Here is a 55,683-nt window from a genome sequence, read left to right on the forward strand (position 1 = left end):
TGCAGCGCCGCCCGGGGCAAAACCTCTACCGCAGCCAGGCCGAGGGCAAGCCGAGCTGCGAGTTGACAGTGGACGACCAGGCCCTGCTGCTCAAGGCCAGCGAGCAGTACCTGCGCATGAGCCAGCGCGGGCTGAAGATCAGCACCCTGGTCTAGCGCGTAGCGCTAGATCGGCAATTGCCCGAACGCCCAGCGCAGCATGAAGAACACCAGCAGGCCGCCGCCGATGGTCGCCAGCAGGTGGCGGGTGAAGGCGGCGATGGCGATGGTCGCCAGGCCGGCGAGCAGGTAGGCGTTGTCCAGGCTCGGCGCCCAGTGCGTGCCGTCCGGCAGCAGCATACCGGGCACCACGATGGCGCTCAGCACCGCCGTCGGCACGTAATGCAGGCCCTGGCGCACCAGCGGCGGGAAACGCAGGTCGGGAAAGGCGAACAGGCTGTAGCGGGTGGCGAAGGTGATCGCCAGCATGCCCAGGATCAGCAACCAGATATCCATCACACCAGTTCCTCCTGCAAGTCCGGCTCGCGCCGCTCCAGCCACACCCCGACCACAATACCGCTGGCCGCCGCGGCCATCAGCCCGAGCTTGTAGGGCAGCGCATGACAGGCCAGCGCCACCGCCGCGGCGACCAGCGCCGCGGCCAACTGCGGCTGGCTCCTGAGCATCGGCACGACGATGCCGATAAAGGTCGCCAGCATGGCAAAGTCCAGCCCCCAGTCGCCGATATTCGGCACCGCCTGGCCGAACAGCACGCCGATCAGGGTGCACAGCAGCCAGTTGCCGTACATCGCCAGCGCGGCGCCGAGAAAGTACCAGTGCCGATACGGCGCGCTGTCGCCGCGGGCGTAGCGCTGCAGCACCACCGCATAGGCCTCGTCGGTCAGCCAGAAGGCCAGCGGCATGCGCCAGCGCTTGGGCAGGTGGCGCACGTAGGGCTGCAGGCTGGCGCTGTACAGGGCATGGCGCAGGTTGACCACGAAGGTGGTGAGCAGCACCACCGCCATGCCGGCGCCGCCGGCCAGCAGGCTGACGGCGATGAATTGCGCCGAACCGGCGAACACCAGCGCCGACATGCCCAGGGTCTGCCAGGGGCTGAGTCCGGCGGCGCCGGCCAGGCTGCCGAAGATGATGCCGAAGGGCATGGCGCCGAGCAGCATCGGCAGCATATCGCGGGCGCCCTGGGTGAATTCGAGATGACGGGACATGGAACCTCCTTGGGCCGCTCAGTCTAACCGGCGCCCGCGAGCAGATTCTTGAACGATCTTGCGCCGCCAGGGTGCGCCGTGCGCAGCGAGTCGGGGCCGATCTCGCGGATTTACTGGCGACAGGCCCTGCGGTATTCGCCCGGCCCCACGCCATAGGCCTGTTTGAACTGCCGCGTCAGATGGCTCTGGTCGGCGAAGCCCAGTTGCGCGGCGACGCCGGCCGCGCTGCAGCCGCCCTTGAGCAGGGCGCGCGCCTGCTCCAGGCGGCGCTGCTTGAGCCAGGCATGCGGCGGCAGGCCGGTGGCGCGGCGAAACACCCGGGCGAAGTGAAAGGGCGACAGATTGACCGCCGCCGCCAGCGCCTCCAGCGACGGCGGCTCGCTCAGCTGGCTGGCCAGCAGTTCCTTGGCCAGCGCCACCGCCCGCGGTTCCTGGCCGACGCCACGCGGCGCCGGCTGGCGCGCGTAACGCTGCAGCAGCTCAAGCATCGCCTCGCGCCACAGGGTCTGACGCTGCAGCGCCTCGCTGTGCGGATCCTCCAGCAAGCGGTGCAGTGCGCTCAACCGCGACGCCAGGACCGGGTCGTGATGCACCGTATCCTGGAACATCGGCGGCGCAGCCGGCGGCAGTTCGAGCTCGGCCAGCAACGCCTCGAAGGTGCCGGGCTGCGGGTAGAACACCCGGTACTGCCAGCCCTGCTCGACGCCCTTGGAACCGGTGTGCACCTCGTCCGGATTGAGCAAGGCGATGCTGCCGGCGCCCGCCAGGTGGTCGACGCCGCGATAGCGATAGCGCTCGGCGCCGGCTTCGAGCACGGCGATCACATGGCCGTCGTGCACGTGCGGGGCGAAACGGTGCTCGATGAAGCGCGCGGACAGCAGCTCCAGCCCGTGCAGATCGTCGCTGGCGCTGAACCGCGCGCGTTCGCCTCCCGCCAATGGCTGCATGGGCTCAGGCGCCGAAGCGCGCCTCCAGCTTCTCGCGCACCTGCGGCCACTCCTGATCGGTGATGCTGTACAGCACGGTGTCGTCGAGGCGGCCGTCGGCCAGGCGCCGGTGGTTGCGCAGCAGCCCCTCGCGCACGGCGCCGAGCTTCTCGATGGCGCGCTGCGAGCGCAGGTTGCTGGCGGCGGTCTTCAGTTGCACGCGGACCATGCCCCAGTTGTCGAAGGCATGCTTGAGCATCAGGTACTTGATGCTGGTATTCAGCCCGCTGCCGTGCTGGCCGCGGTCGAGCCAGGTCCAGCCGATCTCGCAGGCCGGCAGGTTGTTCATGAAGTCGCCGAAGCGGGTGGTGCCGACCAGCTGCTCGCCGAGGCGGATGACGAACGGCAGGGCGCGCAACTCGCGCAGATCGCTCAGGGCGCTGCGGTACCAGTCCAGGCGCTGGGTGCCGCTCATGTACAGCAGCTCGTCGCGATTGGCCTCGGCCAGCGCCACCAGCGCCGGGATATCGGCGTCGGCCAGCGGCTCCAGGCGCAGGGCGCCGCGTTGCAGAGTCACCAGTTGCGGCTTGAACATAGGGTCCCTCCTCGGACAGCCTCGCAAGCCGGTCACGCTATCAGGCGCGCGCCTGCGGCACAATTGGCCTGCGCTGCCCCGCTCGCTGCGACCTTGGTCGCAACTGACGCGCGCGGGCTTTGGTGCAACACTGCTGCTTATCGCCGCCGGCCGTGCCGGCGTTCCGTTCTCTCCTGCGTTCCGGAGTCCGCATGTCGCTGTCCCCCGGGCTGATCGCCGCGGTCGCCCTGATCTACATGGCCATCCTCTTCGCCATCGCCTTCTATGGCGACCGGCGCAGCACGCCCATGCCGCCGAAGGTGCGCGCCTGGGTCTACTCGCTGTCGCTGGCGGTCTATTGCACCAGCTGGACCTTCTTCGGCGCAGTCGGCCAGGCCGCCGAACAGCTGTGGTCGTTCCTGCCGATCTACCTGGGGCCGATCATCCTGCTGCTGAGCATGCCCTGGGTACTGCAGAAGATGGTGATGATCAGCAAGCAGGAGAACATCACCTCGATCGCCGACTTTATCGCCGCCCGTTACGGTAAATCCCAGTCGCTCGCCGTGGTGGTGGCGCTGATCTGCCTGGTCGGCGTGCTGCCCTATATCGCCCTGCAGCTCAAGGGCATCGTCCTCGGCGTCAACCTGCTGATCGGCGAGCACGCGCTGGATACCGGCACCAGTGCCCAGGACACTGCGCTGATCGTGTCGCTGGCGCTGGCGCTGTTCACCATCCTGTTCGGCACGCGCAACCTCGACGTCACCGAGCACCACCGCGGCATGGTGCTGGCGATCGCCTTCGAGTCGCTGGTCAAGCTGCTGGCCTTCCTCGCCGTCGGCGCCTTCGTCACCTTCGGCCTGTACAACGGTTTCAACGACCTGCTCGATCAGGCGCACAACACCGCCGAACTGGACGCCTTCTGGAACGAGGCGGTGAACTGGCCGGCGCTGCTGGTGCAGACCGGCATGGCGATGATCGCCATCGTCTGCCTGCCGCGGCAGTTCCACGTCACCGTGGTGGAGAACATCGAACCCAAGGACCTGCGCCTGGCGCGCTGGGTGTTTCCCGCCTACCTGGTGCTGGCCGCACTGTTCGTGGTGCCCATCGCCCTAGCCGGGCAGATGCTGCTGCCGGCCGGCATCACCCCGGACTCCTTCGTCATCAGCCTGCCACTGGCCGAGGCTCATCCGGGTCTGGCGGTGCTGGCCTTCATCGGCGGCGCCAGCGCCGCCACCGGCATGGTGATAGTCGCGTCCGTCGCCTTGTCGACCATGATCTCCAACGACATGCTGCTGCCCTGGCTGCTGCGCCGGCAGAGCACCGAGCGGCCGTTCGAGGCCTTCCGCCACTGGATGCTCACCGCGCGCCGGGTCAGCATCGTGCTGATCCTGCTGCTGGCCTACGTCTGCTACCGCCTGCTCGGCGAGGGCGCCAGCCTGGCCACCATCGGCCAGGTGTCGTTCGCCGCCATCGGCCAGCTGGCGCCGGCCATGTTCGGCGCCCTGGTGTGGAAACAGGCCAACCGCCGCGGCGTGTTCGCCGGGCTGATCTTCGGCGCCCTGTTGTGGTTCTACACCCTGGTCCTGCCGCTGGCGGCGCGCGGCATGGGCTGGTCGCTGGCCAGCTTCCCCGGGCTGAGCACTCTGCTCTACGCGCCCATCGGTCTGCAGGTCGACCCGCTGACCCGCGGCGTGGTGCTGTCGCTGGCCGGCAACCTGCTGCTGTTCGCCTGGGTCTCCTGGTTCTCCCGCACGCGGGTGTCGGAGCACTGGCAGGCTGGGCGCTTCATCGGCCATGACCTGGGCACCAAACCGAGCAACCGCAGCCTGCTGGCGGTGCAGGTCGAGGACCTGCTGCTGCTGGCCAGCCGCTTCGTCGGCGAGGAGCGCGCGCGGCAGAGCTTCGTGCGCTTCGCCGAGCGCCAGGGTAAGCCGTTCGAGGCCAACCAGCCGGCCAACAGCGAATGGATCGCCCACACCGAACGCCTGCTGGCCGGCGTGCTCGGCGCCTCCAGTACCCGCGCGGTGGTCAAGGCGGCCATCGAAGGCCGCGAGATGCAGGTCGAGGACGTGGTGCGCATCGTCGACGAGGCGTCCGAGGTGCTGCAGTTCAATCGCGCCCTGCTGCAGGGGGCGATCGAGAACATCACCCAGGGCATCAGCGTGGTCGACCAGAACCTGCGCCTGGTGGCCTGGAACCACCGCTACCTGGAGCTGTTCGACTACCCCGAGGGGTTGATCTACGTCGGCCGACCGATTGCCGAAATCATCCGCTTCAACGCCGAACGCGGCATGCTCGGCGGCGGCGACGTCGAGGAGAACGTGGCCAAGCGCCTGTACTGGATGCGCCAGGGCACCGCGCACAGCTACGAGCGGGTATTCCCCAACGGCCGGGTGATCGAGCTGATCGGCAACCCCATGCCCGGCGGCGGCTTCGTCATGAGCTTCACCGACATCACCGAATTCCGCGAGGCCGAGCGGGCGCTCAAGGAAGCCAACGAGAGCCTGGAGCGACGGGTCGCCGAGCGCACCCGGGAGCTGTCCAAGCTCAACCAGGCGCTGACCGAGGCCAAGGCCCACGCCGAGGCCGCCAACCAGTCGAAGACGCGCTTTCTCGCCGCGGTCAGCCACGACCTGATGCAGCCGCTCAACGCCGCGCGGCTGTTCTCCGCGGCGCTGGCCCACCAGGACGAGGCGCTGCCGCACGAGGCGCAGGAACTGGTGCGCCATCTGGACAGCGCGCTGCGCTCGGCCGAAGACCTGATCACCGACCTGCTGGACATCTCGCGCCTGGAGAACGGTCGCATTGCTCCGGATCGCCACCCCTTCGCCCTGGCCAGCCTGTTCGACACCCTCGCCGCCGAGTTCGGCGTGCTGGCCGCCGAACAGGGTATCGACCTGCGCGTGCGCGGCAGCAAGCAGTGGGTCGACAGCGACAGCAAGCTGCTGCGGCGCATCCTGCAGAACTTCCTGACCAACGCCTTCCGCTACGCCAAGGGCCGCGTGGTGCTCGGCGTGCGCCGCGAGGGCCAGCATCTGCGCCTGGAGGTGTGGGACCGCGGCGCCGGCATCCCCGAGGACAAGCGCAAGGTGATATTCGAGGAGTTCAAGCGCCTGGACAGCCACCAGACCCGCGCCGAGAAGGGCCTGGGTCTGGGCCTGGCGATCGCCGACGGCCTGTGCCGGGTGCTCGACCACCGCCTGGAGGTGCGTTCCTGGCCGGGCAAGGGCAGCGTGTTCAGCGTCAGCGTGCCGCTGGCGCGCCGGCCGGCGGCCAAGCCCAAGGCGGCGGTCGGCAGCGAGGTCAACGGCCAGCCGCTGCAGGGCACCCAGGTGCTGTGCATCGACAACGAGGACAGCATCCTCACCGGCATGCACAGCCTGCTGTCGCGCTGGGGCTGCCAGGTGTGGACGGCGCGCAATCGCCTGGAATGCGAACACCTGCTGAGCGAGGACGTGCGCCCGCAACTGGCGCTGATCGACTACCACCTCGACGAGGGCGAGACCGGCACCGAGCTGATGGCCTGGCTGCGCACGCGCCTGGGCGAGCCGGTGCCCGGCGTGGTGATCAGCGCCGACGGCCGCCCGGAGCTGGTGGCCGAGGTGCATGCCGCCGGCCTCGACTACCTGCCCAAGCCGGTCAAGCCGGCCGCCCTGCGCGCCCTGCTCAGCCGTCATCTGAGCCTGCGCGGCTAAGTGCGCGATTCGCCGCTGCAGCCGCTGCGAAGCGACTTCCGCGCGCGACGTGGGTGCCATCCGGGGAGTGCCTGCCCCGGGCGGCATCCGGGCTACCTCGGGTTTGCCCCGGCCAACTGATCTGCCGCAATACCCGCCGGCGCCGGCCGACTAGACTGCCTGCATCCCCCGCCCAAGGACGCGCCATGCCCGACGAGCTGCAGACCCTGCTGAATTTCGCCAGCGCCCTGGCCGCCGGCCTGCTGATCGGCGCCGAGCGCGGCTGGCAGGAACGCCATGGCGACGACACCCGCCTGGCCGCGGGCATTCGCACCTACGGCCTGGTCGGCCTGCTCGGCGGCTTCGCCCTGCTGCTCGGCGAGCGCTTCGGCGTGCTCGCCTGGGCGGCGATCTTCCTCGGTTTCGCCGCCCTGGTGCTGACCGCCTATGCCGGCGACCTGCTGCAGCTGGGCGACCGCGGCCTGACCAGCGAGATGGCGCTGCTGATCACTTTCCTCCTCGGCAGCCTGGCCGTCGCCGACCAGGCGCCGCTGGCCGCCGCCGGCGCGGTGGCGGTGGCCTTGCTGCTGGGGCTGAAACAGGCGCTGCACGGCGCCCTGCGCCGCCTCAGCGAGGGCGAAGTGCTCGGCGCGCTGAAGCTGCTGTTCATCTCCCTGGTGCTGCTGCCGGCGCTGCCGAACCAGGGCTACGGCCCCTGGCAGGCGTTCAACCCCTACGTGATCTGGTGGATGGTGGTACTAATCGCCGCCATCGGCTTCGCCGCCTACGTGGCGATCCGCCTGGTCGGCACCCGCCACGGCCTGCTGATCACCGCCCTGCTCGGCGGCATCGTCTCGTCCACGGCGATGACCCTCACCCTCGCCCGCCTGCACGGCGAACGCCGCCTGCAGGCGCTGCTGGCCTGCGGCCTGCTGGCCACCTCGGCGCTGATGTTCCCGCGAGTGCTGCTGGAGGTCGGGCTGATCAATCCGGCGCTGCTGGCGCAGCTGTTCTGGCCGCTGACCGCCGCTGCGCTGGTCTACAGCGGCGGCGCCCTGGCGTTCTACCGCCTGGCCGGACGCGAGTCGGACGAAAGCGGCGAGCCGCCGCTGAAGAACCCCTTCGAGCTGGGCCCGGCGCTGCGCTTCGCCGCCCTGCTGCTGCTGATCCTGTTTCTGGTCGAAGGCGCGCGGCGCTGGCTGGGCGATGCCGGGGTGTATCTGGTGGCGCTGGTCTCGGGCCTGGCCGACGTCGACGCCATCACCCTGTCGCTGGCGCGCAGCGCGCAGCTGGACCTCGACCAACAGGTGGCGGTACGCGGCATCTTCCTCGCCGCGCTGAGCAACAGCCTGGTCAAGGCCGGCCTGATCGCCCTGATCGGCGGCCGCCAGCTGGCGCTGCGCACGGCGCCGGTGATGCTCGGCGGCTTGCTGGTCGGCGCGGCGCTGCTGCTGTTCTGAGCACCGGACGCCGCTCAGGGGCGCTGCAAGAACCCCTGCAACAGGCGATGCACCCGCTCGCTCAGCTCGCGGTTGGCGGCCACCGGCAGGCCGCGCGCCAGCTCCGCTTCCACCACCTGCTCGACCAGCGGGCGCAGCTGCAGCAGCTGGGCGCTAAGCGGCTCCAGCTGGTCGGCATGCGGCAGCGAGGTCTGCAGCAGCGGGTTGACCAGGTGGCCGACGATCATCTGCACGATGCCGGTGGCGACCTGCTCGACGTGGCCGCGAATCGACTCCAGCTCGTCCAGCAGCGCCGGCAGCGGGATGCCGGCGCGGTACAGCTCGATCCCGGCGGCCAGCAGCCGCGGGCTGGGCACCGCCAGGTGATCGCCGGCGAACTGCAGCAGGCCGAGGGCCTGGGCGCGGTCGATCACCGCATCATCCAGATCCGCGCCGAAGATCGCCTGCAGCTCGGCGAACTCCAGGCGCCCGGGCTGCTCGGGCTCGCCCGGGCCGCGGATGGCCTGCTCCAGGCCCAGCACGTGGGCCAGGTCGCGGCCCTGGGCCCAGGCCTCGAACAGCTCGCGAATGCTGGCGATGCTGTAGCCGCGCTCGAGCAACTGGCCTATCAGCTGCAGCCGCGCCAGGTGCTCGCCGCTGTAGATGCCGACTCGCCCGCGCCGCTCGGGCGGCGGCAACAGGCCGCGATCCTGATAGGCGCGCACGTTGCGCACGGTGGTCTGCGCCGTCTGGGCCAGCTCGTCGACCGTGTATTCGGCGGCTGCCGCCGCGGCCATGGGGGCGGCGCTGCCGAGCAGGCGCTGGAAGAACAGGGAGGCTTGGGTCATGGCGCGATCATAGCCGCGCGCTTCGCCCGCCAACAACCGCGCCGACGCCCCCAACCAAGGGCTGGACTTGCCCTGCCCGGCTCCCGCGGCAAATTCGCGCCATGCGCTATAAACCCTGATCTAGAGCGGCTGCAAGGCGCTCGGTAACGCCGTAACGCGGCCACCTGCCAAGCGCCGGATCGGCTAGGCAAGCGCGCAGCGGCCCTGAACAATGACGATGACATCGAGCGATGTAACCGTCACTTGCCGGAGCCAGCCATGCCCACCTCTTCCACCCCTGCCGGATTCGCCCCATGAACGCGCCGCTGCCCCGCCACGAGCCGCCACCGCAGCGCCTGGAGGTCTTGGGCGACGGCGTGCGCCTGCAAACCTATGCGTGGGGCCGGGCCGACGGCCCGACCCTGCTGCTGGTGCACGGCTACCCGGACAACCACGAGATCTGGCTGCCGCTGGTGCGCGAGCTGGCCGCCGAATACCGCATCGTCGCCTACGACGTGCGTGGCCATGGCGCCTCACAGGTGCCGCGGCGGCTGCGCGACTACCGCCTGGACCGGCTGGCGAACGACCTGGAAGCGGTGATCCGCGCCGTCAGCCCGCAGCGCCCGGTGCATCTGGTGGCCCACGACTGGGGCTCGATCCAGAGCTGGGAGGCGGTCACCGAGCCGCGCATCCAACCGCTGCTGGCTTCCTACACCAGCATCTCCGGACCCTGCCTGGACCACGTCGGCCACTGGCTGCGCGAGCGCCTCAGCCTGCGCCGCCCGCAGGCGCTGGTGCAGGCGCTCAGGCAGCTGCTCAGTTCCTGGTATATCGCCTTCTTCCACACCCCGTGGCTGCCGGAGCTGACTTGGCGCCTGGGCCTGGATCGCGCCTGGCCCTGGCTGCTGCGCCGCCTCGAAGGAGTACACGGTCTGCCGCCGAGCAGCAGCCAGCGCGGCGACGGCATGCGCGGGGTGCAGCTGTACCGCGCCAATTTCATCCGCAGCCTGCTGCGCCCGCGCGCGCGCAGCACCCGGGTGCCGGTGCAGCTGATAGTGCCGCTGGGCGACCGCTTCGTCCGCCCGCAGCTGTTCGACGACCTGGCGCACTGGGCGCCGCTGCTGACCCGCCGCGAGATGCGCGGCGGCCACTGGCAGCTGCTGGCCGAGCCGAGCGCGCTGGCCGGCTGGCTGCGCGAACATGTCGGCCGGCTGGAGGCCGTTCAGGGCGTCTCGAGATAGGCCGCTGGCGGCCGACGCAGCGCGGAGAAGCAGGGCTGTGGTGCGCGCGGCGCCCCGTGCGGCCTTAACGTGTAGCCTCGACGCCGGCTACTCGCCCAGCTCGTCCAGCGCCGGCAGGTCGGCGGCGCGCTCCAGCAGCTCGGCCGGCAGACTCTTGCTGGCGCGGGCGCCGAGCAGCTTGAGATTCTCCGCGCGACCGATCAGGTTGCCGCGCCCCTCCACCAGCTTGTTGCGCGCGCCGGCGTAGGCCTTGTCCAGCTGCTGCAGGCGGCTGCCCATCTCGTCCAGATCGGCGATAAAGGCGACGAACTTGTCGTATAGCTGACCGGCGCGCTCGGCGATCTCGCGGGCGTTCTGGCCCTGGCGCTCCTGGCGCCAGAGGCTGTCGATGACGCGCAGGGTGGCCAGCAGGGTGGTCGGGCTGACGATCACCACCTGCTGCTCGAAGGCCTCCTGGAACAGATTCGGCTCGGCCTGCAGCGCCGCGGCGAAGGCCGCCTCGATGGGCACGAAGAGCAGGACGAAATCCAGGCTGTGCAGGCCTTCCAGGCGCTGGTAGTCCTTGCCGGACAGGCCTTTGAGGTGGCTGCGCAGCGACACCAGGTGCTGCTTGAGCGCCTGCTGGCGGATCACCTCGTCGTCGGCGGCGACATATTGCTGATAGGCACTGAGGCTGACCTTGGCGTCGACTATCACCTGCTTGTCGCCCGGCAGGCGAATCAGCACGTCGGGCTGGAAACGCTCGCCACCGGCGCCCTTGAGGCTGACCTGGGTCTGGTATTCGCGGCCCTTCTCCAGGCCGGCATGCTCCAGCACCCGCTCCAGCACCAGCTCGCCCCAGTTGCCCTGGGTCTTCTGGCCCTTGAGCGCGCGGGTCAGGTTGGTCGCCTCGTCGCCCAGGCGCTGGTTGAGCTGCTGCAGGCGCTCCAGCTCCTTGCCCAGGGAAAAGCGCTCGCGCGCCTCCTGCTGGTAGCTCTCGTCGACGCGTTTCTCGAACGCCTGGATGCGCTCCTTGAGCGGGTCGAGCAACTGGCCGAGGCGCTGCTGGCTGCTCTCGGCGAAGCGCTGCTCGCGCTCGTCGAAGATCTTCGTCGCCAGCTCGGCGAACTGTGCGCGCAACTCGTCGCGCGCGCCCTGCAGATCGTCCAGGCGCTGCTGCTGGTTGTCCCGCTGTTCCTGCAGCTCGGCGCTCAGCGCCGCGCACTCGGCGGTCAGCCGGCGCAGCTCGGCCTCGTTGCGCTCACGCTGCTGGTTCCAGCTCTGCGCCGCCTCGCGGGCGATCTGTCGCTCCTGCTGGAGCAATTCGTTCTCGCGGCGCAGGCCGGCCAGCTCGCTCTGCTGCTCGACCTTGATCTCGCTGACCTCGGCCAGCTCGGCGCGGCAGTCGTCGAGCTGAGCGGTCAGCCCGGCCTGGGTCAGCTGGGCATGCTCCAGACGTTCCTGCAGCAGCGCCTGCTCGCGCTCGGCGCGCGCCAGACGCCGCTGCCAGGCCCACAGACCGGCCAGCAGGAGCAGCAGCGCAGCGGCGAACCCGAGCGCGAGGGATAACGGATCGAAAGACATAGACACTCCCAGTGGAACCGCCGGGCAGTATAACCAGCGGTGCAACCAGGGTCAGCGCGGCAGGCGTGCGAGCAGGCGCTTGGCCTCGTGGGAACCCTGGGCCGCGGCCTGCTCCAGCCAGTGACGGGCCTGCTGCGGCTCGCCGGCCCCCGGCTGGCTGCACAGCCGCCCGAGCTCCAGCTGGGCGCGGCGGTCGCCGGCGCGGGCGGCCTGGCGCAGCAGCTCGAAGCCGATTCGGCGGTCGCGCGGGTTGCCGCAGTCGCGGCAGAGCAATTGGCCCAGGCGGCTCTGCGCCTGCACGCAACCCTTGCGCGCCGGCTGCTTGAGCAGGTTGCCGGCCAAACGCTTGACGCTGTGGGCATGGCCCAGGCGCGGACTGTCGAGCAGCCAGAGGGCGACGCGCATGGGCAGGCGCGAACTGACGGGAACCGTATCGAGGGAGGTGGCGGATAAAGCGCGGGACATAAGACTGGGGGGCTGGGGCAAGGGCGCGCCACTCTACTCCTTTTTTCGCCAAGGTAAAGCCTTGGCAAAAACGCCGAGCGGCGTTCTAGAGCAAGCGCTTGGGACAATCCACAGAAGCTGTGGATAACTCCGTGCACAACTTGGGCGAAAGGCGCTTCAGGCCCGATGCCATGGGCCTCGCAGACAAACTGTCGATTTTTTCACCAACGAAAAAATTGCATATTTTTCATTGACTTAAAAATCAAGCGCGGAAAATCAAGCGGTTACCGGCGATTCTGACAGTGACGTGACCGGCTGCTTCATCAATGTGCACAACTCGCTGCTGCATAACCGCGCAACGCTCTGTTTCGGGGCATCGCCAGGCGCTTGGCGCAGGGTTTCAGGCCGGTTGCGGCAGCCGTCCCTGCACCAAGAACTGCTCCCAGCGAAACAGCCGCGGCTGGTCCGGGGCCTGGGCATGCTTGAACGCCACGTACGCGGCGGTGGTTTCGCACAGCCAGGGCGTCAGGTTGCGCGGACGCGTCTCGGCGAAGGCCTGCGGCGCATAGAGCGCGACATTGCTGCCACCGTCCGGGCAACGCGCCGAACGGTACTCGAAGGCCTGTACTCCGGCCGCGCGCATCGCCGCGCCCAGCTGCTGGGTCGCCCGGTAGTCGCTGGGATGAGCGAGCAGGCGCTGATGCTCGCTGAACGGCGGGCGCTGCAGCTGGATGCCGCGCTCGACCCGGTAACGCGCCTCGAAGGTGGAATGCTCGGAGAGGATGCGCCCGCTGGGCGGCGGGCTGGCCATGCCGTGCCACAGCACGAAGCGGTAGTAGGCGGCCTCGGCCATGGCCGTCTCCAGACGCTGCGCGGCATAGAACAGACTCGGCTCGTGCACGCCGCCGAAACGCGAGCCCCAGCGCAGCGGCGGGTAGCGAAACGGCGTCTTCAGCAGGTAATGCAGCGGCTCAGCCGCGCTCGGCAGCGGCGGCTTGCTGCTTTCCAGCAGTTCTTCGAGCAGCGCCTGCTCGGCCAGGTTGTCCACCAGCTGCAGGGTCGCCACCTGCACCTGGCTCTCCACCATGCGCAGCAGCTTGCCGCGCAACGGACGGATCTGCCGAGCGCCGTCGCAACTGTGCCAGATATCCATGCCATCGCCCTCCCTGGTTTATGTCGTGCCTAGAACCTATTTACGAGCTTGCGAACTAGAGGTAAACGGTGGCGAAAACGGCCGAGAAAGCGAAGTTTACGCATGTAAATGAGCATTTCGAGACCGTTTTCAACACCGTTTAACCGACGCGCAGCAGGTCGTGAAAAGGTTCTCAGACCTTGCCGCGGATAGCGTCCAAGTACTCCACCACCCGCACCAGGCCCTGCACCTGGCTCATCTGCTGCAGCGGCACGCCGGCCAGGTGGCGGTTCTCGGTGCGCAGAAAGTGGCGCATGTCCTGCTGATTGCCGCCGAACAGGGCGAACAGGGCGCGGTAGACGCGGATCAACAGCAGCGCCAGCTCGCCGGTCTTGCTCTGCGGGCGCAGGCCGCCCTGCTCGTTCCAGCGGCTGACCGCACTGCGGTGCACACCGACGATATCGGCCAGCTCCTGCTGGGTCAGCCCCAGCTGTTCACGGGTATTGAGCAGGGCCTTGGCCAGCACCGCATCGGCGTCGGGCAGGCTGCGAGTCACTGCACTCATCGCGCATTCCTCCGTGTGTTTATATCAATAGTAATAGTAAAAGCTGTAAATGCACAGCAGCGCCTACGACGGCTTGGCACTCGCCCGGGCATTGGGGTACCGTCCCGGCAGACACCGAGCAAGGAGAGAGCATGGGCCGCCGGCGCTTCTGGCTGGGCACCTGCGCCGGCGTACTGGGCGTGCTGCTGGTTCTTGGCAGCTACGCCGGCTACCGCGTCCAGCGCCTGCTGAGCGAACAGGGCATCACCCTCGACTGGCAGGCGCTGAGCCTGTCGCCGCGCGGCCTGCGCCTCGACGGCTTCAGCCTGCAGCAGGGCGGCACCGCCGCCGGCCTGCAACTGCACGCCGGCCAATTGCAGCTGGACTGGCTGGCCAGCGAGGCGCCGCGCTACCGCCTGCGCCTGCAGGATCTGCAACTGGACTGGCAGCCGGGCCCGGCGGACGCAACCGCAGCGCCGCCCGGCGACCTGCAGGCCCTGCTCGCGCGACTCGACGCCGCCCTGCCCTGGCTGCCGCGACGCCTCGAACTGCAAGCCGTGCAAGCGCAACTGCCCTGTGCCAGCGGCCGCTGCACGCTGCGCGGCGATGCCAGCGTGCAGGTACGCAGCGCCGGCCTGCAGCTGCACAGCCAGCTGTTGCACGACGCGCACCGCGCCGAACTGCAGGCCGAGCTGCAGATGCCGGCGCGCGACGTCCCGCTGCAGCTGCAGGCCGAGCTGCGGCTGGACGACCAGGCCCAGCTGCAACTGCACAGTCAGCTGCAGAGGCAGGCCGACGCCACGCGCTGGAGCGGCCGGCTGAGCATGCCGCAACTGGGCGAGGTGGCCTGGTTCGGCGACTGGCTGAACCAGTGGCTGCTGAGCACGCCCACAGCGCTGCCGGCCACCCCGCAGCAGGCGCGCCTCGCCGCGCAGTGGCAGGTGCAACTGGCGCCCGGCCCCTGGCAACTGGACGACCTGCTCGCCGCGCCGGGCTGGCTGCGTCTCGATGCCCTGCTGCAACACCCCTGGCCGCTGCCTGCGCTGGGCCTGGTCAGCGGCGAGCTGGCGGTGGATCTGCATAACGCCGCCGGCCGCTGGCAGGCCCGCGAACTGCACGCCGACCTGCTGCTCGATCCCCAGGGAGCGCCCTGGCTGACGGCGCTGCCCGACGGACTGCGCCCGCAGCAGCTGCGCCTGCAGATCGCCCCGCGCGCGACGCCCACCAGCACGCCCGACGCCCTGGCCCTGCACGCGCAACTGCAGGGCCAGGGACCGCTGCGCCTGCAGGGCGAGGCCGATATCGAGCTGCAGCTGCAGAAGGACTGGGCGCTGACCCTGGCGCACCTGCGCCTCGATGCCGACGCCGCCCGGGTCCGCCTGGCCGGCAACCGGCTCGACGAGCTGCAGCTGCGGTTGCGGCTAAGCGGCCTGGCCGATGGCCAACGCCTGGACGTCGTCCTCGGCGAAGGCTCGCGAATCGCGCTCCGGCGCCTGCGCAGCGGCGAGCTCGAACTGCAGCAGCTGGGCGCCGAGCTGGGCGCCCTGCACCTGCACGGCACGCCCCAGACGCCGCAGCTCGAAGGGCCGCTAACGCTGCACACGCAACGCCTGCAGCACCCCCGGTTGCAGGCGCAAGGCTGGCAATGGCAGGGCCAGCTGCAGGCCACGGGCGAGCGCCAGCACCTCGCCGGCAGCCTGCTGGGCGACGCCGGGTTGGGCCTGGCCCTGCAATTGGAGCGCGACGCCGCGGGCGAGCTGCGCACCGCGGCGACGCTCGAAGAACTGTTTCTGCGCGCCGGCAACCCGCTGCCGCAGCTCCTCGCCGACTGGCCGCCGCTGCTGTCGCTGGACAACGGCCGCCTGCAGGGTGAGGCGCAGCTGCGCCTGGCGCCGGGCCAGCCGCTGCAGGCGCAGCTGAGCCTCAACGTCCGGGGGCTGAGCGGCATCTACGACCGCAGCAGCTTCGCCGGCCTCGACGGCGAGCTGCGCCTGGCGCTCGAGGGCGAGCGCCTGGACCTGCACCTGCCGCAGTTGAGCGCGCGACAGATCGATCCCGGCATCGCCCTCGGTCCCCTGCAGCTGCAGGCCCGCTACCAGGCGACGCTGGCCCGGCCGCTGGCCGGCGTGCTGAGCCAGCAGCGCGCCGAGCTCGGCATACTCGGCGGCAGCCTGAGCCTGGCACCGCACCAATGGCGGCTGGACAGCCCCAGCCAGGTGCTGCCGCTGCGCCTGAGCGGCCTGGACCTGCAGCAGCTGTTTCGCGTCTACCCGGCCGAGGGCCTGGAAGGCAGCGGCCTGCTCGACGGCCTGATCCCCCTGCGCCTGGGCGCCGGCGGCCCCAGCGTCGAGCAGGGCCTAATCGAGGCGCGCGCACCCGGCGGCCGCCTGCGCTTTCACTCACCGCGCATCCGCGCCATGGGCCAGGCCAACCCGGGGATGAAACTGGTCACCGACGCCCTGGAAGACTTCCACTACGACCTGCTCGGCAGTAGCCTCGACTATGATCAGTCCGGCACACTCAGGCTGGGCATGCGCCTGCAGGGACGCAACCCGGCCATCGAGCAGGGCCGGCCGATCCACTTCAACATCAACCTGGAAGAGGACATCCCCACCCTGCTGGCCAGCCTGCAACTGACCGCCAAGGTGAGCGAGATCATCCAGCAACGGATCCAGCAACGGATGCGCCAGCGTGTCCCCCAAGAAATCAAGGAGTAGCGCCATGCGCCTGTGCCGCTTCCTCGCAGTCCTGAGCCTGGGCCTGCTGTGCCTGGCCTGTACCCCGACGGTACAACTGGCCATGCCCAACGAGCCGATCAATATCAACCTCAACGTCAAGGTCGAACACGAGATCTACATCAAGGTGGACAAGGCCCTGGACAACGTCTTCAACGAAGACAGCGGCCTGTTCTAAGGAGAAGCCCGATGATTCGCCATATTTCGACCCTGCTGCTGGCGCTCTGCCTGAGCCTGCCGGCCTATGCGCTGAACCTCAACCAGGCCATGAGCGCCCTCGGCGCCGCCAAGGCCAGCGGCCAGCTGGGCGAGCAGCCCAACGGCTACCTCGGCGTGGTCAAGCCGGACGGCCAGGCCGAGGAGATCGCCCGCCTGATCAACCAGGCGCGCCGCGCCGAGTACCAGAAGGTGGCCAAAGACAACGGCATCGCCCTCTCCGATGTGGAAGCCATCGCCGGCAAGAAGGCCATCGACCGCACGCCCCAGGGGCAGTTCATCCAGTTGAACGGGCAGTGGCTGAAGAAGTAGCCACTGCCCAGCCGGAGCCCATAAGCAAAGAACCCGCCGAGGCGGGTTCTTTCGTTTGCAAGCGCAGCGATCAGGCGCCGGCCTTGCTCACGGCATCCTTGATCAGGGTCTGCAGCTCGCCCTTCTCGTACATCTCGGTGAGGATGTCGCTGCCGCCGACCAACTCGCCGGCCACCCACAGCTGCGGGAAGGTCGGCCAGTTGGCGTACTTCGGCAGGTTGGCGCGAATTTCCGGATTCTGCAGGATGTCGACGTAGGCGAACTTCTCGCCGCAGCCCATCACCACCTGCGCGGCGCGGGCGGAGAAGCCGCACTGCGGCGCGTTGGGCGAGCCTTTCATGTACAGCAGAACGGTGTTGTTGGCGATCTGCTCTTTGATGGTTTCGATGATATCCATGGGGCACCTCAGCGTAGACTTCCCGACCCCTCGGTCGGCACGGTGGCGCGATTGTAGCGAAAAGCCGAGCGCAATGCTCGGCCTTGCCACGGCATCCGGGCTACGCGGCCACCACCTCCACCGGCACGCCATTGAGCGCGGCGTTGCCGGACAGCGCATCGAGCTGGCGTTCGTCGGTCAGGTCGTTGGCGCTGGCGCCCGGCTGCTCGCGGGCAATCGCCATCTGCACGCCGGGGCGGGCATGGCCCCAACCGTGCGGCAGGCTGACCACGCCGGCCATCATCTCGTCGCTGGCGGCCACCTCCACCTCGATGCTGCCGACCCGCGAGCGCACCCGCACGCGCTGGCCGTCGGCCAAACCACGACTGGCCAGATCCGCCGGATTCATCAGCAACTGATGACGCGGCTTGCCCTTCACCAGGCGGTGGTAGTTGTGCATCCAGGAATTGTTGCTGCGCACATGGCGGCGGCCGATCAGCAGCAGCTGGTCCGCCGCTGGCGGTAGCTGCGCGGCGAAGCGCGCCAGATCGCCCAGCAGCAGGTCGGGGGCGGCCTCGATGGCTTTCGATGCGGTCTTCAGCCGCTCTGCCAGGTTCGCCTGCAACGGTCCCAGGTCGAGCCCGTGCGGGTGATCGCGCAATGCAGCCAGGCTGAGCTTGCGCTCGCTGCGATCGCCATAGGGGCCGAAGCGCAGGCCCATGTCGATCATCTGCTCGGGGGCCATGGTCGGTTTCAGCTCCAGAGCGTTGCGCGCGGCGAAGGCCTTGGCCAGGCCGACGAAGATTTCCCAGTCGTGCAGCGCGCCGTCCGGCTTGGCCAGGATCGCCTCGTTGAAGCGGGTGACGTTGCGCACGGCGAAGACGTTGAAGGTGGTGTCGTAGTGGTCGTGCTCCAGCGGCGCGGTGGGCGGCAGGATCAGGTCGGCATGGCGGGTGGTCTCGTTGATATAGAAATCCACCGAGAGCATGAACTCCAGACCGTCCAGCGCCTGCTCCAGCTGGCGGCCGTTGGGCGTGGACAGCACCGGGTTGCCGGCCACGGTGACCAGCGCGCGGATCTGCCCCTCGCCGGGGGTGAGCATCTCCTCGGCCAGGGCCGAGACCGGCAGCTCGCCGCCGTATTCCGGCAGGCCGGACACGCGGCTCTGCCAGCGGTTGAAATGCCCGCCCGAGGTGCTCGCCACCAGGTCCACCGCCGGCGTGGTGCAGAGCACGCCGCCGACCCGGTCGAGGTTACCGGTGACCAGGTTGATCAGTTGCACCAGCCACTGGCAGAGGGTACCGAAGGCCTGGGTGGAGACGCCCATGCGCCCGTAGCACACCGCCTTGTCGGCGGCGGCGAAATCCCGCGCCAGCTGGCGAATGGCCGCGGCCGGCACGCCGCAACGCTCGCTCATGGCCTCGGCGGTAAATTCGGCAATGGCCGCGCGCACGGACTCCAGCCCTTCCACCGGCAAGTGGCTGGCGCGGGTCAGGCCTTCCTCGAACAGGGTATTGAGCAACCCCAGCAGCAGCGCCGCGTCGCCACCGGGGCGGACGAACAGGTGCTGGTCGGCGATGGCGGCGGTCTCGCTGCGCCGCGGGTCGACCACCACCAGCTTGCCGCCGCGGGCCTGGATGGCCTTCAGGCGCTTCTCCACGTCCGGCACGGTCATGATGCTGCCGTTGGAGGCCAGCGGGTTTCCGCCGAGGATCAGCATGAAGTCGGTGTGGTCGATATCGGGAATCGGGATCAGCAGGCCGTGACCGTACATCAGGTGGCTGGTCAGGTGGTGCGGCAGCTGGTCGACCGAGGTGGCCGAATAACGGTTGCGCGTCTTCAGCAGGCCGAGGAAGTAATTGCTGTGGGTCATCAGCCCGTAGTTGTGCACGCTGGGGTTGCCCTGGTACACGGCCACGGCGTTCTGCCCGTGCTCCGCGCGGATCGCGCTGAGGCGTTCGGCGACCAGCTCGAACGCCTCGTCCCAGGCGATGGCCTGCCACTGCTCGCCGATGCGGCGCATGGGCTGGCAGATGCGGTCGGGGTCGTTCTGGATGTCCTGCAGCGCCACCGCCTTGGGGCAGATATGGCCGCGGCTGAAGCTGTCCTGGGCGTCGCCCTTGATCGAGCGGATCTGCGTGCTGCCGTCAGGCTGCGCTTCGGTTTCGATGGCGAGGCCGCAGATGGCTTCGCACAGGTGGCATGCACGGTAATGGAGGGACTTGGTCATGGCCTGGCCTCTTGTTCTGATGCGAGACGACCGGTCGGGTCGCAGACTTCGAACTATGGGCCGGGCAAGAGGACGACGCCAGCAGCGTTCGTCTCATGAATCGGCAGGCATCATGCCTGCCGATTCAGGGTCGCGACTATCCGAATCAACGGATGGCGGTCACGGTGCCCTTGTGGCCGGTCACGCTGACGTTGACGGTCTTGTACACGAAGTAATCCTCAACGTTCACTTCGTAACGCGGGGCGACGATCACGTCGGCACCCGAGGCCTTGACTGCCTTGTAGGCAGCTGCGGACTTGGCGGAAGCCACCGGGTCGAGACCCAGGGCGAAACCACCCTCGCCACCACCGTAGGTCACGCCATCGGCGAACTGGGTATCGCCACCCAGCTTGAACACACCGAACAGGATGTTCACCGAAGATTGACCGGAGATGGGCTCGCCCACTTTCACGTCGGCCTGCAGGTTAGTCTTGACGGTACCGTTCAGCGGAACGGCCGGCTGGCTGACGTTCTGGCTGGCACAGCCAGTCAGCAGGGCGAGGGCGGAGAAAGCGGCGGCGTAGGCTACGTGTTTCATGCAAAACTCCTTTGCACATATATTCCATGGGTACCCCATTGCGGGGGCAATGCATTGCCTAGGAAAGGCGGCGGCATCCTAGGAGTGCGTCGCAGAGCGGCGCAAGCAGGGATGTCAGTTTTGTGACATCTCGCACGCAGCTTTGGGAAAAGGCTTACAAAACAGCCCTTTGTCATGGCCAGGCGGGCAATTTGCGCCTTCTCGTCATTTCCTTATAAGATCGCGCCTTCCCCCTGTTTCGTCGCACCCTGCGGCCTCCTGCCGCAAGCCTCGCTGTTTTCCCGGTTTTTGTCGCCGACGCGGGCTTGCGACCTGTAGTGAAAAAGGTAGTTAACGATGAGCGCCAGACACTTTCTCTCGATGATGGATTACACACCGGACGAACTGGTGGGGCTGATCCGCCGCGGCGTCGAGCTGAAGGATCTGCGCAATCGCGGCGTGCTGTTCGAGCCGTTGAAGAACCGCGTGCTGGGCATGATCTTCGAGAAGGCCTCGACCCGCACCCGCCTGTCATTCGAGGCCGGCATGATCCAGCTCGGCGGCCAGGCCATCTTCCTCTCGCCGCGCGACACTCAGCTGGGCCGCGGCGAGCCGATCGGCGACGCCGCCATCGTCATGTCGAGCATGCTCGATGCGGTGATGATCCGCACCTTCGCCCACAGCAACCTCACCGAGTTCGCCGCCAAGTCCAGGGTGCCGGTGATCAACGGCCTGTCCGACGACCTGCACCCCTGTCAGCTGCTGGCCGACATGCAGACCTTCCTCGAGCACCGCGGCAGCATCGCCGGCAAGACCGTGGCCTGGATCGGCGATGGCAACAACATGTGCAACTCCTACATCGAGGCGGCGATGCAGTTCGACTTCCAGCTGAAAGTCGCCTGCCCCGAGGGCTACGAGCCGGATGCGCGCTTCCTCGCCCTGGCCGGCGAGCGCGTACAGGTGCTGCGCGACCCACGCGAGGCGGTGGCCGGCGCCCATCTGGTGAGCACCGACGTGTGGGCCTCGATGGGCCAGGAAGACGAAGCGCAGCTGCGCCTGCAGCGTTTCAAGCCGTACCAGGTCAGCCGCGAGCTGCTCGATCACGCCGCCGAAGGCGTGCTGTTTATGCATTGCCTGCCGGCACACCGCGGCGAAGAGATCAGCGAGGACCTGCTCGACGACCCACGCTCGGTGGCCTGGGATCAGGCGGAGAACCGCCTGCACGCGCAGAAGGCGCTGCTGGAACTGCTGGTCGAACCGGCGTACCACCACGCATGAGCGAGCCGCTGCTGCAACTGCGCGGGCTGAACTGCGGCTACCACGCGCACAAGGTGGTGCAGGACCTGGACCTGCATCTGAACGCCGGCGACATCGGCTGCCTGCTCGGCCCCTCCGGCTGCGGCAAGACCACCACCCTGCGCGCCATCGCCGGCTTCGAGCCGGTGCTCGACGGTGAGATCGAACTGGCCGGCACGGTGATTTCCCGCGCCGGCTTCACCCTGGCGCCGGAGAAGCGCCGCATCGGCATGGTGTTCCAGGACTACGCGCTGTTCCCCCACCTGAGCGTGGCGGACAACGTCGCCTTCGGCATCCGCCAGCAGGAGGGCGCCGAACGCGTCACCGCCGAGCTGCTGGAGCTGGTCAAGCTCGGCCACCTGGCCAAGCGCTACCCCCACGAGCTGTCCGGCGGCCAGCAGCAGCGCATCGCCCTGGCCCGCGCCCTGGCGCCGGAGCCGCAGCTGCTGCTGCTCGACGAGCCCTTCTCCAACCTCGACGGCGAACTGCGCCGGCGCCTCAGCCATGAGGTGCGTGAGATTCTCAAGGCGCGCGGCACCAGCGCGATCCTGGTTACCCACGATCAGGAGGAGGCCTTCGCCGTCAGCGACCATGTCGGCGTGTTCAAGGATGGCCGCCTGGAGCAGTGGGACACCCCCTTCAACCTCTATCACGAGCCGTCGACGCCCTTCGTCGCCAGCTTTATCGGCCAGGGCTATTTCATCCGCGGCCAGCTGCTCGGCCCGGACACGGTGCAGACCGAACTCGGCGCCATCCGCGGCAACCGCGCCTACACCTGGCCCAGCGGCAGCGCGGTGGACGTGCTGCTGCGCCCCGACGACATAGTGCCAGACCCGGGCAGTTCGCTGACCGCGCGCATCGTCGGCAAGACCTTCCTCGGCGCCGCCACCCTCTACCGCCTGCAACTGGCCACCGGCAGCCAGCTGGAGTCGATCTTCCCCAGCCACGCCGACCACCTGCCGGGCGACGAGGTGGGCATCCGCGTCGCCGCCGATCACCTGGTGGCCTTCCCGGCCCTGGGCAGCGTGGCGGCCCATGTGCCGCTGGGCGAGTCGGGCGGCGTGCGCCGGGTCAGCAGCAACTGACCCCGGCAACGTCCATAGGCTGTCGCGGGGCTGCCTGGGCCCTGCGCCCCAACGCCCCGCGGACTTGCCCGGCTACAGAAACAGCCGGCCACTGGCGATATGCCGGGCATGGCCGGCGATCTTCACCCGCTCGCCCTCCAGCCTGCACAGCAGTTCGCCGCCACGCGCCGAGCACTGCCAGGCGCTCAGCGCGACTCGCCGCAAACGCTCGGCCCAATAAGGCACCAGGATACAGTGGGTGGAGCCGGTGACCGGGTCCTCGTCGATGCCGATGCTCGGCGCGAAGTAGCGCGAGACGAAGTCGTGGCGCTCGCCGGGCGCGCTGATCAGCACGCCGAGGCCCGGCAGTTCGGCCAGCGCCGGCAGGTTCGGGGCGAAGCCGCGCACCTCGGCCTCCGAATCCAGCACCACCATCAGCTCCTGCACGCTGCCGTCGCCATTGCGCAGCGCCAGCACCTGCTGCGGCGCACGCCACAGAGCCTGCTCCACCGCCGTCCGCAACGCCTGCTCCACCGGCACGGCGCGACGCACTGGGAAATCCAGCTCCAGCAGCCGGCCCTGGCGGGTGACGCGCAGCGCCCCAGAGCGGCAGACGAACTCCAGCGCCTGGCCCGACTCCCGATACAGATCGAACAGCACGCAGGCCGCCGCCAGGGTGGCATGGCCGCACAGCGGCACCTCGCTGGTCGGGGTGAACCAGCGGATATGCCAGCGCTCGCCCTCGCGCACCACGAAGGCGGTCTCGGCCAGGTTGTGCTCGGCGGCGATACGCTGCATCAGCACCTCGTCGAGCCAGGCCTCGAGGCGATAGACCATAGCCGGATTGCCGGCGAAGGGCTGTTCGGTAAAGGCGTCAACTTGATGGAATTCGAGAGGCATGCTGCATTCCTGGCCAGATGAGAGCCGCCAGCATGCCTGCGCAGGGTAAGCCGCAACAGATACAGTTCCTGTTTTCCAGATGCTCTGAGAGCATCGCGGCTGAAGCCGCTCCTACGTTCCTGGGGTGCTTCAGGGCTCGCTGCGCACCCGTTTCACCGCGTCCAGCCAGCCGGCGTAGAGGCGCTCGCGGTGCGCCTCGTTCATCCGCGGCTCGAAGCGCTGCTGGCGGTGCCAGTGGCTGGCGATGGCCTCGAGGTCGGCGTACAGCCCCAGCTGCAGGCCGGCCAGGTAGGCGACGCCGAGCGCGGTGGTCTCGGTGACCTCGGGGCGTTCGACGCCGACGCCGAGAATGTCGGCGAGAAACTGCATGACCCAGTTGTTCTCCACCATGCCGCCGTCCACGCGCAGCGCGCTGGGAGGCGCGGCGCCGTCCTGACGCATGGCCTCGAGCAGGTCGCGGGTCTGGTAGCACACCGACTGCAGGCCGGCGGTGACGATCTCCTTGATCCCGGTGTCGCGGGTCAGGCCGAAGATCGCGCCACGCGCCTTGGGGTCCCAGTAGGGCGCGCCGAGGCCGGTGAAGGCCGGCACCAGGTAGACCCCGCAGGCATCGCCGGTCTGCTCGGCCAGGGCCTCGGTATCGCGCGCGTGGCCGATCAGCTTGATGCCGTCGCGCAGCCACTGCACCGCCGCGCCGGCGACGAAGATGCTGCCCTCCACCGCGTAGGTGACCTCGCCGTTCAGGCGGTAGCCGACGGTGGTCAACAGGCGATTCTTCGACACCACCGGCGTGCTGCCGGTGTTCTGGATCATGAAGCAGCCGGTGCCGTAAGTACTCTTGACCATGCCCGGTTCGAAGCAGGCCTGGCCGATCAGCGCCGCCTGCTGGTCGCCGGCCATGCCCAGCACCGGGATGCTGGCGCCGAGCAGCTCGGCGTCGGTGTGACCGAACTCGGCGGCGCAGTCGAGCACCTCGGGCAACAGGCTGACGGGAATGTCGAACAGTTCGAGCAGCTCCGCGTCCCACTGCTGGCTGTGGATATTGAACATCAGGGTGCGCGAGGCGTTGCTGGCGTCGGTACGGTGCACCTTGCCGCCGCTCAGGCGCCACAGCAGGAAGCTGTCCACCGTGCCGAAACGCAGCTCGCCGCGCTCGGCCCGCGCCCGCGCGCCGGGCACGTTGTCGAGCACCCAGCGCAGCTTGGTGGCGGAGAAATAGGGGTCGATCAGCAGGCCGGTCTTGGCCGCCACCATGGCCTCGTGGCCGGCGGCCTTGAGCCCGGCGCAGTAGTCGGCGGTGCGACGGTCCTGCCAGACGATGGCCGGGTGGATCGGCGTGCCGCTGACGGCGTCCCACACCAGGGTGGTCTCGCGCTGATTGGTGATGCCGATGGCGGCAATCGCATCGGGCTGCAGGCCGCTGCTGGCGATGGCCTCGCGGCAGACCTTGAGGGTGGACAGCCAGATTTCCTGGCCGTCGTGCTCGACCCAGCCGTCCTGCGGGAAATACTGCTGGAACTCCTGCTGGGCGCGCGCCACCGGCAGGCCCTGGGCGCTGAAGATGATGGCGCGGGAACTGGTGGTGCCCTGGTCGATGGCTAGCAGGTACTGGGACATGCGCGTTTCCTTGTTGTTATGCGGGTGTTGGCCGTAGGAGCCTTGTCGGTATCACTCGCGACCGATGGCGGCGAAGCTGCCCTGAGTGTGCTGCGCCAGCACCTCGGCCGCCAGCTCCACCTCCAGGCCGCGGCGGCCGGCGCTGACGAAGATGCTGGCATGCGCGCGCGCCGAACTGTCGATAAAGGTGCGCAGACGTTTCTTCTGCCCCAGCGGGCTGATACCGCCGAGCAGGTAGCCGGTGGCGCGCTGGGCCGCGGCTGGGTCGGCCATGTCGGCCTTCTTCACGCAGGCGGCCTGGGCCAGCGCCTTGAGGTCGAGGCTGCCGGCTACCGGCACCACCGCCACCAGCAGCTCGCCCTTGTCACTGGCGGCGAGCAGCGTCTTGAATACCCGGGCCGGCGGCAGGTCGAGCTTTTCCGCGGCCTCCAGGCCATAGGACGGTGCCTTGGGGTCGTGCGCGTAGCTGTGCACCCGGTGTTCGGCCTTGGCCTTCTTCAACAGATCGATCGCTGGAGTCATGTTCGAATGTGAAAATAATCTGAAAAGATTGCCGTACCTTAGCCGAAATCCCTTTTCGCGGGCAGCCTATAATGGCAAGCCACCAAAGGAAGCCGCCATGAACCTGGCCCCTCGCCAACACGACATCCTCAACCTCGCCCGCGAACGCGGCTACGTCAGCATCGACGAACTGGCCCTGGCCTTCGCCGTGACCCCGCAGACCATCCGCCGCGACATCAACCAGCTGGCCGAACACGGCCTGCTGCGGCGCACCCATGGCGGCGCCGCCTGCGAGGCATCGAGCATCCACAACACCGCCTACGGCATGCGCGCCGGGCAGATGCGCGAGGAAAAGCAGCGCATCGCCGAGGCCGTGGCCGCGCACATCCCCGACCACGCCTCGCTGTTCATCAACATCGGCACCACCACCGAGGCCATCGCCCGCGAGCTGCTCGGTCACCAGGGCCTGAAGATCATCACCAACAACCTGCACGTCGCCGCCCAGCTCAGCGCCAAGGCCGACTTCGAGGTGCTGGTGGCCGGCGGCACGGTGCGTAGCGACGGCGGCATCGTCGGCCAGGCGGCGGTGGACTTCATCCAGCAGTTCAAGGTGGACTACGCCATAGTCGGCATCAGCGGCATCGACGAGGACGGCAGCCTGCTCGATTTCGACTACCAGGAAGTGCGCGTGTCCCAGGCCATCATCGACAACGCCCGCCAGGTGTTCCTCGCCGCCGACTCGAGCAAGTTCGGCCGCAACGCCGTGGTGCGCCTGGGCTCGATCGCCCTGGTCGACCGCGTGTTCACCGACTGCGCGCCACCCGCCGCCGTAGCCCGCCTGCTGCACGAGCACAAGGTCCACCTCGACCTGGTCTGAATCCGCGCCAGCACCGTTCGGCGCGAAAGCGCGCGCCGAGCTGGCGTACCTGCGCGCATTCGACTAGCATATTTTCGAAAGTGAACATAACCACATTCGAATTCAATAGCGAGTGCCCTGCCATGCCCCACGACCCTCTCGCCAGCCCTGTCGCCGAAGTCTATGACCTCGCCGTGGTCGGCGGCGGCATCAATGGCGTGGGCATCGCCGCGGATGCAGCCGGCCGCGGCCTGGCGGTGTTCCTGTGCGAACAGGACGACCTGGCCAGCCACACCTCCTCGGCCAGCAGCAAGCTGATCCACGGCGGCCTGCGCTACCTGGAGCACCACGAATTCCGCCTGGTGCGCGAAGCCCTGGCCGAGCGCGAGGTGCTGCTGGCCAAGGCACCGCACATCGTCAAACCCATGCGCTTCGTGCTGCCGCACCGGCCGCACCTGCGCCCGGCCTGGATGATCCGTGCCGGCCTGTTCCTCTACGACCACCTGGGCAAGCGCGAGCGGCTGCCTGGCTCGCGCGGCGTGCGCTTCGGTGCCGGCAGCCCGCTCAAGGCCGAGATCGGCCGCGGCTTCGAGTACTCCGACTGCTGGGTCGACGACGCCCGCCTGGTGGTGCTCAACGCCATGGCGGCGCGCGAGCACGGCGCGCATATCCACACCCGCACCCGCTGCATCAGCGCGCGGCGCAGCAAGGGCCTGTGGCACATCCACCTGGAGCGTGCCGACGGCAGCCTGTTCTCCATCCGCAGCCGCGCCCTGGTCAACGCCGCCGGCCCCTGGGTCGCACGCTTCATCGGCGAGGACCTCAAGCAGCAGTCGCCCTACGGCATCCGCCTGATCCAGGGCAGCCATATCGTGGTGCCACGCCTGCACGACGGCGAGCAGGCCTACATCCTGCAGAACGAGGACCGCCGCATCGTCTTCGCCATTCCCTACCTGGAGCGCTTCACCCTGATCGGCACCACCGACCGCGAGTACCGGGGCGACCCGGCGCAGGTGAGCATCAGCGCCGAGGAAACCGACTACCTGCTCGCGGTGGTCAACGCCCACTTCAAGCAGCAACTGAGCCGCGCCGACGTGCTGCACAGCTTCTCCGGCGTGCGCCCGCTGTGCGACGACGAATCGGACGAGCCCTCGGCCATCACCCGCGACTACACCCTGGCGCTGGCCGGCGCGCCGGGCGAGGCGCCGCTGCTGTCGGTGTTCGGCGGCAAGCTGACCACCTACCGCAAGCTGGCAGAAGCCGCGATGAACCAGTTGGCGCCGTTCTTCCCCAAGCTGGGCCCGAGCTGGACCGCCAGCGCGCCGCTGCCCGGCGGCGAGCAGCTGGACAGCCAGAGCGCCCTGATCGAAGCGCTCTGCGCCCGCCATGGCTGGCTGCCGACCAGCCTGGCCAGACGCTGGGCGGCCAGCTACGGCAGCCGCAGCTGGCGCCTGCTCGACGGCGTGCACAACCTCACCGACCTCGGCGAACACCTCGGCGCCGGGCTCTATGCCCGCGAGGTGGATTACCTGCGCCGCGAGGAATGGGCGCGCAGCAGCGCCGATATCCTCTGGCGCCGCAGCAAGCTCGGCCTGTTCATGACCCCGGCGCAGCAGGCCCGCCTGCAGCAGTACCTGCAACCCCATTCGGCCCACGCCGCCTGAACTTCTGCGTGCCCCATGCCCCGCTCCGCGGGGCTTTTTTATGTTCCGAGGTACTCGCCCGCTTATTCGCCCAATGAACCCGGGCCAAAGTTTTTATCGCGTCAATTCAACGACTTGGCACTTTGATGCGGAATTAAAACATTCGTATTCAGTTTTATTTTTACTTAAGTTTCAAGTACTTAGGTTTGACAGGCGGCGAATTGGGGCAGAAGATTTGACGTTACCAATCTCACCGCAACACGGCAGGAGCGATCATGAAAGGCGACAAGAAGGTCATCCAACACCTGAACAAGATCCTCGGCAACGAGCTGGTGGCCATCAACCAGTACTTCCTGCACGCGCGCATGTACGAGGACTGGGGGCTGAAGAAGCTCGGCGAGCACGAGTATCACGAGTCGATCGACGAGATGAAGCACGCCGACAAGCTGATCAAGCGCATCCTGTTCCTCGAAGGCCTGCCCAACGTGCAGGACCTGGGCAAGCTGCTGATCGGCGAGAACACCAAGGAAATGCTCGAGTGCGACCTCAAGCTCGAGCACAAGGCCCACGCCGACCTCAAGGCCGGTATCGCCTACTGCGAGAGCATCGGCGACTACGCCAGCCGCGAACTGATGGAAGAAATCCTCTGCTCGGAAGAGGACCATATCGACTGGCTGGAAACCCAGCTGGGGCTGATCGAGGCGGTCGGCCTGCAGAACTACCTGCAGTCGCAAATGGACGAATAAACCCTATTGGCCAGATGAAGAACGGGAGCCAGTGGCTCCCGTTTTTTATTGCCGCTGCTCACTGGCTCAAGAAGGTCGTGGGAGGGACTTTCGGCTCGGGCATCCTGCCTCGCAATCCACGGGGATGTGGTGAATGCCGCAGCCCGTAAGGAACGGGCGCGGCGCTACCTCCTGCATCCATGCAGTCGTGGCCGCGACGAGGAGCGCCGCGAAAGCGCCACCCACCCTGGAACTTCAGCGCGCCTCCTCCTCCTTGACCCGGAACCAGGCGGCGTAGAGCGCCGGCAGGAACAGCAGGGTGAGCGCCGTCGCCACCACCAGGCCGCCCATGATGGCCACCGCCATCGGCCCGAAGAACACGCTGCGCGACAGCGGGATCATCGCCAGCACCGAGGCCAGCGCGGTCAGCACTATGGGCCTGAAACGCCGCACCGTGGCCTCGATGATGGCGTGCCAGCGGTCCAGGCCGGCGGCGATGTCCTGCTCGATCTGGTCGACCAGGATCACCGAGTTGCGCATGATCATGCCGGCCAGGGCGATGGTGCCGAGCATGGCGACGAAGCCGAACGGCTGGCGGAAGATCAGCAGGAACAGGGTCACCCCGATCAGCCCCAGCGGCGCGGTGAGAAACACCATGGCCGAGCGCGAGAAGCTTTTCAGCTGCAGCATCAGCAGGGTCAGCACCACCACGATGAACAGCGGCACCCCGGCGTTCACCGATTTCTGCCCGCGCGCCGAATCCTCCACCGTGCCGCCCACGTCCAGCAGGTAGCCGTCCGGCAGCTCGGCGCGGATCGGCTCCAGGGTCGGCAGGATCTGCGCCACCAGGCTGGCCGGCTGCTCCTTGCCGTAGACGTCGGCGCGTACGGTGACGTTGGGCAGCCGATTGCGGTGCCAGATGATGCCTTCCTCGAAGCCGTATTCCAGGGTCGCCACCTGCGACAGGGCCACGCTACGGCCGCTGTCGGTGGGCACCGCCAGGCTCGGCAGCAGGCTCAGCGACTGGCGCTCCTGCACGGTACCGCGCAGGAGAATCTCGATCAGCTCGTTGCCTTCGCGGTACTGGCTGACGCTGGTACCCGACAGCGCGCTCTGCAGGAAGCGCGACAGCTCGGCGGTGTTGACCCCCAGGGCGCGTGCGCGCTCCTGGTCGACGTTGAGGTAGATGACCTTGCTCGGCTCCTCCCAATCCAGGTGCACGTTGACCACATGGGGGTTCTCGCGCACCTTGGCCGCCACCTGGCGCGCCAGCGCACGCACCTCGTCGATATGCTCGCCGCTGACCCGGAACTGCACCGGGTAACCCACCGGCGGGCCGTTCTCCAGGCGACTGACGCGGCTGCGCAAGCCGGGGAATTCGTCGTTCATGGTCTGGATCAGCCAGCTGCGCAGGCGCTCACGCTCCTCGATGCTGCCCGCCAGCACCACGAACTGGGCGAAGCTGGCCGCCGGCAGTTGCTGGTCCAGCGGCAGGTAGAAGCGCGGCGAGCCGGTGCCGACGTAGGCCACGTAGTTGTCGATCCCAGGCTGCGTCTTGAGCAGCGCCTCCAGACGCTTGACCTGGGCCTCGGTGGCGGCGAGCGAGGCGCCCTCCTCCAGCTTGATGTCGACCATCAGCTCCAGGCGCCCGGAGGCCGGGAAGAACTGCTGGGGGACGAAACGAAACAGCAGCACGGCGGCGACGAACAGGCCTATGGTCAGCAGGATCACCGTCCGCCGCCGGCGCACGCACCACTCCACCGTGGCCCGCACGCGCCGGTAGAAAGGCGTCGCGTAGGGATCGTGGCCGGCGTCGCTGCCGCCGTGCTTGGCCGCGTGCAGCTTGGCCAGGTCAGGCAGCAGCTTGTCGCCCAGGTAGGGCACGAACATCACCGCGGCGATCCACGAGGCGACCAGGGCGATCACCACCACCTGGAAGATCGAGCGGGTGTACTCGCCGGTGCCGGACTGCGCGGTGGCGATCGGCAGGAAGCCGGCGGCGGTGATCAGGGTGCCGGTGAGCATGGGGAAGGCGGTGCTGGTCCAGGCGTAGCTGGCCGCCTTGAAGCGGTCGTAGCCCTGCTCCATCTTGATCGCCATCATCTCCACCGCGATGATCGCGTCGTCCACCAGCAGGCCGAGGCCAAGCACCAGGGCGCCGAGGGAAATCTTGTGCAGGCCGATCCCCAGGTAGTACATGCTGGCGAAGGTCATCGCCAGCACCAGCGGGATCACCAGCGCCACCACCAGGCCGGTGCGCAGGCCGAGTGAGAAGAAGCTGACCAGCAGCACGATCACCAGCGCCTCGACCAGCACGCGGACGAACTCGCCGACCCCGGTCTTCACCGCCGCCGGCTGATCCGACACCTTGCGCAGCTCCATGCCCAGCGGCAGGGTCTGCTGCAGGCGGGCGAACTCGCCCTCCAAGGCCTTGCCCAGCAACAGGATGTCGCCGCCAGCCTTCATCGATACCGCCAGGCCGATGGCGTCCTCGCCCATGAAGCGCATGCGCGGCGCGGGCGGATCGTTGAAGCCACGCTTGACCTCGGCCACGTCGCCGATGCGGAAGGTGCGGTCGCCGACGCGAATGGGGAAGTCGCGGATTTCCTCCACCGACTCGAAACGCCCGGTCACGCGCAGCTGGATGCGGTCGCTGACGGTCTCGAAGAAGCCGGCGGCGGCCACCGCGTTCTGCGCCTCCAGCGCCTGCTGCACCGCGGCCAGGGGCAGGCCGAGGGTGGCCAGCTTGGTGTTGGACAGCTCGATCCAGATCTTCTCGTCCTGCAGGCCGACCAGCTCCACCTTGCCGACGTCCTTGACCCGCTGCAGCTGCAGCTGGACGCGGTCGGCGTAGTCCTTGAGCACCGCGTAGTCGAAGCCGTTGCCGGTCAGCGCGTAGATGTTGCCGAAGGTGGTGCCGAACTCGTCGTTGAAGAACGGCCCCTGGATGCCGGCTGGCAGGGTGTGGCGGATGTCGCCGACCTTCTTGCGCACCTGGTACCACAGCTCGGGGATTTCCGAGCTGCGCATGGAATCGCGCGCCATGAAGGTCACCTGCGACTCGCCGGGGCGCGAGAAGCTGGTGATGCGGTCGTACTCGCCGGTCTCCATCAGCTTCTTCTCGATGCGCTCGGTGACCTGGCGCGACACCTCTTCGGCGCTGGCGCCCGGCCAGTTGGTGCGGATCACCATGGCCTTGAAGGTGAAGGGCGGGTCCTCGCTCTGCCCCAGCTTGGTGTAGGACAGCGCGCCGACCACGGCCAGCAGCAACATGATGTAGAGGACGATCTGGCGGTGGCGCAGCGCCCAGGCGGACAGGTTGAAGCTCATCCGGGCTTACTCCTTGGCGGCCAGTTCGACGTTGCGGTTGTCGCGGTCGACCGGGCGCACCTGCTGGCCCTCGCGCAGCACCTGCACGCCGGCGGCCACCACCCAGTCGCTCGCCGCCAGGCCTTCGAGCACCGGCACGCGGTCGTCGCCGTAAGCCCCGACGCGCACCGGGCGGCGCTGCACCTTGTGTTCCCTGGGCTCGACTACCCAGACGAAGGGCTGACCCTGCTCGGCGCTGAGCGCCGACAGTGGCACCGCCAGCGGCACCTCGCCGTTGCTGGCGATGAACACCCGCGCGCTCTGCCCCAGTTCGGCCGGCACCTTGCCCTCGGTGAAGGCGACGCGCGCGGCGAAGGTACGCGACTGCGGATCGGCGGCCGGCGCCATTTCGCGGATGCGCCCGGGGAAACGCTGATCCGGCTGCGACCACAGCTCCACCTCGACCGCCTGGCCGATCCGGAAGCGCTCGAAGCCCTGCTCCGGCAGGCTGATCAGCACCTCGCGCTCGCCGTCGGCGGCCAGGGTGAACACGGTCTGCCCGGCGGCCACCACCTGCCCCACTTCCACCGCGCGGCGGGCGATCACGCCGTCCTGGGAGGCGCGCAGCACGGCGTAGCCGGCCTGGTTGCGGGCCACGTCGTACTCGGCCTTGATCTGCTTGAGGCGCGCTTCGCCGGCGCGGTAGAGGTTCTCGGTATTGTCGTACTGCGAGCGGCTGACCAGGTTGCGCGCCAGCAGGGTCTTGTAGCGATCGCGCTCGGCGCGCACGGTCTGCAGGTTGGCCTCGGCGGCGGCCACCTGGGCGCGGATGGCCTCCAGCTGCAGGCGCACGTCCTGAGGGTCGAGCTCGGCCAGCGGCTGGTCCTTCTTCACCCGCGCGCCGACGTCCACCAGGCGCTTGGCCACCTTGCCACCGATGCGAAACGCCAGGTCCGGCTCGAAACGTGCGCGCACCTCGCCGGGGTAGCTGTCGACCAGGGCGCCGGCCGGTTGTGGCTGCACCACCATGGCCGGACGAATGGGTTGCTCGACCTGCTCGCCGTTGCCGCAGGCGGACAGCAGCAGGGCAAGGGTGAGGGACGCTACAAGAGGCATGGCATGGCGGAACATGGCGAATGACCTGTGACGACGAAGGTTTGGAATATTTGTACTGGCGGGTATAGTAAAAATAGCAAACTCACCAGTCCAGTATTAAAATCCGCCGATGCCTAACAAGTTGTTACCGCCCGCCGGTCCCGGTCGCCCCAAGGACCCCGCCAAACGCCAGGCCATTCTCGAAGCGGCCAAAACCCTGTTCCTGCGCCACGGCTACGATGGCAGCAGCATGGACGCCATCGCCGCGGAAGCCGGGGTGTCCAAGCTCACGGTGTACAGCCACTTCACCGACAAGGAGAGGCTGTTCTCCGCCGCGGTGAAGGCCAAGTGCGAGGAGCAGCTGCCCGAGCTGCTGTTCGAACTGCCGGCGGGCGTGCCGATCGAGACGGTGTTGCTGAGCATCGGCCGCGGCTTCCATGTCCTGGTCAGCAGCCGCGAATCGGTGGAGCTGCACCGCATGATGGTCAGCCTGGCCAGTCAGGATCCCAAGTTGGCGCTGATGTTCTACCAGGCCGGGCCGCAGCGCGTGCTGCAGGAGATGGCGGCGCTGCTGCGCAAGGCCAACGCCAACGGCTTGCTGCAGATCGCCGACCCGCTGGGCGCAGCCGACCAGTTCTTCAGCCTGGTCAAGGGCGGCGCGCATTTTCGCCTGCTGATCGGTTGCTGCGCCCCGCTCGAGGGCGAGGCCGCCGAGCGGCACGTGCGCGAGGCGGTGGGACTGTTCCTGCGCGCCTATCGACGCTGAAGCCCGGGCTCCTGGGGGGCGCCGCCAGCAACCGGCTGCGCCCTAAGCCCCTTCCAGCTTCTTCTTCGGGTAGATGTCGTAGCGGCTGGACTTGCCCTCCAGCACGTAGCCGGGCTTCGCCCCGTCGATGGCCGGCGCCTTGCGCGGGCGCTTGACCACCACCCTATGGCTGGCCAGCGCCAGGGCCGCCTCCAGCAGCGCCGGGGCATCCAGGTCGTCGCCCACCAGCGGGCGGAACAGACGCATTTCCTTCTTCACCAGCGCGCTCTTGTCGCGATGGGGAAACATCGGATCGAGGTAGATCACCTGCGGCGGCTCGCCCTGCCACTGGCGCATCAGCTCGATGGCATTGCCCGTCAGCAGGCGCATGCGCGCGGCAATCGGCGCCACCTCCAGGCTCAGCTCGGCACGCGCCAGGCCGTCCTCGAGCAGGGCGGCGATCAACGGCTGACGCTCGATCAGGGTCATGCTGCAGCCCAGACTGGCCAGGACGAAGGCATCGCGCCCCAGCCCGGCGGTGGCGTCCAGCACCCGCGGACGGATGCCCGGCTGCACGCCGACCGCCTTGGCGATCATCTGCCCGCTGCCGCCGCCGAACTGACGGCGATGGGCCATGGCGCCCTCGACGAAGTCGACCCGCACCGGCCCCGGCGCCTTGTCGCCCAGCTCCGCCAGCTGCAGGCCGTCCGCGCCCAGTTGCAGGGCGAACTCGGCGTCGCCGCCCAGCGCCAGGCCGAGACGCGCCGCCCAGCGGGCCGCCGCCTCGGCGTAGAAAGGTTGCAGGGCATCCATGCGGATGCGGGCGCTATGCCGCTCGTCGCTCATCGGGAAATCTGCTCAAAAAACGTTCAACTGATCGACCGCGCGGCCGACAACCTCAACCAGCGGCATTCTGCCAGACCCAGCCCCCTGCGCCGCAAAGAGTTTGCCCATGTTCGACGCCCTCTCCGCCCCCGCCCCGCCGCCAACCCGACACGCACACTCGCCCGCGAGGACGAACTCGACGCCGGCATGCGCGAATCGCTCGACTATCAGATACTCCGTCGCACCCTCGGCGCCTACGACCAGATGGCCCAGCTCGGCCGCTTCGAGTTCGCCGACGGCCGCAGCGGCCAGGCCGCCGATCTGCTGCTGGCCAAGCGCTGAGTGCGGTCTCCGTAGCCCGGATGCAATCCGGGAGCGGTCATGCGGTTCTGCGCCGGATTGCATCCGGGCTACGCGCTAGAGCAACCCCAGCTGCTCCAGCTCCGCCTCGACCTGCAAGGTCGGCAGCTCCGCCAGGCCAGGCAGGCGCAGGCGCAATTGCTGGTGGAAACGCCGTGCCAGCTGCGGCGCCAGGCGATTGTCGGCGGTGTGGACGAAGACATGGGGGCGTCGCCCCTCCTCGATCCAGGCGGCGACCTTGTCCAGCCAGGGCGTCATGAAGGGGTCGTTGGCGAGCAGCTCGGGATGGCCGATAAAACGCAGCTGCGGGCTCTGGCTGAAGGCCGTGGGGCGGGTCGGCAGGCGCGGCTTCTTGGCCTGGGCATGCAACACCGCCGGCGCCTGCGACGCGCAGCTGAACAGGGCGCGCGAGTCCAGGCAGATACGCTCGATACCGCGCTCCAGCAACAGGCGATTCAAGGCGCGCTCGGCTTCGCCCTTGGCGAAGAACTGTGCATGACGCACCTCGATGGCCAGCGGCCAAGCGCCCCACCACTCGACGAAGGCCGCCAGCTCGTCCAGCCGTGACGGACCGAAGCTGGCCGGCAGCTGCAGCCAGTAGGGTGCGACGCGTTCGCCGAGCGGCGCCAGCAACCGACGAAAACGCTCTACCGCCTCCAGCTGTTGGCACAGGTCGTCGCCGTGGCTGATATCGCGCGGCAGCTTGGCGCAGAAACGAAAGTGCGCCGGCATCTGCTCGGCCCAGCGCGCCACGGTCTGCTCGCTGGGGCGGGCGTAGAAGGTGGTATTGCCCTCCACGGCGTTGAATACCTGGGCATAACGACTGAGGAAGTCGGCCGCTCGGGTGTCGCCGGGGTAGAGCGTGGACCGCCAGGCCGCCTCACTCCAGGAGGGGCAGCCGAGGTAGTACGGCAACATCAGAACCTGTTTACGATCTGCTGCGCGTCGGCCCTGCTGCGTTGAAACCAGGCTCGGAATGCTCATTTACAACAGTAAACTCCGCTTCCTCGCCTGATTTCGCCTTGCATGGCTCTAGCTCGAGAGATCCTAAACACGTTCTCAGGCGTAGAGGTCGAGACCGAGCACTTGCTGCGCGTCAGCCTCGCTGGCGTAGCTGGCGGTGGCGCCGTAGCTGGCCAGCGCCTGGGCGGCGCGGTTGCTCAGCGCGGGTTGCGGGTAACCGATATCCTGGGCGCGCGCCGGCAGGCTGTCGCCATTGCCGCTGCTGGCCTGCACCCGGCGGATCTGCGGGGTCTGTTCCAGGCCCTGGCTACTGGCCGGGGCGGCCGGCTGCTCACGTTGTACCTCGACCTCGCGCTGCGCCTCGCGATAGGGCGTGACCGCAGTCCCCGAACGGGGGCCGCGATCCGGCGAATAGGAAGGTAGGTAGGCGTCGATGCGCATCTACAACTGCTCGGTGGGCTCGGCTGGAAGGTAGACAGTGCTGGCAATGTAGCGGCGCCCGGCGGGCTTGGCAAATACCTTCGGGCCGCCTGCCTTTGCCGGGCGACCGGGGGTCATGCCGGCGGCGCCTTGGGCGTGGCCACCTGATCGCGCAGGTAGACCGGCTGGGCCTGGTCGGCCGCCACGGCCTCGCCGCGCGCCCAGGCGAATTGCGCCAGGCTCAGCAGATCCTCGGCGTGGGGCAGCAGGCTGCCGTCCATGGCCGCCGGTTTGAGCGCGATGCGCGCGGCATAGCTACCCCAGCCGGTGCCGGCGCCGAACCAGTCGCCGCTCGCGCCGCGCGGCGCCTCGGCCTGCTCCGGCGGCAGTACCGCCTCCTGGCCGAGCAGGCGCATCTCGCCGGCCTCGGCGTGGTAGCAGCCCCAGTACACCTCGTCCATGCGCGCATCGATGGCTGCCGCCACCTGGCGCGCGCCCTGCTCGCGCAGCGCGCGCTGGGCCAGCACCGCCAGGTTCGACACCGGCAGCACCGGACGCTCGAGGGCGAAGGCCAGGCCCTGGACCACGCCGATGGCGATGCGCACCCCGGTGAAGGCGCCCGGGCCGCGGCCGAAGGCGATGGCATCCAGCTGCGCGGCGGCGATGCCGGCCTCGCCCAGCAGTTGTTGGATCATCGGCAGCAGGCGTTGGGCGTGCAGGCGCGGCGCCACCTCGTAGTGGCTGAGCACGCGGCCATCGTGCAGCAGGGCGACGGAACAGGCTTCGGTGGCGGTATCCAGGGCCAGGATCGTGGTCATCGGGTTCGCATGGCTGAAGAAAAAGAGCCGGCATTAGACCGGCTCGAGGCTTTTTTTTCCAGCACCAGGATGGTCACAGGCCGCTAGCGTGCGACCGGCGGACGCCCTTACCAGGGCTCGACCACCGGCTCGGCTTCCCAGGCCTGCAGCGGCGCCTTGGACCACGTGCCGTAGGTTGCGTTGGGGAACACGATCCACTCGCTGCCCCATTTGCCCGCCTCGCTGGCCACGGTAGTGCGCTGCTGATCCAGCGGCGTCTTGCGAAAACGCGCGTCGAAATCGTGCAGGGTATCGCCGAGCAGCAGCACGATCTGGTGCTCGGCGCTGACGATGGCGCGCCGCTCGACCTTGGGCGGGCCGAGCAACAGCACACTCTCCTCCGAGACCTGGGGAAGGCCGAGTTTGCTCAGGGTGGCCAGGGTGTGCTGCTTCTGCTCGTCGGCGCGGTCGGAGATATAGCGGATGGTCACGCCGAGCTGGTCGGCGTGCTGCAGAAACTGCTTGGCACCTGGGATGAGCGTGGGCGTGCCGTCGCGCTCCCAGGGCAGCCAGGTGTCCCAGGCGTCGTATTGGTGACAACTGGCCAGGTCGCGCGCCAGCAGCGCGCTGTTGTCGATCACGGTTTCGTCCAGGTCGGTGACGATGGCCAGCTTGGACGGGTCTTTCGCCGCCGCCACGGCCGCGTCCAGCTTCTGCGTGGCGATATTGTAGGCCTGCAGCTGCAGCGCCTGGATTTCCGCCGACTGCTGCTGGAAACGCAGGCCCATGGCGAACTCGGCAACCGCGCACTCCTGCTTGGCTTGTGCCTTGCTGTCGGCGAACGCCGCGCAACTGCCCAGCAGCGTTATGGCCAGGCCCAGCCAGATGACACCCTTTCCTGTTTTCTCGGTCATTGCACGCCCTCTCTTCCTTAGTGGTTCACGGATCGACATGCCCATGGCAAGCGCCGGGCAGCCGGAGACTAGCGTCGCCGATGGTAGAAAGGCTGACGAGCACAGCCATGCCCGAGAGCGACCCGGACTTATCCATGCACCACAAACGACAAAGGCCCCTTGCGGGGCCTTTGTCCATGGGCAACTGGCGGGAAAACTCAGGCCAGCGCGGCCAGGGTCTTGGCGGTGATTTCCTCGACGCTGCCGACGCCCGGGATGTGGCTGTACTTCGGCGTGCCGGTGGCGGCGGACAGCTGCTGGTAGAAGTCCACCAGCGGCTTGGTCTGCGAGTGGTACACGGACAGGCGATGACGCACGGTCTCTTCCTTGTCGTCTTCGCGCTGCACCAGGTCTTCGCCGCTGACGTCGTCCTTGCCGGCAACCTTCGGCGGGTTGTATTCGGTGTGGTAGACGCGGCCCGAGGCCGGGTGCACGCGACGGCCGGACAGACGCTTGACGATTTCCTCGTCGTCGACGGCGATCTCGACCACGTTGTCGATGGTCACACCGGCTTCCTTCATGGCCTCGGCCTGCGGGATGGTGCGCGGGAAGCCGTCGAACAGGAAGCCCTTGGCACAATCGGGCTGGGCGATGCGCTCCTTGACCAGGTTGATGATCAGGTCGTCGGAGACCAGGCCGCCCGCGTCCATCACGCTCTTGGCCTTCAGGCCGAGCTCGGTGCCCGCCTTGACCGCCGCGCGCAGCATGTCGCCGGTGGAGATTTGCGGAATACCGAATTTCTCGGTGATGTAGCGAGCCTGGGTACCTTTGCCGGCACCGGGCGCCCCCAGCAGAATCACGCGCATCGATGTGCTCCTCAAGATTTATGTAGAAATCGGTCGGACCGCCTCAAAGGGCCAGTCTCTTGGATGTTGTGCGGCAGCTGTGGCGGCCAAAAGGTTGATCAAGATACACAGCGCCCCCCAGGCACACAAGCCGCCGAAAGTCGGATAAAAACCCTCCTGCCGACGGCTCGGACGCCCCTGCGGACGCGCCTTACCCGGGTGTCCGCGGAGCCGCGCGGCGGCTCAACCGGTATTGCGCAAACCGGCGGCGATACCCGCCACGCTGACCAGCAGCGCCTGCTCCAGAGGGCTCTCCGGCGCCTGTTCACGCAGCCGGCAGCGCGCCAGCAGCTCGGCCTGCAACAGGTGCAAGGGATCGAGGTAGGTGTTGCGCACGCTGATCGATTCCAGGGTCTCGGCGCTGTGCGCGAGCAGCCGCGACTGCCCGGTCAGCTCCAGCACTGCGGCGCAGGCCTGCGACAATAGGTCGCGTAACTGCGCCCCCAGCGGACGCAGCGCCGGCTCGACCAGACGCTCGTCGTACAGCGCGGCGATGCTAGCGTCGGCCTTGGCCAGCACCATCTCGAGCATGTCGATGCGGGTGCGGAAGAACGGCCAGTGCTCGCGCATGCCTTTCAGCAGCTCGCCGTCGCCGCCGGCCAGGGCCTGACCCAAGGCCTGCTCCCAGCCGAGCCAGGCCGGCAGCATCAGCCGCGTCTGGGTCCAGGCGAAGATCCACGGAATCGCCCGCAGGCTCTCCACCCCGCCCTCGCGGCGCTTGGCCGGACGGCTGCCCAGCGGCAGGCGCCCCAGCTCCTGCTCCGGGGTGGCCTGGCGGAAATACTCGACGAACTGCGGGTGCTCGCGCACCACGCCGCGGTAGGCACTCACGCCGGCGGCGGCCAGGCGATCCATCATCGCCCGCCAGCTCGGTTCGGGGGCCGGCGGCGGCAGCAGGGTGGCCTCCAGCACGGCGGCCAGGTAGAGGTTGAGGTTCTGTTCGGCGATATCCGGCAGGCCGAACTTGAAACGAATCATTTCGCCCTGCTCGGTGGTGCGGAAGCGTCCGGCCACCGAGCCCGGCGGCTGCGACAGGATCGCCGCGTGGGCCGGACCGCCGCCGCGGCCGACGGTGCCGCCGCGGCCGTGGAACAGCAGCAACTCGACCTGGTGCTCGCGGCACAGGCGCACCAGCGCTTCCTGGGCGCGGTACTGGGCCCAGGCGGCGGCGGTGGTGCCGGCGTCCTTGGCCGAGTCGGAGTAGCCGATCATCACCTCCTGCGGCCCGTGCAGACGCGCGCGGTAGCCCGGCAGGCCGAGCAGGCGGTCGATCACCGGGCCGGCGTTATCCAGGTCGGCCAGGGTTTCGAACAGTGGCACCACGCGTATCGGCCGGCGCAACCCGGCCTCCTTGAGCAGCAGTTGCACCGCCAGCACGTCGGAGGCGGCGCCGGCCATCGAGATCACGTAGGAGCCCAGCGAGGCGGCCGGCGCGGCGGCCACCTCGCGGCAGGTGGCGAGCACCTCGGCGGTGTCGGCCGAGGGCCGGTAGTCGCTCGGCAGCAGCGGCCGACGGTTGTCCAGCTCGCACTGCAAAAAGCTCAGCCGCGCCGCCTCGTCCCACTCGGCGTAGCGGCCCAGGCCCAGGTAGTCGGTGATTTCCGTGAGCGCCGCGGCATGCCGACTGGAGTCCTGGCGCACGTCCAGGCGCACCAGGAACAGGCCGAAGGTGGCCGCCCGGCGCAGGCAGTCGAGCAGCGGGCCGTCGGCGATCACGCCCATGCCGCAGGCGTGCAGCGACTGGTAGCAGAGCTGCAGCGGCGCCAACAGGTCGTGGTTGTCCTGCAGCACCGCGGCGCTCGGCGCCACTTGCGCGGCGAGCGCCTGCTGCGCCCAGCTGCGGGTCTCGCGCAGGCGTTCGCGCAGTTGCTTGAGCAGCGCCCGGTAGGGCTCGGCACTGTCGCCGACCTGGGCGCGCAGCTCGGCGCTGGCCTGCTGCATGGACAGCTCGGCGGCCAGCTGGTCGACGTCGCGCAGGTACAGGTCGGCAGCCATCCAGCGCGCCAGCAGCAGCACCTCGCGGGTGACCCGGGCGGTGACGTTGGGGTTGCCGTCGCGGTCGCCGCCCATCCAGGAGGCGAAGCGGATCGGCGCCGCCTCCAGCGGCAGGCGCAGGCCGGTGGCGGCCTGCAGGCTGCGGTCGGCGCGGCGCAAAAACTGCGGCACGGCCTGCCACAGCGAGTGCTCGATCACCGCGAAGCCCCACTTGGCCTCGTCCACCGGGGTCGGCCGGCTGCGACGGATCTCCTCGGTATGCCAGGCCTCGGCGATCAGCCGCTGCAGGCGCTGGACGCTGCGCTCGCGCTCGTCCGCCAGCAGGTCGCTGTGATCCAGCGCCGCCAGCTGTGCGGCGATGGCGTCGTACTTCTGGATCAGGGTGCGCCGCGCCACCTCGGTGGGGTGGGCGGTGAGCACCAGTTCGATATCCAGGCGGCCGAGCTGACGGGCCAGCTCGTCGGGCTTCTGCCCGGCGGCGAGCAGGCGCGCCAGCAGCTCGTCGAGCACGCGCAACTCGAACGGCTCGGGCTCGTCGCCGCGGCGACGACGCACGCGGTGCTGCTGCTCGGCGATATTGGCCAGGTTGAGGAACTGGTTGAAGGCCCGCGCCACCGGCAGCAGCTCGTCGTCGGCGAGATCGCCGAGGGTGCTGGCCAGCTGCTCGGCGCCGGCCGCCGAGCCGCGCCGGCCGGCCTTGGCGCCCTTGCGGATGCGCTCGATCTTGTCGAGAAACTCGGCGCCCAGCTGGGTGCTGATGGTTTGTCCGAGCAGTTCGCCGAGCAGGTGCACCTCTTCACGCAGGCGCGCATCGATTTCCGCCATATCGCCCTCTCCTTCCAAGCCGCGGCTTGCGCCACACAGGCCTCAAGAGTGCCCAGCGCGCCAACTTCTTACAAGGGCGCGACGCACGGCGCGGCGGCCGCGCGTAGTGGGTCTAGGCTTGAGATAGGCGCTTGCGGCGTCCGCCAGCCGGTCACCGCCGGCGCCGTCCATCAGGAGCCCTATCATGAAAATTCGAGAGTTGGTCAACCATTGGGAACAGAACGCCCGGGGCCGCCTGACCCCGAGTCAATACCACATCCACCTGGATATCGAAGCCGCCGCGCGCCTGGCGGCCCTGACCGAGATGTATCCCAAGCATCACGCCGAGGAACTGCTCGGCGAGCTGATCGGCGCGGCGCTGGAAGAGCTGGAGGCCAGCCTGCCCTACGTGCAGGGCAGTCAGGTGGTGGCGCAGGACGAACAGGGCGACCCGCTGTACGAGGACATCGGCCCCACCCCGCGCTTTCTCGCCCTGTCGCGCAAGTACCTGCGCGAGCTGAGCGCCCAGGCCAAGGGCGCGGCGCACTGAACGCCCGCTTGTCCGCCGGCGACGCGCCTTACTGCAGCGCCGGGGTGTCCTGGCCCATGCAGCGCACGGCCTGCTTCTTGTTGTCCACCAGCACGCCGGTGAGGCCCTTCTGCTGGGTGTCGAACAGCACCAGCACGCCGTCGATGCACTGCGCCACCTGGCTGGCCGGCTTCAGCGAGACCTTGTAGTCCTCGCCGGGCACGGTCTTGAGCATGGTGAAATCCGACAGCAGCAGGGCGTCCTCGGGCTTGGCCATGTGCAGGTAGCCGTAGTACCAGAGCACGCCGATGGTGCCGACTATGCTGGCGATGCCGGTAAGGATCAGGGGAATGGGGTCACGTTCGGTCATTGCGGACTCTCGATTGCGGATTCGGTGGCCGGCGGCCGGCGTTCGACGAAGGCCTGCGGGGCGCTGACGAACTCCAACAGCAGCTGGCGCCAGGCCGGCTCGGCGAAGGTTTGCACGTGTTGCCCGCGGGTCGCCTGGAAGGCGCGCGGCGGGCGCGCAGCTTGATACAACAGGCGACCATTGGCAAATGGCACCACCTCGTCGTCAGCGCTGTGCAGGATCAGCAGCGGCAGGCCTTCGAGGGCGGCGATGCCGTGGATGGCGCTGTCGCCGTCGGGGATCAGCCAGGACAGCGGCACCTGCAGCGGCCAGGTCAGCCAGGAGCGACTCAAGGCATGGCGGGCGACGCCGCGGTAGCTGGCCGGTACCCCGTCGAGCGCCAGGGCGTGCAGCGCCGCGCGGCGCTGCGGGCGTTCGCTCAGGTAGTGCACGGCCAGCGCACCGCCCAGGCTCTGGCCGAGCAGGATCAGCGGCTTGCCCTGCACCTCGGGCGCCTGCTCCAGCCAGGCGAAGGCGGCGTCGATGTCCTGGTACACCGCCGGCAGACTGGGCTTGCCCTCGGACAGGCCGTAACCGCGGTAATCGAGCATCAGCACCTGGTAGCCCTGGGCCGGCAGCCAGTAAGCACCGCCCAGGTGCCAGGCCAGGTTGCCGCCGTTGCCGTGCAGGTGCAGCACCGTACCCTTGACCGCCACTCCGGGCTTGGCCGGCAACCACCAGGCATGCAGGCGCGTGCCGTCGGCGGCGCTCAGGTGGATATCGCGGTACTCCAGCTCGGCCCGCGCCGGGGTGAACGGCAGCCCCGGTTCGGGATAGAACAGCAGGCCGCTGCAGCCGCTCAGCAGGCCGCCGAGCAGCCCGACCAGCAGCAGGCGCAGTTTACTTGCCACCGCCGCGCACCTCTTCGCGGGCCTGGAAGGTGGCGGCGTAGACGCGCTCGGCCAGGCGCGAGAACGGCAGGCTCTGGATCCACACCGTGCCGCTGCCCTTGAGCGTGGCCAGGAGGATGCCCTCGCCGCCGAACAGCATGCTCTTCAGCCCGCCGGCCAGGGCGATGTCGTAGTCGATGCCGTCGCTGAAGGCCACCAGGCAGCCGGTATCCAGGCGCAGGGTCTCGCCATTCAGCTGCTTGCGGATCACCGTGCCGCCGGCGTGCACGAAGGCCAGGCCGTCGCCTTCGAGCTGCTGCAGGATGAAGCCCTCGCCGCCGAAGAAACCGGCGCCGATGCGCTTGTTGAAGCGGATGCCGATGCGCGTGCCGTGGGCGGCGCAGAGAAAGGCGTCCTTCTGGCAGATCAGCCGGCCGCCGACCTGGGCCAGGTCGATCGGCACCACGGTGCCCGGATAGGGCGCGGCGAAGGCGACCCGCGCCTGGGTTTTGCCGGCATTGCTGAAGTGGGTCATGAACAGCGACTCGCCGGTGAGCAGGCGCTTGCCGGCGCCCCACAGCTTGCCCAGCAGGCCGCTGGCCGAGCCGTCACCCATGCGCGTCTCGAAGCGCACGCCCTCGGTCATGTAGTTCATCGCCCCGGCTTCGGCGATTACCGTCTCGCCGGGGTCGAGGACGATCTCCACCGACTGCGCCGAGCTGCCGAGGATTTCGTAGTCGAGTTGATGGCTGGGCATCAAGCAGCTCCTTGCAGGTAAGCCCGGCGGCAATCCGGGCGTCGGGCTGAGCGAGGTGGAGCTTCGCCGCTGCGCACCTCGACCCAACCTGCGACCTGCCACAGCCCCGCAGGTCGGGTTGAGCGCAGCGAAACCCAACGCAAGTCAGAGGATGTTCGCGTAGTCGGCTTCGATGCGATCCAGGCTCAGGTGGTTGAGGAAGTTGGAGAAGCACATCCAGGCCGACAGCGCATTCATGTCCTGGAACTGCGGCGGCAGGTACTTGGGCGGCCGCACCAGGCCCTCGTCCACCAGTTTGCGCAGGGTGCGCATGTCTTCCAGGGTGGTCTTGCCGCAGAACAGCAGCGGGATCTGCTCCAGCTTGCCCTTGCGCACCGCCAGCTGGATGTAGTTGTAGATCAGGATGAAACCCTTGAGGTAGGACAGGTCCTTGGTGAACGGCAGGCCGGTCGGCAAGGAGCCGCGGAACACCCGGCTGGCATTGCTGTAGCCGCCTTCCAGGCCGTAGCCCTGCTCGCGGAAGAACTCGAACACCTCGAGGAAATCGGCGCCCTCCTCGGCCATGTGGATGGCGCGGGTGCGGTTGGTCAGCTTGCGCAGGCGCGTGGGGTAGGAGGCGAAGGCGATCACCTCCATCAGGATCGCCAGGCCCTCCTGGGTCACCGTCGACGAGGGCGGGCCCTTGGCCAGGAAGGTGCAGATCGGCTGGGCCAGACCGTTGAGCGTGGTGCCGACGTGCACCAGGCCTTCGTGCACCTCCAGCGCCTTAACGTCGCGCTCGTTGAAGCGCGCGTCGCTGCGGATCTTGATGTAGTCGGCGCCGGCCGCGGCATCGGCGAGGATGCCGTCGGACTCGAAGACGCGGATGGTGTCGTCGCCGAACACCCCGGCCAGGCGCTGCTGCAGGATGCTCACCGCATCGGTGGCGCCGAGCAGCTTGGGCTCGTCCTCGAGGTCGCCGCGCGCGGCGATGTTGTTGAGGTAGTCCGAGAGCATCAGGCCGAGGTCGGCCAGGGTCGGGTCGCCGGCATGGAAGGCATCGGAGGCGGCGCCGTAGAGCTCCTGGCTGATCAGGCCGAAGTCCTCGGTACCACGCGCCTCGAGCATGCGGATGACCATGCGGTATTCCTTGCACATGCGCCGCATGATCTGCCCGACCGGGTTGAACTGGCCGAGCTGGCGGGTGATGTCGCGCTCGATGTTCTGAAATTCCAGCTTCTTCGCCGCGGCGTCGAAGGCCAGCGGGCGGCCCAGGTAGTAGTCGCGATCCACCGCCGGCAGGGCCTTGCCCTTGGCCTTGAGGAAGGCGTCGCGGACGCCGTCGTCCCACTTCACCGCATCGAGCACGCGGATCGGCGTCTGCGCCTCGACGATGCGGTCGCTCAGGGCACGGATGCCCAGTTGGTAGTCGTCCAGTTTCTGCTGGCTGTTCATCGCAATTCCTAGTCGCCGGCCCGCTGGTAGCGCGCCACCTCGACGAACAGATCGGCGTTGGCCGGGTCGTCGAGGTAGGCGAACACCTGGTCCAGCGAGCTGGTGATCAGCGCGCCGTCGCCTTCGGGCATGCTTACCGTCTCGCCCTCCAGCAGGCCCTTGCTCATGTCCTGGAGGATGCGCTCGGTATCCAGGTTGTACACCACCAGCTCGTTGCTGCGGGTCAGCTCGAAACCGGCGATGGCGAAGTTGGCGCCCAGGCTCTTCGGCAAGCCGGCGGACAGGTACCAGCGGCGGCCGTGGTGGGCGACGGTGAAACCGAATTCCTCGAGGCTGTCGAGGTTGTCCGGGCTGCCCTCGTAGATGCGTGCCTTGTACAGGTTGGAGCCGGCCCGACTGACCTCCAGATAGAGCTGCTCGCCCCACTCGTCCTGACGGGTCCACTCGCCCAGCAGCGGCATGGGCGCCGCCTCGTTGGCCGGAATCGGGTCCTTGAAGGTGACCAGGCAACCAGTCAACAGCAGGAAGGACAAGGCGACCACTGCGCGCCAGGCTTTCATTTCGCTCTCCTTGTGAAGACCGTTCGACCCCGTGGCCGACGGTTTACAACCCCAGAACCAGGTTCATATAGCGTTTAAGGATGGCCAGCATTCCCTCGCTGTCCAGATGCTCGACGCCGTCCAGCAGGCCCTGATACTCCATCCGCACGATGGTGGCCGTCAACAGCACGGCATCCTGCTCCGGCTGGCGCGAACCGAGCACCTCGAAGAAGTGGGTGACGCCCTGCTGGAGGATCTGCCGGTGGGCGCGCACCAGGTCGCGCAGGCGCGGATTGAGCAGCGCTTCCTGCTGGAACGCCTGCTCGGCGATCAGGTGGTCGCGGCGTTCGCGCAACTGGCGCTGCACGTACTGCACCGCCAGCGCGGCGATCTCGTCGGCCAGCTGCCGGCGCGCCGCCTCGCTGCCGTCCAGACGACCGACCAGATTCGCCAGCAGGCCCTGGGTACTGTCCCAGAAGGCCGCCATCTGCGCCGCGCTGCGCTCGACGAACTGGGCGAAGGTGTCGGTGATGAGGTCGTCGATGTCCTTAAAGTAGTAGGTGGTGGCCGACAGCGGCACCTGCGCCTCGGCCGCCACCGCGCGATGGCGCACGGCGCGCACGCCGTCGCGCACGATAATGCGCATGGCGGCGTCGAGAATCGCCTGACGGCGCTGCTCGCTGCCCTGACGGCTGGCCTTGCGGCCCTGGTACTGGACGCTTTCGGCGACGGCATTGGCCGCCTGGGTGGCACTCGGGGGGGCAGGCGCACGGCTCACGGCAGGTCGATCCTCTACGTTCCGGTTATGACATAGCAGAGTAATGGGTTCGGTAGACAAGCAAAAGATTGCGCAGTTGCCGGCGCCCGGCAGGCAGCCCGGGCGCAACAAAAAGCCGCCCGGAGGCGGCTTGTGGCGAGAACCTCAGGCCTGCGGGCGCATGTGCGGGAAGAGGATCACGTCGCGGATCGACGGCGAGTTGGTCAGCAGCATCACCAGGCGGTCGATGCCGATGCCTTCGCCGGCGGTCGGCGGCATGCCGTACTCCAGGGCGCGGACGAAGTCGGCATCAAAGTGCATGGCCTCGTCGTCACCGGCGTCCTTGTCGGCCACCTGCTGCATAAAGCGCGCGGCCTGGTCTTCGGCGTCGTTGAGCTCGGAATAGGCGTTGGCGATCTCGCGGCCGCCGATAAACAGCTCGAAGCGGTCGGTGACACTCGGGTCGTCGTCGCTGCGACGGGCCAGCGGCGAAACCTCGAACGGATAGCGGGTGATGAAGTGCGGCTGCTCCAGCTTGTGCTCGACCAGCTCCTCGAAAATCATCACCTGCAGCTTGCCCAGGCCTTCGAAGCCGAGCACCTTGGCGCCGGCCTGCTTGGCGATGGCGCGAGCCTTGTCGATGTCGTTGAGGTCTGCGGCGGTGATGTCCGGGTTGTACTTGAGGATCGAGTCGAACACCGACAGGCGCACGAAGGGCTCGCCGAAGTGGAACACCTTGTCGCCGTAGGGCACGTCGGTGGTACCCAGCACGGCCAGGGCCAGCTCGCGGAACAGCTCCTCGGTCAGGTCCATGTTGTCTTCGTAGTCGGCGTAGGCCTGGTAGAACTCGAGCATGGTGAACTCGGGGTTGTGCCGGGTGGAGACGCCTTCGTTACGGAAGTTGCGGTTGATCTCGAAGACTTTCTCGAAGCCGCCGACCACCAGCCGCTTGAGGTACAGCTCCGGGGCGATGCGCAGGAACATCTGCATGTCCAGGGCATTGTGGTGGGTCTCGAAGGGCTTGGCCGCGGCGCCGCCGGGGATGGTCTGCAGCATCGGGGTTTCCACTTCGAGGAAACCGCGCTCGCTGAGGAAGCGGCGGATATGACCGATCACTTGGGAACGCACGCGGAAGGTGTCGCGCACCTCCTCGTTGACGATCAGGTCGACGTAGCGCTGGCGGTAGCGCTGCTCGGTGTCGGTGAGGCCGTGGTGCTTGTCCGGCAGCGGGCGCAGCGACTTGGTCAGCAGGCGCACGTTCTGCATGTCGACGTACAGGTCGCCCTTGCCGGAACGGGCCAGGGTGCCCTCGGCGGCGATGATGTCGCCCAGGTCGAAGTGCTTGACCGCGTCCAGCTGCTCGGCCGGCAGGGTCTTGCGGTTGACGTAGACCTGCAGGCGCCCGGAAGTGTCCTGGATGACCATGAAGGCGCCGCGGTTGAGCATGATGCGCCCGGCGACCTTGACCGGAATGGCGGCCGCTTCCAGCTCTTCCTTGGTCTTCTCCGCGTACTCTTTCTGCAGCTCGGCGCACAGGCTGTCGCGGCGGAAATCGTTGGGGAAGGCATTGCCCTGCTCACGGACGGCAGCCAGCTTTTCCTTGCGCTGGGCAATCAGCTTGTTTTCTTCGTGCTGCCGTTCTTCGTGGGAGAGGCTTTGCGGGTCGAGTTGTTGGTCGCTCATGGTCGTTATCTGCCTGACGCGTAAATGCAAAGGGGGTTTAGGAGGGTTACAGGCCCTGCTTGAGGCTAGCCTCGAGGTACTGGTCGAGGTCGCCATCGAGGACCTTCTGGCAGTCGCTACGCTCGACGCCGGTGCGCAGATCCTTGATGCGCGAGTCATCGAGCACATAGGAACGGATCTGATGCCCCCAGCCGATGTCCGACTTGCTGTCTTCCAGGGCCTGCGAGGCGGCGTTGCGCTTCATCATCTCCAGCTCGTACAACTTGGCCCGCAGCATTTTCATGGCGGTGTCCTTGTTGGCGTGCTGGGAGCGTTCGTTCTGGCAGGCCACCACGGTGTTGGTCGGCACGTGGGTGATACGCACCGCCGAATCGGTGGTGTTGACGTGCTGACCGCCGGCGCCGGAGGAGCGGTAGGTGTCGATGCGCAGGTCGGACGGGTTGATCTCGATCTCGACCTTGTCGTCGATCTCGGGCGACACGAACACCGCCGAGAACGAGGTGTGGCGACGGGCGCCGGAGTCGAACGGGCTCTTGCGCACCAGGCGGTGCACGCCGATCTCGGTACGCAGCCAGCCGAAGGCGTACTCGCCCTTGATGTGCACGGTGGCGCCCTTGATGCCGGCGACTTCGCCCTCGGACAGTTCGATGATGGTGGCATCGAAGCCGCGCTTGTCGGCCCAGCGCAGGTACATGCGCAGCAGGATATTGGCCCAGTCCTGCGCTTCGGTGCCGCCGGAGCCGGCCTGGATATCCAGGTAAGCGTTGTTGGGGTCCATCTCGCCGCTGAACATGCGGCGGAATTCCAGCTTCTCGAGGATGTCGCGCAGGCGTTCGACTTCGGCGACGATGTCGTTCACCGCGCCTTCGTCGTTTTCTTCGGCGGCCATTTCCAGCAGATCCTTGGAATCGGCCAGGCTGCCGGTGAGGTCGTCGATGGTCTCGACGATCTGCGCCAGCATGGCGCGCTCGCGGCCCAGGTTCTGCGCGTACTCGGGGTTGTTCCAGACGCTGGCGTCTTCCAGCTCGCGGTTTACTTCGACCAGACGATCATGCTTGTGATCGTAGTCAAAGATACCCCCGAATGCTCTGGGTCCGCTCGGACAGGTCCTTGATGGCGTTGAGGATCGGATTGATTTCCATGGTAGTCGGCGCTCGCGGCAAATCGGACGGAAAAGCCGGCGATTATACCCGAGCCAGCACGGCCTGGCAGCCCGTTATGGGCGACCAATCAGCGCTCTCTGGATCAACGGCGCAGGCGTTCGCCTGAGCGCGGCCTCAACTGGGCTCGAGTTCGCGCACCGACACGCCCAGCGCCGGCCACCGCGCGTCCTCGGCGATCAGCGTTGCGGCCTTCTCGGCGATCATCAGCACCGGCGAGCAGGTGTTGCCGGAGACGATGCTTGGCATGATCGAGGCATCGGCGATGCGCAGCCCGGCGATGCCGTGCACGCGCAGGCGGGCGTCGACCACCGCGTCGCGGCCCTGACCCATGGCGCAGGTGCCCACCGGGTGGAAGATGGTGGTGCCGATCTCCCCCGCCGCCCGCTGCAGATCGTCCTCGCTGCGATAATCCGGCCCCGGTTTGTATTCCTGCGGGCCATAGGGCGCCAGCGCCGGGGCGGCGACGATGCGCCGGGTCAGGCGGATGGCGTCGGCCGCCACCTGCAGGTCGCGTTCGTCGCTCAGGTAGTTCGGCTGGATCGATGGCGCGACGGCTGCGTCCACGGAGGCGATCGCGACACGCCCGCGGCTGTGCGGACGCAGGTTGCACACCGAAGCGGTGAAGGCCGGGAAATCGTGCAACGGCTCGCCGAAACGCTCCAGCGACAGCGGCTGCACGTGGTACTGCAGGTTGGCGCGGGCCTGACCGGGATCGGATTTGGCGAAGGCGCCGAGCTGGCTGGGCGCCATCGACAATGGCCCACTGCGCTTGAGCAGGTACTCCAGGCCCATGCCCAGCTTGCCCCAGGGGCTGGCGGCGATGCGGTTGAGGGTCTTTACGCCGTTGACCCGGTAGATCAGGCGCAGCTGCAGGTGATCCTGCAGGTTCGCGCCGACCCCGAGCAGCTCATGGCGCACGCCGATGCCCAAGCGTTCGAGCAGGGGCCTGGGGCCGATGCCCGAGCGCTGCAGCAGCGCCGGGGTGCCGATCGCGCCGGCGCACAGGACGATCTCGCGACGCGCCGCCACGCCGAGCGTGCGCCCCTGCCAGCGCAGCTGCAGGGTGCGGGCCCGTCCCTCGGCCAGTTCCAGGCGCTCGACCTCGGCGCCGGTCAGCACCTGCAGATTGGCGCGCTGGCGGATACTGCGCAGGAAGGCCTTGGACGCATTCCAGCGCACGCCGCGCCGCTGGTTGACCTGGAAGTAGCTGCAGCCCTCGTTGTCGCCGCCGTTGAAGTCCTCGACGCTGGCGATACCGCTCTGCGCCGCGGCTTCCCGGAAGGCTTCGAGGATCTCCCAGGACAGCCGCTGGCGCTCGACCCGCCACTCGCCGGCGCCGCCGTGCAGCGCGCTGGCGCCGGCGAAGTGGTTTTCCGTGCGTTTGAACAGCGGCAGCACGTCGCGCCAGGCCCAGCCGGGATTGCCCGCCGCGGCCCAGGCATCGTAGTCGGCAGCCTGGCCACGCATGTAGATCATGCCGTTGATCGACGAGCTGCCGCCGAGCACCCGCCCGCGCGGGTACTTCAGCGCACGGCCTTGCAGGCCGGGCTCGGCCTCGGTGCTGTAGCACCAGTCGGTGCGCGGGTTGCCGATGCAGTAAAGGTAGCCGACCGGAATATGGATCCAGGGGTGGTTGTCGCGCCCGCCGGCCTCGATCAGCAGCACGCTGACGCCGGGGTCGGCAGACAGGCGGTTGGCCAGCAGGCAGCCGGCAGGGCCGGCGCCGACGATCAGGTAGTCATAGGCATCCAGGGGCGCTGGCGACATGGGCATCCTCGCGTGTCGTTCTGGTCATCGGCCACCAGCCTAGAACAGGCCGGGTGCGAGGATGAATGATCTTTTGGTCTGATAGCCCCGGCCCGGGCCCCGACTCAGACCGCGCTCAGTTCGACCCGCACCTGGGCTTCCAGCTCGCGCTTGAGCGCCGGATCGAGCTTGAGCTGGCGGGACAGCTCCTCGAGGTAGGCCCGTTCCATAAAGTGCTCCTCGTCCACCATCAGCACGCTGGCGATGTACATCTCCGCGGCCATCTCCGGGGTGCTGGCGGCGCGCGCCACCTCGGCCGGGTCGAGCGGCTTGTTCAGCTCGGCATCCAGCCAGCGCACCAGCTCGGGATCACCCGCCAGGGCGCCGATCTGCTCCTCGATCAGCTGGCGCTCCCTGGCATCCACGTGACCATCGGCCTTGGCCGCCGCCACCAGCGCCTTGAGGATCGCCTGGCTGTGCAGTTCGGCCTGTGGCGCCGGCAGGCGATCCACCGTCTGCGGCTCGGCGACCGGCCGCGCATTGGCCGCGCGCTGCTGCTCCTGCCAGTTGCCATAGGCCTTGTAGGCGATCACCCCGAGGGCGGCCAGGCCGCCGTAGGTGATGGCCTTGCTGCCGACCTTGCGCGCGCTCTTGTTGCCCAGCAGCAGGCCCAGCGCGCCGGCCGCCAGGGCGCCACCGCCGGCGCCCTTGAGCAGCGTGCCGAGGTCGCCACCACCCTTGCCACCGCTACTCGCGCCACCTGCAATGCCGCCGAGCAATCCACCCAGGCCGCCGGACGACGATGAGCCGGACTTCTGCTGCAGCAGGTCCTGGCCGGATTTGAGCAACTGGTCGAGCAGTCCACGAGTGTTCATCTGAGCCCTCCTTCAGGGGCGGAAAGTGACCCGATTCTAGCCCCGCGGTTTGCCGGGCGAGGCGTGGGCTGTGCTTCCGAATATTGCAGGCGCCAGGCAAAGCCCTTTTCGTTCGGTTAAAAAACGGCTTTATCCATTTTCGATGAACCATAACCCCGACAGCCTGCCCCCGGATAGCCCGTCATGCTGACCCCGCGCCAGATCCGCCACTTCATCGCCGTCGCCGAAACCGGCGCGATCTGCGCCGCCGCCCAGGCGGTGTTCATCTCCCAGTCGACCCTGACCCTGGCCATCCAGCAGTTGGAGGAAGAGATCGGCGTCAGCCTGTTCAACCGCCGCGCCTAGAGCATGAGCCTGCCCACCAGGGCCACCAGTGCCTGCGCCAGGCGCACCTGAGCCTGGCCACCGCGGACAACGCCAAGCGCAGCCTGCAGCAGAGTACCGACCAGGTCGCTGGTTACTACCTGGCCGGCCTGATCACCCGTTTCCAGCGCGCCTAGCCCAACGTGCGGACCCGCATGGTGGAGGACGAGCGCCCCCACATCGAACACCTACTGGTCAGCGGCGAGATCGACGTCGGCGTGCTGATCCTGTCCAACCTGGAAGACCGCCACATCATGACACCCCACGGACAACAACTAGACTGAATGAATACCCTGTTCGGCAGCGGTATCGCCGACATTTTGCTGCCCCAGTAACAGTCCACAAGAAGAGGGAATCCCAATGTCCGCGCCGAAAACCGCAGTGCTCAGCGCTCTCGCCACCGCCCTGCTCGCCGCAGGCGCCGTGCAGGCCGCCGAACCGCTCAAGACCCTGGGCCAGGCCGAGGGTCAGCTCAACATCATCGCCTGGCCCGGCTACATCGAGCGCGGCGAGACCGACAAGAACTACGACTGGGTCACCCAGTTCGAGAAGGCCAGCGGCTGCAAGGTCAACGTCAAGACCGCCGCCACCTCCGACGAGATGGTCAGCCTGATGGCCAAGGGCGGCTACGACCTGGTCACCGCCTCGGGCGACGCCTCCCTGCGCCTGATCGCCGGCAAGCGCGTGCAGCCGGTGAACATCGACCTGATCCCCAACTGGAAGAATGTCGACGAGCGCCTGAAGAACGCCCCCTGGCATGTGGTGGATGGGCAGCACTACGGCACCCCCTACCAGTGGGGCCCGAACGTGCTGATGTACAGCACCCAGGCGTTCAAGGAGGCGCCGACCAGCTGGAAGGTGGTGTTCGAGGAAATGACCCTGGCCGACGGCAAATCCAACAAGGGCCGCGTGCAGGCCTACGACGGCCCCATCTACATCGCCGACGCCGCCCTCTACCTGAAGACGCACAAGCCGGAGCTGGGCATCAGCGACCCCTACCTGCTCAACGAGGAACAGTATGCCGCCACGCTGCAACTACTACGCCAGCAGCACGCCCTGACTCACCGCTACTGGCACGACGTCACCGTGCAGATGAACGACTTCAAGAACGAGGGCGTGGTCGCCTCCAGCGCCTGGGGCTATCAGGTCAACGCCCTGCAGATGGAAAAGCAGCCGATTGCCTCGACCGTGCCGGCCGAGGGTGCCACCGGCTGGGCCGACACCACCATGCTGCATGCCGAGGCCAAGAACCCCAACTGCGCCTATGCCTGGATGAACTGGTCACTGGAACCCAAGCTGCAGGGCGACCTGGCCGCCTGGTTCGGCTCCAACCCGGCAGTGCCGGCAGCCTGTAAGGGCAACGCCCTGCTGACCGACGAAGGCTGCAAGACCAACGGCTTCGACAACTTCGACAAGATCGCCTTCTGGAAGACCCCGCAGGCCGAGGGTGGCAAGTACGTGCCCTACAGCCGCTGGACCCAGGACTACATCGCCATCATGGGCGGCCGTTGAAAACCGTCCTGGCGGCTGCTGCGCAGGCCTGATCCACGCCCGGGGCGGTGCTCCGACAGTGGCCGAACGGTCACTGGACACCTGCCCAGGCGGCCCGGAGGGCGAGCAGCGCGAGCCAGCCTCACGTACTCCAGTACGTTGTGGTTCCTTGGCGCTGTCCGGACGCGGCTGAGGCCCGCTCGCGACGCTGCCAGAACGATTTTCGAATCCCTGATGCCTTGGCACAGCTTCACCGTTGCACCCACCCCCGACTCTCCCGTCTCGAGTCGGCAAACCGGACGGGGCGGTGGTGGGTGGCTTTCCTCCTGGAGTGCTCGAGATGACCCTTGCAGTGCAATTCACCGGTGTGTCCCGCGTGTTCGGCGAGGTCAAGGCCGTCGACCGGGTGTCCATCGACATCCGGGACGGCGAATTCTTTTCCATGCTCGGTCCCTCGGGCTCGGGCAAGACCACCTGCCTGCGCCTGATCGCCGGCTTCGAGCAGCCCAGCTCCGGCTCCATCCGCATCCACGGCGCCGAGGCCGCCGGGCTGCCGCCCTACCAGCGCGACGTCAACACGGTGTTCCAGGACTACGCCCTGTTCCCGCATATGAACGTGCTGGAGAACGTCGCCTACGGCCTCAAGGTCAAGGGCGTGGCCAAGGCCGAACGCCTGGCGCGTGCCGAGGAGGCCCTGGCCCTGGTCGCCCTCGGTGGCTACGGCGTGCGCAAGCCGGCACAGCTGTCCGGCGGCCAGCGCCAGCGCGTGGCCCTGGCCCGCGCCCTGGTCAATCGTCCGCGCGTGCTGCTGCTCGACGAGCCGCTGGGCGCACTGGACCTCAAGCTGCGCGAGCAGATGCAGAGCGAGCTGAAGAAGCTGCAGCGCCAGCTCGGCATCACCTTCATCTTCGTCACCCACGACCAGGGCGAGGCGCTGTCCATGTCCGACCGGGTGGCGGTGTTCAACAGGGGCCGCATCGAGCAGGTCGACACCCCGCGCAACCTGTACATTAACCCGGCCAGCGCCTTCGTCGCCGAGTTCGTCGGCACCAGCAACGTGCTCAAGGGCGAACTGGCCGCACGCATCGGCGGCTCGTCGCGCCCCCTGTCGATCCGCCCGGAGCATGTGCGCCTGGTGGCCACTGGCAGCAGCCTGCCGAACAGCGACGAGGTGGAGATCAGCGGCCTGCTGCACGACATCCAGTACCTGGGCGCCGCCACCCGCTACGAGCTGCAGCTGGACAACGGCCAGAACTTCGCCGTCAGCCAGGCCAACAACCAGTGGGGCGTCGGCGACGCGCCCTGCCAGCCGGGCCAGCGCGTCACCGCGCGTTGGGCCCGCGCGGCCATGGTCGCCCTGCGCGAGGAGGCCTGAGATGAACCAGGCCCTCGCCCTGCAGG

General features: G+C 68.2%; 52 protein-coding genes, 1 other RNA gene and 1 pseudogene (2 of these 54 cut by a window edge). 20 read left to right on the forward strand and 34 right to left on the reverse strand.

Annotated features, from left to right (window positions below; translation table 11 throughout):
- Positions 1-155: the 3' portion of a putative glycolipid-binding domain-containing protein gene (locus EA796_RS11860; protein ID WP_021444040.1), read on the forward strand. The gene continues 433 nt to the left of window position 1, outside the view; 155 of the gene's 588 nt are visible here — the last part of the coding sequence; its start codon lies beyond the left edge, outside the window; its stop codon occupies positions 153-155.
- A 9-nt stretch (positions 156-164) separates the two neighbouring features.
- On the opposite strand, the gene EA796_RS11865 is transcribed toward EA796_RS11860, so the two are convergent.
- From EA796_RS11865 to EA796_RS11880, 4 genes are all read right to left on the reverse strand, one after another.
- Positions 165-494, reverse strand: coding sequence for an AzlD domain-containing protein (locus tag EA796_RS11865; RefSeq protein WP_122108761.1), 330 nt, complete (start codon positions 492-494; stop codon positions 165-167).
- Positions 494-1,204 (reverse strand): AzlC family ABC transporter permease, encoded by a 711-nt coding sequence (locus EA796_RS11870; protein WP_122108762.1) that lies wholly within the window; start codon positions 1,202-1,204, stop codon positions 494-496. Before EA796_RS11870 ends, EA796_RS11865 begins: the two co-directional genes overlap by 1 nt.
- Positions 1,205-1,314: 110 nt before the next feature.
- Complete coding sequence (locus EA796_RS11875) at positions 1,315-2,151, reverse strand: AraC family transcriptional regulator (RefSeq protein WP_122108763.1); 837 nt, start codon at positions 2,149-2,151, stop codon at positions 1,315-1,317.
- Positions 2,152-2,155: 4 nt separating this feature from the next.
- The gene (locus tag EA796_RS11880) at positions 2,156-2,725 is read right to left on the reverse strand and encodes a GNAT family N-acetyltransferase (RefSeq protein ID WP_021444174.1); all 570 of its coding nucleotides are present in this window, start codon (positions 2,723-2,725) and stop codon (positions 2,156-2,158) included.
- Between the two features lie 191 nt (positions 2,726-2,916).
- On the opposite strand from EA796_RS11880, the gene EA796_RS11885 reads away from it, so the two are divergent.
- Complete coding sequence (locus tag EA796_RS11885) at positions 2,917-6,399, forward strand: PAS domain-containing hybrid sensor histidine kinase/response regulator (RefSeq protein ID WP_122108764.1); 3,483 nt, start codon at positions 2,917-2,919, stop codon at positions 6,397-6,399.
- Positions 6,400-6,584: 185 nt separating this feature from the next.
- Complete coding sequence (locus EA796_RS11890) at positions 6,585-7,838, forward strand: MgtC/SapB family protein (RefSeq protein WP_122108765.1); 1,254 nt, start codon at positions 6,585-6,587, stop codon at positions 7,836-7,838.
- Between the two features lie 14 nt (positions 7,839-7,852).
- On the opposite strand, the gene EA796_RS11895 is transcribed toward EA796_RS11890, so the two are convergent.
- On the reverse strand, positions 7,853-8,665 hold the full coding sequence (locus EA796_RS11895; protein ID WP_122108766.1) for a MerR family transcriptional regulator: 813 nt from the start codon (positions 8,663-8,665) through the stop codon (positions 7,853-7,855).
- Positions 8,666-8,958: 293 nt separating this feature from the next.
- Here EA796_RS11895 and EA796_RS11900 point away from each other — a divergent pair, with 293 nt between their 5' ends.
- Positions 8,959-9,885 (forward strand): alpha/beta fold hydrolase, encoded by a 927-nt coding sequence (locus tag EA796_RS11900; RefSeq protein WP_122108767.1) that lies wholly within the window; start codon positions 8,959-8,961, stop codon positions 9,883-9,885.
- Positions 9,886-9,972: 87 nt separating this feature from the next.
- Here the strand turns inward: EA796_RS11900 and rmuC are convergent, their stop codons facing one another.
- From rmuC to EA796_RS11920, 4 genes are all read right to left on the reverse strand, one after another.
- A complete protein-coding gene (rmuC, locus tag EA796_RS11905; protein WP_177342898.1) occupies positions 9,973-11,334 on the reverse strand; it encodes a DNA recombination protein RmuC in 1,362 nt (453 codons plus the stop codon).
- A 165-nt stretch (positions 11,335-11,499) separates the two neighbouring features.
- The gene (locus EA796_RS11910; protein WP_122108769.1) at positions 11,500-11,913 is read right to left on the reverse strand and encodes a tetratricopeptide repeat protein; all 414 of its coding nucleotides are present in this window, start codon (positions 11,911-11,913) and stop codon (positions 11,500-11,502) included.
- A 379-nt stretch (positions 11,914-12,292) separates the two neighbouring features.
- Positions 12,293-13,045 (reverse strand): RES family NAD+ phosphorylase, encoded by a 753-nt coding sequence (locus tag EA796_RS11915; RefSeq protein WP_021445018.1) that lies wholly within the window; start codon positions 13,043-13,045, stop codon positions 12,293-12,295.
- Between the two features lie 172 nt (positions 13,046-13,217).
- Positions 13,218-13,589, reverse strand: coding sequence for an XRE family transcriptional regulator (locus EA796_RS11920; protein ID WP_021445017.1), 372 nt, complete (start codon positions 13,587-13,589; stop codon positions 13,218-13,220).
- A gap of 131 nt (positions 13,590-13,720) precedes the next feature.
- On the opposite strand from EA796_RS11920, the gene EA796_RS11925 reads away from it, so the two are divergent.
- From EA796_RS11925 to EA796_RS11935, 3 genes are read left to right on the forward strand one after another with little or no spacing between them, the layout of a single operon-like run.
- Entirely contained in the window at positions 13,721-16,285 is a 2,565-nt protein-coding gene (locus tag EA796_RS11925) for a YdbH domain-containing protein (RefSeq protein WP_122108770.1), read from the forward strand.
- Positions 16,286-16,289: 4 nt separating this feature from the next.
- Positions 16,290-16,481, forward strand: a complete 192-nt coding sequence (locus EA796_RS11930; RefSeq protein WP_021445189.1) for a YnbE family lipoprotein — start codon at positions 16,290-16,292, stop codon at positions 16,479-16,481.
- Positions 16,482-16,492: 11 nt separating this feature from the next.
- Entirely contained in the window at positions 16,493-16,831 is a 339-nt protein-coding gene (locus EA796_RS11935) for a YdbL family protein (protein WP_021445190.1), read from the forward strand.
- Between the two features lie 70 nt (positions 16,832-16,901).
- Here EA796_RS11935 and grxD read toward each other — a convergent pair whose 3' ends face one another.
- The 3 genes from grxD to EA796_RS11950 form a co-directional block, all read right to left on the reverse strand.
- Complete coding sequence (gene grxD / locus EA796_RS11940; protein WP_003246056.1) at positions 16,902-17,228, reverse strand: Grx4 family monothiol glutaredoxin; 327 nt, start codon at positions 17,226-17,228, stop codon at positions 16,902-16,904.
- 100 nt (positions 17,229-17,328) lie between these two features.
- Entirely contained in the window at positions 17,329-19,437 is a 2,109-nt protein-coding gene (locus EA796_RS11945) for a molybdopterin oxidoreductase family protein (protein WP_122108771.1), read from the reverse strand.
- Between the two features lie 145 nt (positions 19,438-19,582).
- Complete coding sequence (locus tag EA796_RS11950; protein ID WP_021445192.1) at positions 19,583-20,014, reverse strand: hypothetical protein; 432 nt, start codon at positions 20,012-20,014, stop codon at positions 19,583-19,585.
- Between the two features lie 336 nt (positions 20,015-20,350).
- Here EA796_RS11950 and argF point away from each other — a divergent pair, with 336 nt between their 5' ends.
- Complete coding sequence (gene argF / locus EA796_RS11955) at positions 20,351-21,271, forward strand: ornithine carbamoyltransferase (protein ID WP_122108772.1); 921 nt, start codon at positions 20,351-20,353, stop codon at positions 21,269-21,271.
- A complete protein-coding gene (locus EA796_RS11960; RefSeq protein ID WP_122108773.1) occupies positions 21,268-22,374 on the forward strand; it encodes an ABC transporter ATP-binding protein in 1,107 nt (368 codons plus the stop codon). The genes argF and EA796_RS11960 overlap by 4 nt, the downstream gene beginning before the upstream one ends.
- 72 nt (positions 22,375-22,446) lie before the next feature.
- Here the strand turns inward: EA796_RS11960 and EA796_RS11965 are convergent, their stop codons facing one another.
- From EA796_RS11965 to ybaK, 3 genes are all read right to left on the reverse strand, one after another.
- Positions 22,447-23,253 carry a PhzF family phenazine biosynthesis protein gene (locus EA796_RS11965; RefSeq protein WP_122108774.1) on the reverse strand — a complete coding sequence of 269 codons (807 nt, stop codon included), beginning with the start codon at positions 23,251-23,253 and terminating at the stop codon, positions 22,447-22,449.
- A gap of 129 nt (positions 23,254-23,382) precedes the next feature.
- Positions 23,383-24,870, reverse strand: coding sequence for a glycerol kinase GlpK (gene glpK, locus EA796_RS11970; protein WP_122108775.1), 1,488 nt, complete (start codon positions 24,868-24,870; stop codon positions 23,383-23,385).
- 51 nt (positions 24,871-24,921) lie between these two features.
- Positions 24,922-25,392 (reverse strand): Cys-tRNA(Pro) deacylase, encoded by a 471-nt coding sequence (gene ybaK, locus EA796_RS11975; protein ID WP_122108776.1) that lies wholly within the window; start codon positions 25,390-25,392, stop codon positions 24,922-24,924.
- 97 nt (positions 25,393-25,489) lie between these two features.
- Here ybaK and EA796_RS11980 point away from each other — a divergent pair, with 97 nt between their 5' ends.
- The 3 genes from EA796_RS11980 to bfr all read left to right on the forward strand — a co-directional run bounded on the left by EA796_RS11980 (position 25,490) and on the right by bfr (position 28,616).
- Positions 25,490-26,248, forward strand: coding sequence for a DeoR/GlpR family DNA-binding transcription regulator (locus EA796_RS11980; RefSeq protein WP_021445198.1), 759 nt, complete (start codon positions 25,490-25,492; stop codon positions 26,246-26,248).
- Positions 26,249-26,370: 122 nt separating this feature from the next.
- Positions 26,371-27,891, forward strand: a complete 1,521-nt coding sequence (glpD, locus tag EA796_RS11985; protein WP_021445199.1) for a glycerol-3-phosphate dehydrogenase — start codon at positions 26,371-26,373, stop codon at positions 27,889-27,891.
- 254 nt (positions 27,892-28,145) lie between these two features.
- Positions 28,146-28,616: a bacterioferritin gene (bfr, locus tag EA796_RS11990; RefSeq protein WP_021445200.1), complete on the forward strand. Its 471-nt coding sequence runs from the start codon at positions 28,146-28,148 to the stop codon at positions 28,614-28,616.
- 234 nt (positions 28,617-28,850) lie between these two features.
- On the opposite strand, the gene EA796_RS11995 is transcribed toward bfr, so the two are convergent.
- Positions 28,851-31,925: an efflux RND transporter permease subunit gene (locus EA796_RS11995; RefSeq protein ID WP_122108777.1), complete on the reverse strand. Its 3,075-nt coding sequence runs from the start codon at positions 31,923-31,925 to the stop codon at positions 28,851-28,853.
- A 6-nt stretch (positions 31,926-31,931) separates the two neighbouring features.
- Positions 31,932-33,035, reverse strand: coding sequence for an efflux RND transporter periplasmic adaptor subunit (locus tag EA796_RS12000; RefSeq protein ID WP_122108778.1), 1,104 nt, complete (start codon positions 33,033-33,035; stop codon positions 31,932-31,934).
- A 94-nt stretch (positions 33,036-33,129) separates the two neighbouring features.
- On the opposite strand from EA796_RS12000, the gene EA796_RS12005 reads away from it, so the two are divergent.
- On the forward strand, positions 33,130-33,765 hold the full coding sequence (locus EA796_RS12005; protein ID WP_122108779.1) for a TetR/AcrR family transcriptional regulator: 636 nt from the start codon (positions 33,130-33,132) through the stop codon (positions 33,763-33,765).
- A gap of 42 nt (positions 33,766-33,807) precedes the next feature.
- Here EA796_RS12005 and EA796_RS12010 read toward each other — a convergent pair whose 3' ends face one another.
- The gene (locus EA796_RS12010) at positions 33,808-34,557 is read right to left on the reverse strand and encodes a class I SAM-dependent methyltransferase (protein ID WP_371921468.1); all 750 of its coding nucleotides are present in this window, start codon (positions 34,555-34,557) and stop codon (positions 33,808-33,810) included.
- Positions 34,558-34,572: 15 nt separating this feature from the next.
- On the opposite strand from EA796_RS12010, the gene EA796_RS23080 reads away from it, so the two are divergent.
- Entirely contained in the window at positions 34,573-34,911 is a 339-nt protein-coding gene (locus tag EA796_RS23080; protein WP_147459047.1) for a hypothetical protein, read from the forward strand.
- Positions 34,912-34,986: 75 nt separating this feature from the next.
- On the opposite strand, the gene EA796_RS12015 is transcribed toward EA796_RS23080, so the two are convergent.
- The 6 genes from EA796_RS12015 to ppc form a co-directional block, all read right to left on the reverse strand.
- Positions 34,987-35,847 carry a DUF72 domain-containing protein gene (locus tag EA796_RS12015; protein ID WP_122108781.1) on the reverse strand — a complete coding sequence of 287 codons (861 nt, stop codon included), beginning with the start codon at positions 35,845-35,847 and terminating at the stop codon, positions 34,987-34,989.
- A gap of 141 nt (positions 35,848-35,988) precedes the next feature.
- A complete protein-coding gene (locus tag EA796_RS12020; RefSeq protein ID WP_021445036.1) occupies positions 35,989-36,333 on the reverse strand; it encodes a hypothetical protein in 345 nt (114 codons plus the stop codon).
- A 113-nt stretch (positions 36,334-36,446) separates the two neighbouring features.
- Positions 36,447-37,130: a tRNA (adenosine(37)-N6)-threonylcarbamoyltransferase complex dimerization subunit type 1 TsaB gene (tsaB, locus tag EA796_RS12025; protein ID WP_122108782.1), complete on the reverse strand. Its 684-nt coding sequence runs from the start codon at positions 37,128-37,130 to the stop codon at positions 36,447-36,449.
- Between the two features lie 107 nt (positions 37,131-37,237).
- Positions 37,238-38,023, reverse strand: coding sequence for a 5'-nucleotidase, lipoprotein e(P4) family (locus tag EA796_RS12030; RefSeq protein ID WP_122108783.1), 786 nt, complete (start codon positions 38,021-38,023; stop codon positions 37,238-37,240).
- Between the two features lie 197 nt (positions 38,024-38,220).
- Positions 38,221-38,868, reverse strand: a complete 648-nt coding sequence (adk, locus tag EA796_RS12035) for an adenylate kinase (RefSeq protein ID WP_021444676.1) — start codon at positions 38,866-38,868, stop codon at positions 38,221-38,223.
- A 222-nt stretch (positions 38,869-39,090) separates the two neighbouring features.
- A complete protein-coding gene (gene ppc / locus EA796_RS12040; protein ID WP_122108784.1) occupies positions 39,091-41,727 on the reverse strand; it encodes a phosphoenolpyruvate carboxylase in 2,637 nt (878 codons plus the stop codon).
- Between the two features lie 184 nt (positions 41,728-41,911).
- Here ppc and EA796_RS12045 point away from each other — a divergent pair, with 184 nt between their 5' ends.
- Entirely contained in the window at positions 41,912-42,256 is a 345-nt protein-coding gene (locus EA796_RS12045; protein WP_021446420.1) for a hypothetical protein, read from the forward strand.
- 28 nt (positions 42,257-42,284) lie between these two features.
- On the opposite strand, the gene EA796_RS12050 is transcribed toward EA796_RS12045, so the two are convergent.
- The 10 genes from EA796_RS12050 to EA796_RS12095 all read right to left on the reverse strand — a co-directional run bounded on the left by EA796_RS12050 (position 42,285) and on the right by EA796_RS12095 (position 52,428).
- A complete protein-coding gene (locus tag EA796_RS12050; RefSeq protein WP_021446419.1) occupies positions 42,285-42,605 on the reverse strand; it encodes a hypothetical protein in 321 nt (106 codons plus the stop codon).
- The gene (locus EA796_RS12055) at positions 42,602-43,495 is read right to left on the reverse strand and encodes an alpha/beta hydrolase (protein WP_122108785.1); all 894 of its coding nucleotides are present in this window, start codon (positions 43,493-43,495) and stop codon (positions 42,602-42,604) included. The genes EA796_RS12050 and EA796_RS12055 overlap by 4 nt, the downstream gene beginning before the upstream one ends.
- Positions 43,485-44,231 (reverse strand): TIGR00266 family protein, encoded by a 747-nt coding sequence (locus EA796_RS12060; RefSeq protein ID WP_122108786.1) that lies wholly within the window; start codon positions 44,229-44,231, stop codon positions 43,485-43,487. The genes EA796_RS12055 and EA796_RS12060 overlap by 11 nt, the downstream gene beginning before the upstream one ends.
- 144 nt (positions 44,232-44,375) lie before the next feature.
- Positions 44,376-45,665 (reverse strand): flavohemoglobin expression-modulating QEGLA motif protein, encoded by a 1,290-nt coding sequence (locus tag EA796_RS12065; RefSeq protein ID WP_021446416.1) that lies wholly within the window; start codon positions 45,663-45,665, stop codon positions 44,376-44,378.
- An 8-nt stretch (positions 45,666-45,673) separates the two neighbouring features.
- Entirely contained in the window at positions 45,674-46,225 is a 552-nt protein-coding gene (locus tag EA796_RS12070; RefSeq protein WP_021446415.1) for a hypothetical protein, read from the reverse strand.
- A 43-nt stretch (positions 46,226-46,268) separates the two neighbouring features.
- Positions 46,269-46,982 (reverse strand): TetR/AcrR family transcriptional regulator, encoded by a 714-nt coding sequence (locus EA796_RS12075; RefSeq protein ID WP_021446414.1) that lies wholly within the window; start codon positions 46,980-46,982, stop codon positions 46,269-46,271.
- Between the two features lie 144 nt (positions 46,983-47,126).
- On the reverse strand, positions 47,127-48,644 hold the full coding sequence (lysS, locus tag EA796_RS12080) for a lysine--tRNA ligase (RefSeq protein WP_122108787.1): 1,518 nt from the start codon (positions 48,642-48,644) through the stop codon (positions 47,127-47,129).
- Positions 48,645-48,690: 46 nt separating this feature from the next.
- Positions 48,691-49,786 (reverse strand): peptide chain release factor 2 gene (gene prfB, locus EA796_RS12085; protein ID WP_122108788.1). Its coding sequence is split into 2 segments (ribosomal slippage): positions 48,691-49,713 and positions 49,715-49,786, totalling 1,095 coding nucleotides; the frame shifts between segments, so codons are not numbered across the junction.
- Positions 49,787-49,921: 135 nt separating this feature from the next.
- Positions 49,922-51,574 carry a GMC family oxidoreductase gene (locus tag EA796_RS12090; protein ID WP_122108789.1) on the reverse strand — a complete coding sequence of 551 codons (1,653 nt, stop codon included), beginning with the start codon at positions 51,572-51,574 and terminating at the stop codon, positions 49,922-49,924.
- Between the two features lie 104 nt (positions 51,575-51,678).
- Positions 51,679-52,428, reverse strand: a complete 750-nt coding sequence (locus EA796_RS12095) for a tellurite resistance TerB family protein (protein ID WP_122108790.1) — start codon at positions 52,426-52,428, stop codon at positions 51,679-51,681.
- 183 nt (positions 52,429-52,611) lie between these two features.
- Between EA796_RS12095 and EA796_RS12100 the strand changes: the two are divergent.
- From EA796_RS12100 to EA796_RS12120, 5 genes and pseudogenes are all read left to right on the forward strand, one after another.
- A pseudogene (locus EA796_RS12100) lies at positions 52,612-53,048 on the forward strand (LysR family transcriptional regulator); the annotation flags it as partial.
- Positions 53,049-53,151: 103 nt separating this feature from the next.
- Positions 53,152-54,303, forward strand: coding sequence for a putative ABC transporter substrate-binding protein YdcS (gene ydcS / locus EA796_RS12105; RefSeq protein ID WP_122108791.1), 1,152 nt, complete (start codon positions 53,152-53,154; stop codon positions 54,301-54,303).
- 123 nt (positions 54,304-54,426) lie between these two features.
- Positions 54,427-54,501, forward strand: a non-coding RNA gene (locus EA796_RS12110) — sX9 sRNA.
- Between the two features lie 121 nt (positions 54,502-54,622).
- The gene (locus tag EA796_RS12115; RefSeq protein WP_122108792.1) at positions 54,623-55,657 is read left to right on the forward strand and encodes an ABC transporter ATP-binding protein; all 1,035 of its coding nucleotides are present in this window, start codon (positions 54,623-54,625) and stop codon (positions 55,655-55,657) included.
- Between the two features lies 1 nt (position 55,658).
- On the forward strand, positions 55,659-55,683 hold the start of the coding sequence (locus EA796_RS12120) for an ABC transporter permease (protein WP_110681182.1). The gene runs 920 nt beyond the window's last position; 25 of the gene's 945 nt are visible here — the first part of the coding sequence; its start codon is at positions 55,659-55,661; its stop codon lies beyond the right edge, outside the window.

The sequence above is a fragment of the Pseudomonas sp. AOB-7 genome (genome assembly GCF_003696305.1).
In the GTDB taxonomy this organism is placed as follows: domain Bacteria; phylum Pseudomonadota; class Gammaproteobacteria; order Pseudomonadales; family Pseudomonadaceae; genus Aquipseudomonas.

Excerpts from the sequence above, each read along its gene's own strand:
- EA796_RS11865 (WP_122108761.1), bottom strand. The coding sequence starts at position 494 with ATGGATATCTGGTTGCTGATCCTGGGCATGCTGGCGATCACCTTCGCC.
- EA796_RS11870 (WP_122108762.1), bottom strand. The coding sequence starts at position 1,204 with ATGTCCCGTCATCTCGAATTCACCCAGGGCGCCCGCGATATGCTGCCG.
- EA796_RS11875 (WP_122108763.1), bottom strand. The coding sequence starts at position 2,151 with ATGCAGCCATTGGCGGGAGGCGAACGCGCGCGGTTCAGCGCCAGCGAC.
- EA796_RS11880 (WP_021444174.1), bottom strand. The coding sequence starts at position 2,725 with ATGTTCAAGCCGCAACTGGTGACTCTGCAACGCGGCGCCCTGCGCCTG.
- EA796_RS11885 (WP_122108764.1), top strand. The coding sequence starts at position 2,917 with ATGTCGCTGTCCCCCGGGCTGATCGCCGCGGTCGCCCTGATCTACATG.
- EA796_RS11890 (WP_122108765.1), top strand. The coding sequence starts at position 6,585 with ATGCCCGACGAGCTGCAGACCCTGCTGAATTTCGCCAGCGCCCTGGCC.
- EA796_RS11895 (WP_122108766.1), bottom strand. The coding sequence starts at position 8,665 with ATGACCCAAGCCTCCCTGTTCTTCCAGCGCCTGCTCGGCAGCGCCGCC.
- EA796_RS11900 (WP_122108767.1), top strand. The coding sequence starts at position 8,959 with ATGAACGCGCCGCTGCCCCGCCACGAGCCGCCACCGCAGCGCCTGGAG.
- EA796_RS11910 (WP_122108769.1), bottom strand. The coding sequence starts at position 11,913 with ATGTCCCGCGCTTTATCCGCCACCTCCCTCGATACGGTTCCCGTCAGT.
- EA796_RS11915 (WP_021445018.1), bottom strand. The coding sequence starts at position 13,045 with ATGGATATCTGGCACAGTTGCGACGGCGCTCGGCAGATCCGTCCGTTG.
- EA796_RS11920 (WP_021445017.1), bottom strand. The coding sequence starts at position 13,589 with ATGAGTGCAGTGACTCGCAGCCTGCCCGACGCCGATGCGGTGCTGGCC.
- EA796_RS11925 (WP_122108770.1), top strand. The coding sequence starts at position 13,721 with ATGGGCCGCCGGCGCTTCTGGCTGGGCACCTGCGCCGGCGTACTGGGC.
- EA796_RS11930 (WP_021445189.1), top strand. The coding sequence starts at position 16,290 with ATGCGCCTGTGCCGCTTCCTCGCAGTCCTGAGCCTGGGCCTGCTGTGC.
- EA796_RS11935 (WP_021445190.1), top strand. The coding sequence starts at position 16,493 with ATGATTCGCCATATTTCGACCCTGCTGCTGGCGCTCTGCCTGAGCCTG.
- grxD (WP_003246056.1), bottom strand. The coding sequence starts at position 17,228 with ATGGATATCATCGAAACCATCAAAGAGCAGATCGCCAACAACACCGTT.
- EA796_RS11945 (WP_122108771.1), bottom strand. The coding sequence starts at position 19,437 with ATGACCAAGTCCCTCCATTACCGTGCATGCCACCTGTGCGAAGCCATC.
- EA796_RS11950 (WP_021445192.1), bottom strand. The coding sequence starts at position 20,014 with ATGAAACACGTAGCCTACGCCGCCGCTTTCTCCGCCCTCGCCCTGCTG.
- argF (WP_122108772.1), top strand. The coding sequence starts at position 20,351 with ATGAGCGCCAGACACTTTCTCTCGATGATGGATTACACACCGGACGAA.
- EA796_RS11960 (WP_122108773.1), top strand. The coding sequence starts at position 21,268 with ATGAGCGAGCCGCTGCTGCAACTGCGCGGGCTGAACTGCGGCTACCAC.
- EA796_RS11965 (WP_122108774.1), bottom strand. The coding sequence starts at position 23,253 with ATGCCTCTCGAATTCCATCAAGTTGACGCCTTTACCGAACAGCCCTTC.
- glpK (WP_122108775.1), bottom strand. The coding sequence starts at position 24,870 with ATGTCCCAGTACCTGCTAGCCATCGACCAGGGCACCACCAGTTCCCGC.
- ybaK (WP_122108776.1), bottom strand. The coding sequence starts at position 25,392 with ATGACTCCAGCGATCGATCTGTTGAAGAAGGCCAAGGCCGAACACCGG.
- EA796_RS11980 (WP_021445198.1), top strand. The coding sequence starts at position 25,490 with ATGAACCTGGCCCCTCGCCAACACGACATCCTCAACCTCGCCCGCGAA.
- glpD (WP_021445199.1), top strand. The coding sequence starts at position 26,371 with ATGCCCCACGACCCTCTCGCCAGCCCTGTCGCCGAAGTCTATGACCTC.
- bfr (WP_021445200.1), top strand. The coding sequence starts at position 28,146 with ATGAAAGGCGACAAGAAGGTCATCCAACACCTGAACAAGATCCTCGGC.
- EA796_RS11995 (WP_122108777.1), bottom strand. The coding sequence starts at position 31,925 with ATGAGCTTCAACCTGTCCGCCTGGGCGCTGCGCCACCGCCAGATCGTC.
- EA796_RS12000 (WP_122108778.1), bottom strand. The coding sequence starts at position 33,035 with ATGTTCCGCCATGCCATGCCTCTTGTAGCGTCCCTCACCCTTGCCCTG.
- EA796_RS12005 (WP_122108779.1), top strand. The coding sequence starts at position 33,130 with ATGCCTAACAAGTTGTTACCGCCCGCCGGTCCCGGTCGCCCCAAGGAC.
- EA796_RS12010 (WP_371921468.1), bottom strand. The coding sequence starts at position 34,557 with ATGGATGCCCTGCAACCTTTCTACGCCGAGGCGGCGGCCCGCTGGGCG.
- EA796_RS23080 (WP_147459047.1), top strand. The coding sequence starts at position 34,573 with ATGCCGCTCGTCGCTCATCGGGAAATCTGCTCAAAAAACGTTCAACTG.
- EA796_RS12015 (WP_122108781.1), bottom strand. The coding sequence starts at position 35,847 with ATGTTGCCGTACTACCTCGGCTGCCCCTCCTGGAGTGAGGCGGCCTGG.
- EA796_RS12020 (WP_021445036.1), bottom strand. The coding sequence starts at position 36,333 with ATGCGCATCGACGCCTACCTACCTTCCTATTCGCCGGATCGCGGCCCC.
- tsaB (WP_122108782.1), bottom strand. The coding sequence starts at position 37,130 with ATGACCACGATCCTGGCCCTGGATACCGCCACCGAAGCCTGTTCCGTC.
- EA796_RS12030 (WP_122108783.1), bottom strand. The coding sequence starts at position 38,023 with ATGACCGAGAAAACAGGAAAGGGTGTCATCTGGCTGGGCCTGGCCATA.
- adk (WP_021444676.1), bottom strand. The coding sequence starts at position 38,868 with ATGCGCGTGATTCTGCTGGGGGCGCCCGGTGCCGGCAAAGGTACCCAG.
- ppc (WP_122108784.1), bottom strand. The coding sequence starts at position 41,727 with ATGGCGGAAATCGATGCGCGCCTGCGTGAAGAGGTGCACCTGCTCGGC.
- EA796_RS12045 (WP_021446420.1), top strand. The coding sequence starts at position 41,912 with ATGAAAATTCGAGAGTTGGTCAACCATTGGGAACAGAACGCCCGGGGC.
- EA796_RS12050 (WP_021446419.1), bottom strand. The coding sequence starts at position 42,605 with ATGACCGAACGTGACCCCATTCCCCTGATCCTTACCGGCATCGCCAGC.
- EA796_RS12060 (WP_122108786.1), bottom strand. The coding sequence starts at position 44,231 with ATGCCCAGCCATCAACTCGACTACGAAATCCTCGGCAGCTCGGCGCAG.
- EA796_RS12065 (WP_021446416.1), bottom strand. The coding sequence starts at position 45,665 with ATGAACAGCCAGCAGAAACTGGACGACTACCAACTGGGCATCCGTGCC.
- EA796_RS12070 (WP_021446415.1), bottom strand. The coding sequence starts at position 46,225 with ATGAAAGCCTGGCGCGCAGTGGTCGCCTTGTCCTTCCTGCTGTTGACT.
- lysS (WP_122108787.1), bottom strand. The coding sequence starts at position 48,644 with ATGAGCGACCAACAACTCGACCCGCAAAGCCTCTCCCACGAAGAACGG.
- EA796_RS12090 (WP_122108789.1), bottom strand. The coding sequence starts at position 51,574 with ATGTCGCCAGCGCCCCTGGATGCCTATGACTACCTGATCGTCGGCGCC.
- EA796_RS12095 (WP_122108790.1), bottom strand. The coding sequence starts at position 52,428 with ATGAACACTCGTGGACTGCTCGACCAGTTGCTCAAATCCGGCCAGGAC.
- ydcS (WP_122108791.1), top strand. The coding sequence starts at position 53,152 with ATGTCCGCGCCGAAAACCGCAGTGCTCAGCGCTCTCGCCACCGCCCTG.
- EA796_RS12115 (WP_122108792.1), top strand. The coding sequence starts at position 54,623 with ATGACCCTTGCAGTGCAATTCACCGGTGTGTCCCGCGTGTTCGGCGAG.